Below are 57,451 nucleotides of genomic sequence, written 5' to 3' on the forward strand. Positions count from 1 at the left end.
GATTGCCAAGCGGGTTGTCGGGCATTTGCTGTTCGGCCACCCGGGCAATGGACCCCGTTGGCGAGGTGTGGGTGGTGCTGGTTTGTGAGGCAATTAACGATGCACCGCATGCGGTTGTCATGCCCTCAAAGGCCAGGGGCACGCCATTGAATGTGTGGGCCGGGTTGCCTTGCGCAATCAAGAACACACCCTTGCACAGCGGGCAAGCCACCTTGTGGCCCATGGCGGCCACTGCACGGCCTTCGACGGTGTAAAACGGAAAGCCTTCAAGCACGGTGCCACCATGGCTGGTGGTGTCGCCCTGGCGAATCATCAATGGCATGGTTTAACTCTTGTTCAGTCAATAACCAAGCAAACTAACATGCCGTGTTTTGGATTGAAAAAGGTGTCACCACAAGTGCTGGAAGTGGGTTGGTTCTGGGTTAACTCACCCAATCCTTGTCCACCAAAAAATCGGTGTACAACCTTGCCTCGGCGCTGCCCGCTTCAGGTTGCCAGTCGTAACGCCATTTCACCTGCGGGGGCATGCTCATCAAAATGGATTCAGTGCGCCCGCCGCTTTGCAGGCCAAACAGGGTGCCCCGGTCAAATACCAGATTAAATTCCACGTAGCGGCCACGGCGATAGGCCTGGAAGTCGCGTTCGCGTTCGCCATAGGCCATGTTCATTCGGCGCTCAACGATGGGCAGGTAGGCTTTCAGGAATGAATCACCCACGCTGCGGGTCATCGCAAAGCTTTGTTCAAAGCCTAGTTCAGAGAAGTCATCAAAAAACACGCCGCCCACGCCACGGGGTTCTTTGCGGTGCTTCAGGTAAAAATATTCGTCGCACCATTTTTTGAATGTGGCGTGGTATTGCGCCCCAAAGGGGTCGAGCGCGTTTTTACAGCTTTGGTGAAAGTGTTTTGAATCTTCTTCAAAGCCGTAGTAAGGGGTTAAATCCATGCCGCCGCCAAACCACCACACCGATTCGCCTTCCAGGGTGGTGGCGGCAAACAGGCGCACATTCATGTGCACTGTGGGCACGTAGGGGTTGCGGGGGTGAAACACCAGCGAAACTCCCATGGCTTCGAAGCTGGCACCGGCCAGGCCTTGGCGGCTGGCCGTGGCCGAACCGGGTAATTTGTCGCCCATCACATGGCTGAAGTTCACGCCACCGCGTTCAAGCAAACTACCTTCTTCCAGCACGCGGCTGCAACCGCCACCACCTTCAGCACGTTCCCATGAGTCGTTCAAAAACGCTTTGCTTTCGAACTGGCCAATGCCTTCCACAATGCTGGCTTGCAGCCCTTGAAGGTATTGCTTCACCTGATTCAGCTCGGAAGGTGTCATGGTTCGATGGATCCCTGTTTATTTTCGATTCATTTTCTGTTGATGGCGCGGTAGCCAATGTCACTGCGAAACTGCATACCATCAAAACTGATGGTGTCGACCAGTTCATAGGCTTTGGCCTGGGCTTGGCGCACGGTGTCTCCCAAGGCGGTTGCGCACAACACGCGGCCGCCTGCGGTAAGCGCCTTTCCATTGTTTTCAACGGTTCCGGCATGGAATACAACGGCTTCGTCGCTTGCTTCGGCACGCAAAGTAATTTCGTCGCCAGTGCGCGGGGTTTGTGGGTAGTTGTGCGCGGCAATCACCACGCCCAATGCGGTACGGCGGTCCCATTCGGCTTCCACTTTGTCCAGCGTGCCATCAATGGCATGGTCCAGCAAATTCACGAAGTCGCTTTTCAAACGCATCATGATGGGTTGCGTTTCAGGGTCGCCCATGCGGCAGTTGAATTCCAGTACCTTGATGTCGCCTTTGTCGTCAACCATCAAGCCGGCGTACAAAAAGCCCGTATACACAAGGCCGTCTTTTTTCATGCCGGCAATGGTGGGGTAAATCACTTCGCGCATCACGCGCGCGTGCATTGTGGGTGTAACCACGGGGGCAGGGCTGTAGGCACCCATGCCGCCTGTGTTGGGGCCTTGGTCGCCGTCCAGCAGGCGCTTGTGGTCTTGGCTGCTGGCCATGGCTAGCGCGTTCACGCCATCGACCATCACGATGAAGCTGGCCTCTTCGCCGTCCAGAAATTCTTCAACCACCACACGTGAACCGGCGCTGCCCATGCTGTTGCCCAGCAGCATGTCGTCAATGGCCTGGTGTGCTTCTTCAAGGCTCATGGCGACAACAACACCTTTGCCTGCAGCCAAACCATCGGCTTTGATTACGATGGGTGCGCCTTTGGCGTTCACGTAATCGTGGGCTTTGGCGGCATCGGTGAAGGTTTCATATTCAGCGGTTGGAATTTTGTGGCGCTTCATGAAGGCCTTGGCGTAGTCCTTCGAGCTTTCCAGTTGGGCAGCCAGCTTGGCTGGGCCAAAAATGCGCAAACCGCGCTGGCGGAACAAGTCAACCACACCGGCGGCCAATGGTGCTTCCGGACCAACCACGGTCAGGTGCACCTGTTCTGTCTCGGCAAAATCCGCAAGCGCATTCAAGTCGCTGATGGGTACATTTTCCATTTTGGTTTCAAGGGCTGTGCCGCCATTTCCGGGGGCGACGAACACTTTCGTTACGCCCGGGGTTTGGCCAATGCGCCACGCCATGGCGTGTTCGCGGCCGCCTGATCCAATCACCAGAATTTTCATGTTTGCGGTACTCCGTACTTTTTATTCGTTGATGATCACGTTGGTGTAAACCTGTTGCACATCGTCCAGGTCTTCCAGCATGTCAATAATTTTCTGCATGCGAATGGCGTCGTCGCCTTCCAGTTCTGTTTCGCTGGCTGGCTTCATGGTCAGCTCAGCGTTTTCGAATTTCATGCCCGCCGCTTCAAATGCGGTTTTCAGGGTGTGAAATTCCGGCACGGGGCAGGTTACCTCGATTACGCCGTCTTCCGAGGCAAGCACATCATCACCACCATTTTCCAGTGCCACTTCCATGATCGCGTCTTCGCTGTTGCCGGGGGCAAAAATAAATTGGCCACAGTGTTTGAACATGAAGGAAACCGAGCCGTCGGTGCCCAAATTGCCGCCATGCTTGGTCAGCGCATGGCGAACTTCAGCCACGGTGCGTACTTTGTTGTCGGTCATGCAGTCAATAATCACCGCTGCGCCACCCACACCATAGCCTTCGTAGCGAATTTCTTCGTAATTCACGCCCTCGGCTTCGCCCGTAGCCTTGGCAATGGCGCGTTGCACATTGTCTTTGGGCATGTTGGCATCGGCTGCCTTTTCCATGGCCAGGCGCAGGCGCGGGTTGGTTGCTACATCGCCGCCGCCCACGCGGGCCGCCACTGTGACCTCACGAATGATCTTGGTCCACACCTTGCCGCGTTTTTCATCTTGCCGGTTTTTGCGGTGCTGGATGTTGGCCCATTTACTGTGTCCTGCCATGGCTCACTTTCTGTAGTTGAATCAAAGAGGTGCGATTTTATCACCACCGCGCACCCGCCGTATTGCCCTGAAAGGAATCCACAGCGATAATCTGCGCGGGTACTGGCGATTCTTACGATTTAACAATTCAGGAGGCAACGTGGGTTTGCTCAACGATTTCAAAGCTTTCGCTGTAAAAGGCAATGTGGTTGATTTGGCTGTGGCCGTGATTATCGGTGGCGCATTCAGCGGCATTGTGAAAAGTCTGGTGGACGACGTGATCATGCCGATCGTGGGGCGTATTTTCGGCAAACTGGATTTTTCCAATCTGTATTTGCCGCTGGCAGAAATTCCCGCAAACGTAGAGCCTACGCTGACCGCTGTTAAGGCAGCCGGAGTACCTGTACTTGCTTATGGCAGCTTTATTTCCGTGCTGATCAATTTCATTATTTTGGCTTTCATTATTTTCATGATGGTGCGCCAGGTCAGTAAATTGACCCAAGCCCTTGTGAAGAAAGAAGAAGAGGCACCCGCAGCCCCCGCCCCCACACCCGAAGACGTGCTGTTGTTGCGTGAAATTCGGGATTCATTAAAGAAATGAGTGAAAAACAAGTCCTGATTTAGACTGGATTCTCCAGATTCGCAGTAGTACAATTGAAAGTTGAATCTGGAGAGTAACTGGCGCGTACCTGTGCCGGTTCGCCGAAGGCGCAATCCCCATGAACGCTCAGGCTTCAGTACAGGTTCAGGAATTCAAATCTGGAGAGCGCTGTGCGCGGCCAATCGCCGCGTAAGTACAGCCGCCGAAGAGGCAAGCAACGCAACCCGTTGTGAATCTTTCAGGCAAATGGACAGAGAGGGGCTACAAGGCAAATAGTTTGCCGAAAGCCCTTTTTACTGTTTGTGGAGCCTATTCTCATGAAAGCGATTGTTCTCGGTGCTGGTGTTACCGGAATTACTTCTGCCTGGTTTTTGAAAAAAGAAGGTTTTGATGTCACCGTGGTGGACCGTCAACCTGCTGCAGGCATGGAAACTTCCTTTGCCAACGGTGGCCAAATTTCTGTTTCCCACGCCGAACCCTGGGCCAACCCAGGTGCCCCGAAAAAGGTGTTGAAGTGGCTGATGAAAGAAGATGCCCCCCTGTTGTTCCGCCTGCGTGCCGATGCGCGCCAGTGGCGCTGGGGCATGCAGTTTCTGCGTGAATGCACCCCTGAGAAAACGCGCCACAACATAATTCAAATGGTGAACTTGGGCACTTTCAGCCGCAGCACCCTGCAAGAACTGCGCGCTGAAACAGGCATTGAATACAACTGCCTGACCAAGGGCATTTTGCACTTCTACACCAACCAGCAAGAATTTGATGACGCACTGGAACCCGCTGAAATCATGCGCGAATTCGGTTGTGACCGCAAAGTGATCAGCTCCGATGAGGCAGTTCGCCTTGAACCCGCCTTGGCCACCGTGAAAGAAAAAATTGCGGGTGCAACGTTTACGGATGCCGATGAAAGTGGTGATGCACACCTGTTTACCCAAAACCTGGCCAAACTGTGCGCGGAAAAAGGCGTTGAATTCAAGTACGACACGGCCATTCTGGGCCTTGATACTGAAGGTGGCCAAATCAGCGGTGTGCGCGTGCGCGGCGCCGATGGACAAGTGCAGGTACTTAAAGCCGACAAATACCTGCTGTGCATGGGCAGCTACAGCCCCATGTTGGTGAAGGAACTGGGCGTAGACCTGTTGATTTACCCGGCCAAGGGTTATTCGGCCACGTTGCAAATTGACGATGCCAGCAAAGCCCCGCAGGTCAGCCTGACCGATGACGAATACAAGCTGGTGTTCAGCCGCCTGGGCGACAAGCTGCGTATTGCAGGCACTGCCGAGCTGAATGGCTACAGCACAGAACTGAATGATGTGCGTTGCAAAGCCATTACCCGCCGTGTAATGGAGTTGTTCCCCGGCATGGCCGACCCTGAAAAGGCTGTGTACTGGACAGGTCTGCGCCCGGCCACCCCTTCGAACGTGCCTTACATCGGCTTGTCGAAAATCCCGAATCTGTACTTGAACACAGGTCACGGAACACTGGGCTGGACTCACTCTTGTGGTTCAGGCCGTTCAATCGCTTCCATCATGAATGGCAAGCAGCCCGAGCTTGATTTCGCATTTACTGGAATTTCTTCCAAGAAGGGCGAGGCTTTGGCCGCTGTCTGAGGCTTGTTTTTGCTAACATCAGCGCATTCGCCAACAGGATGTGCTGATGTCTGATTCCGCAAACAAAAACACCGCCGCTGGGGCCGACAATGCCCCAGCCTCCAACTTTCTTCGCAACATCATTGATGCGGACTTGAAAAAGCCCGAGTACCAGTCGCGCCCATGGGCCGGAAAACCTGGTGGGGCCGATGTGCACGAAGGGGCACCCGCCGACCCCGCAGCCGTTCGCTTGCGCTTTCCGCCCGAACCGAATGGCTACCTGCATGTGGGCCACGCCAAGGCCATTTGTGTGAACTTTGGTCTGGCCAATGAATATGGCGGCGCTTGCCACATGCGCTTTGACGACACCAACCCCGAGAAGGAAAGCGAAGAATTCGCAGACTCCATTCTGGACGCCGTGCACTGGCTTGGGTTCAAGTGGGAGAGCTTTGGCGACGACAACCTGTACTACGCCAGCGATTATTTTGGCTTCATGTATCAGGCCGCTGAATTTCTGATCCAGGCCGGTTTGGCCTACGTGGACGAACAGAATGCTGACGACATGCGTGCAAGCCGTGGCACGCTGACACAGGCAGGTGTTAATTCGCCGTTCCGCAACCGCCCGGCCGCTGAAAGCCTGGCCCGGTTCCGCGCCATGCGCGCGGGCGAACTGCCTGATGGTGCCGCTGTCTTGCGCGCGAAAATCGACATGGCCAGCCCGAACATGAACATGCGCGACCCGGCCATTTACCGCATTCGCCGCGCCTTTCACCACCGCACTGGCGACGATTGGTGCATTTACCCCATGTACACCTTTGCACACCCCATTGAGGATGCGCTGGAACGCATTACCCATTCATTTTGCACACTGGAATTTGAAGACCAGCGCCCGTTTTACGACTGGTTGCTGGCCAATTTGGCGCGTGAACACACCGCAGCCGATGGCACGGTGCTCAAGCCCTTGCTTGCTCATCCGCTACCCAAGCAGATTGAGTTTGCCCGCTTGAACTTAAGTTACGTAGTAACCAGCAAGCGCAAATTGCAGCAACTGGTGACCGAGAACAAGCTGAACGGTTGGGACGACCCCCGCATGCCCACCATTGCGGGTTTGCGCCGCCGCGGTTATACACCCGCTGCCATTCAGTTGTTCTGCGCCCGCATCGGTGTATCAAAATCCGATTCCTGGATTGACTATTCCGTGCTGGAAGGCGCCTTGCGCGACACGCTCGACCCCGTGGCCCGCCGCGCCGTGGCGGTGCTCGATCCCATTGCCCTGATTCTGGACAATGTGGACGACGATTGGGCCGACATGTGCACAGCACCTGTTCACCCGCACCACCCCGAGTGGGGTGTTCGCCAGTTCACCATTGGCAAGCGCTTGTGGATTGAGGCCGAAGATTTTCAGGAAAATCCCGAGAAGAAGTTTTTCCGCCTGTTCCCCGGCAACAAGGTGCGCTTGCGTTACGGCTATGTGATTGAATGCACTGGCTGTGACAAAGACGAAAACGGCAAAGTAATTGCAGTACACGCCCAGGTGTTTCTTGACAGCAAGTCGGGCACACCCGGCGCCGACACCTACAAAGTGAAGGGCAATATTCACTGGGTCGATGCCGACGATGCGTTGCCCGCTACCGTGCGCCTTTACGACCGGTTGTTCACTGAAGAACATCCCGATTCCGGCGGCAAGAATTTCATGGACAGCCTGAACCCGGATTCGTTGAAAGAAGTGACTGCTTACCTAGAGGCAGGATTGAAGGATGCATGGTCTGGCACGGTGTACCAGTTCGAGCGGCATGGATATTTTGTGCCTGATTTGAAAGACAACACCCTGGAAAACCCGGTGTTCAATCGCGCCACAACGCTGAAGGACAGTTGGAGTAAATAGCCGATTCATCGGGTACACTAGCCCTCGGACTAGGTATTCAGAACATGGCAACGAACCCAAACTACAACATTCGAGGCGCGCTGTTGACCATCCTGAACGGGATGGGGCCAGACACCGAGCACGAGGCGGACATTGCCCACCTGTGCCACCTCATGGAATGGTTTCGAGAAGGAGCTCCCGGCTCCGATTTCGAAATTGAGCGGCGATTTTCCATGCTGGTGGAAGCGCTTGAGCAGTCCAACGACCTGCGCGTGCAGGTCAAGGGCTATCTTGAGCAATTCCTGAAGGAATCGCGCTACCGCTATACCTTTGCTGAATTGGGTATTCTGGGTAATGAAACCTTTGGTCAGGCCATAAAAAACCGTATTTTTCAACGTCTGTTGCCTGCTACGGTGGAAGACAAAACGGTGCGTGAATCGCTCAGCCTGATGTTCACCAAATCCATTGACCATGAATGGCTGGAATCCATCAGCGTGGCCAGTTGGACCCGCTTGTTTCATGTGCTTGAGTGGCTCAACCCCGCCATGCCCCTGTGGAAGCGCATTCAGCACGAAATGCTGGAAGCCATGGAAATGCTGGCTGTTCGAACCGCTGCTTTGGGGATTGATTCCGAAGTGGTGCGTTGTCTGGGTATTGCCGAGCGGCACACTTCCCCATTCGTAGAACAGCACCTGGAGTTGCGCAACATGATTGCGCAGGCGCATCAGAAACTGAGCAATATGGAGCCCCTGCATGATTTGGGCGACCACTTGGATGTGTTATTGGATCAATGCCAGGTGCAAATCAAAAAGGCCCATGCGCAGGCCCGTGTGCAGGGCATTTCTGTCACCTTGAGCATGCAGTTGATTCGGCTGGAACAGTCGATCAACCGCATGCGCCGCCTGTTGCAATTGCTGGGCGCACTGCCCACCGAAAACCGCGTGGGCACCTGTGTGCAGTTTTTTTGTACCCTGACCAAGGAAGAAAACCGCAAGCATTCCATCAGTGATTTGTGGCGTGGCTTGACCGACAAACTGGCCTTGCGCATTACTGAGCACGCCAGCCAGTCGGGCGAAAAATACGCCACGGAAAGCCGTCCCGAGTACTGGAAAATGGCCCGTGCGGCCATGGGCGCCGGCGTCATTATCGCCATGCTTTCTCTTTTCAAGGCGTACATATCGGGTTGGCATTTGCCGCCGTTTTGGGAGGCGGTGTTTTTCAGCCTGAACTACGGCATCGGTTTTGTGATCATTCATTTGCTGGGCTTCACGATTGCCACCAAGCAGCCAGCCATGACCGCAGCCAGAATCGCCGCGGCCGTGGATGCGGCCAATGGCAGGTTGAGTTCTGCAGACCGGGTGGTGGAGTTGATTACACAGGTGGCCCGAACCCAGTTCATTTCGATTTGGGGCAATGTGTTGCCCGCTTTTGCCACAGCCACGGTGGTGGCAGTGGGGCTAACCTTCCTGTTTGGCGAACCGCCTGTGGGCGCGGAGAAGGGCGACAAAATGTTGCTGGAATTGAATCCGTTGCTGTCTGCGGCCCTGCCGCATGCGGCAATTGCCGGTGTTTTCCTGTTTCTGGCGGGTGTTATTGCGGGTTACTACGACAATTTGTCGATTTACCACCGCATTCCCGACCGAATCCGCAAAGTGCTTTGGTTGCGCAGGCGTCTTGGTGTGGTGCGCCTTAACAGGCTGGCTGACTATCTGAGCAAGCACACCGGTGCGCTGGCGGGCAATTTCTTTTTCGGTTGCATGTTGGGTTCGGCCGGGTTTGTGGGCTTGATTCTGGGGTTGCCCATCGATATTCGTCACATTACTTTTGCCGCGGCCAACATGGCCTATGGCATTCAGGCCCATGAGTTCGTCATCGGTGGTCTGGAAGTGGCTGTGGCTGCGGCTGGTGTGTTTTTGATCGGCATGGTGAATCTGGGCGTCAGTTTCAGTTTGGCTTTTTTCACAGCTTTGCGCGCGCGGGGTGTTCGCAGGCTGGAAAGCCTGTCCTTGGCGGGGCGCGTCGCGAAAAGGTTCTGGGCAACACCCAGCGAGTTTTTCTACCCGCCCAAAGAATCTGTCCAGCAGGTGCGCCCGGAAGCCGCTACACCACCCAAAACCGAGTTAAGGCAATGATCCCCTGCCTTATTCCTGCGGGCGGTTGAATCCTTTTTTCCATTGCACATCGCGCACACCTTTTTTGTGGTGAATCCAGCGCGAGGACACGAACAGAAAGTCCGACAACCGGTTCAAATACAGCAACAGGTCTTTGGGCAGTTCAACCTTTTGATTCAGGTCGACCAGCACCCGTTCAGCCCTGCGACACACCGTGCGTGCAATGTGGGTGTAGGCTGAAGCCTTGCTGCCACCGGGCAGAATGAATTCTTCAAGGCGGGGCAGGGGGTCGTTGAATTCCTTGATCAAGTCGTCAAGCCGGGCCACGGCTTTCTGCGGGAATACATCGAAGCCAGGCATGCACAAAGCCGCGCCCAAATCGAACAGGTCGTGCTGAATGCGTGTCAGTTCCGTGGCCAGCCTTTCGGGCAGGGGTTCTGTCAGTATCAAACCCAAGTACGAATTCAGTTCATCCACATCGCCCATGGCGTGTACGCGCAGGTCGTTTTTGGCCAGACGGCTGCCATCGGCAAGGCCTGTTGTACCGTCGTCGCCTGTGCGGGTGGTGATTGAACTGAGTCTGTTGCCCATGAGATTGCGTGATCCGAAAAAGTTGAACAAAAAGAGCCGCTTGTGCAAGCCGCGTATTGAGGTGTGGCTGGCACGGGCCTATACTTTGAGCTTATTCGATTTTAACGCAGGGGTCCTGGCATATTGTTGCCGGGTGAGAAAAACCCTCACACCTGTGCAGATAATGCTGTTTGCAGGAAGCGTTTCACTGGCCTTGAGTCCCAAGTTGGCTGGGTGGAATGTTTTTGCATGCAGCATGAACAGATCGACACCCGAATTCACGCAAGAATTTACGCCCAACAGGAGTATTCATGAGCGCCAATCCCGACTTCCTAGCCGCAACCGCCAAGGTTGATGAAGCTGCGGTCAAACCACTTCCCAATTCCCGCAAAGTGTATGTGCAAGGTTCGCGCCCCGACATTCAAGTGCCCATGCGGGAAATCTCGCAGGACGACACGTCCACTTCCTTTGGGGGCGAGAAAAATCCACCAATTTATGTATACGACTGCTCGGGCATTTACACCGACCCTGACGCAAAAATCGACATTCGTTCCGGCTTGCCGGCCATTCGCAGTGCCTGGATTGAAGAGCGCAATGACACGGATTTGCTGGATGGTCCAAGTTCCGAATACGGCATTGAGCGTTTGAATGACCCCAAGCTGACCGAGCTGCGCTTCAACCTGCAGCGCAAGCCCCGCAAGGCCAAGGCGGGCAAGAACGTGTCGCAAATGCATTACGCGCGCCAGGGCATTATTACGCCTGAAATGGAATACGTGGCCATTCGTGAAAACCTGCGCCGCCAGGAATACATTGAAAGCCTGAGGCACGCGGGCGGCAAAATTGGCGCAAAAATGGTCGACCTGCTGACCCGCCAACACCCCGGCGAATCATTTGGTGCGTCGATTCCTGAGCAAATCACGCCAGAATTCGTGCGCGATGAAATTGCCCGTGGCCGCGCCATTATTCCAGCCAACATCAACCACCCTGAAATTGAGCCGATGATCATTGGTCGAAATTTCCTGGTGAAAATCAACGCCAACATTGGCAACTCGGCCGTGTCTTCGTCGATCGGCGAAGAAGTTGAAAAAATGACCTGGTCCATCCGTTGGGGTGGAGACACCGTGATGGATTTGTCCACCGGCAAGCACATTCACGAAACCCGTGAATGGATTTTGCGCAATAGCCCTGTGCCCATTGGTACGGTGCCAATTTATCAGGCACTTGAAAAGGTCAACGGCAAGGCCGAAGACCTGACCTGGGAAATTTTCCGCGACACGCTGATTGAGCAAGCTGAGCAGGGTGTGGATTATTTTACCATTCACGCTGGCGTGCGCCTGGCCTATGTGCCCATGACCGCCAGCCGCATGACGGGTATTGTTTCCCGTGGCGGCTCGATCATGGCGAAATGGTGCTTGGCCCACCACAAGGAAAGCTTCCTGTACGAGCATTTTGAAGACATTTGCGACATCATGAAGGCCTACGATGTCAGCTTCTCGCTTGGCGATGGCTTGCGCCCCGGTTCAGTGTGGGACGCCAATGATGAAGCCCAGTTGAGCGAACTGCGCACCTTGGGCGAGTTGACCCAGGTTGCCTGGAAGCACGATGTGCAGGTGATGATTGAAGGCCCGGGCCACGTGCCCATGCAGTTGATCAAGGAAAACATGGACATTCAGTTGAAAGAATGTCATGAAGCGCCTTTCTACACCCTCGGTCCATTGACCACTGACATTGCTCCCGGCTATGACCACATTACAAGTGGTATTGGTGCCGCGCAAATTGGTTGGTATGGTTGCGCCATGCTGTGTTACGTCACCCCCAAAGAACACCTGGGTTTGCCGAACAAAAAAGACGTGAAAGACGGCATCATTACCTACAAAATTGCAGCGCATGCCGCCGACCTGGCCAAAGGCCATCCTGGTGCGCAAATTCGCGACAACGCGCTGTCCAAAGCCCGTTTCGAGTTCCGTTGGGACGACCAGTTCAATTTGGGCCTTGATCCGGACACGGCGCGTGAGTTTCACGACGAAACCCTGCCCAAGCAGAGCATGAAAGTGGCGCATTTTTGCTCCATGTGTGGCCCGCACTTCTGTTCCATGAAAATTACTCAGGATGTGCGCGAATACGCTGAGAAGCTGGGCGTTTCCGAGAAAGACGCCTTGAGCAAGGGAATGGAAGAAAAATCCATTGAGTTCATCAAGAAAGGGTCTGAGATTTACCACAAGACCTGATTTTTAAAAGATAAATTGACACCGCCCCGTCCTCTTTGTACGATTAGGCGGTGTTTTTTTATTACAGGAGTGCTCGGGCCTTTCCCGACCGTTTATGGATAGTTCCAGTTGTCGAAGTTGCTCAAACTTCACCACGCCGTCATTGGCAACCCCCTTCAAAGCGCTCGTTGCGCGTCATCTTTCAAAGTCCTTTCAGCCTGACAATGCTCAAACAAGCCTTGTGCTTACCGCCTTGGTGTTGCCCTTTACGCAAGGAGAGCTCACATGGAAGTGCTGATCCTGATTGGTCTGATCGTGACCAACGGCCTGTTTGCCATGTCCGAAATTGCACTGGTTACTGCCCGAAAGGCCCGTTTGGTGAAGTTGGCTGCAGAAGGCGATAAATCTGCCGAAGTTGCGGTCAAATTGTCTGAAGATCCCACCAAGTTCTTGTCTACCGTTCAAATTGGTATTACGTCAATCGGCGTGCTCAGCGGTATTGTTGGTGAGGCTGTGCTGGCAAAGCCCTTGGCGATTTGGCTTCAAACCTTTGGGCTTGATGTCGACACCACCGATGTGGTCTCGACCGCCATCGTTGTGGTGGGTGTCACTTATGTGGCCATCGTGATTGGTGAACTGGTGCCCAAGCGTTTGGGGCAGCTTAACCCCGAGGCAATTGCCCGTTTGGTGGCAAGGCCCATGCACTTTCTGGCAATTGCCACTCGCCCATTTGTGATGTTTTTGTCTTTCTCCACGCGCGGTTTGCTGCGCATCATGGGTGTGAAAGAAAACATGGACAACGGCGTGACCGAGGAAGAAATTCACGCCATGCTGGATGAGGGTTCTGTTTCCGGTGTGATTGAAAGCAGCGAACACACCATGCTGCGCAATGTGTTTCGCCTGGACGATCGCCAGTTGGGTTCATTGATGATTCCCCGCTCGGATGTGTTGTATCTGGACATTCGCCTGCCACAGGAAGAAAACCTGAAGCGCGTCATTGAATCAGAGTATTCGCGCTTTCCGGTGGTGGATGGCAACCTGGACAACCTGATTGGTGTAATTCATGCCAAACAGGCCTTGGCTTACGCCGCGCAAGGAAAAATACCGGATTTTTCATCGGACTTGCAACAATGTGTGTTTGTTCCTGAAACCCTGACGGGCATGGAACTGCTGACCCAGTTCCGAAGCAACAACATGGACATCGCTTTTGTGATTGACGAGTACGGCGAGCTTGAGGGCATTGTGACCCTGCATGACTTGATGGAAGCCTTGACGGGCGAGTTCACGCCCCACAACAAGGAAGATTCTTGGGCTGTGCAGCGGGAAGACGGCTCCTGGTTGCTCGACGGCGCCATTGCAATCCTGGAATTGAAAGACACCCTGAATATCAAGACCGTGCCTGAGGAAGAGAAAGGGCGTTACCACACCCTGAGTGGCATGGTGATGTTGCTGACCGGGCGATTGCCCGCGACGGGCGATACTGTGGACTGGGATGGCTGGAAGTTTGAGGTGGTGGACATGGACCAGAAGCGAATTGACAAAATTCTGGCTTCACCGATCAAAGAAAATCAGGGTCAGGTCGAAGAATCGTAGGAATAGTTTGTGTGGTAAAAAAAGCCTCAAGAACGAACATCTTGAGGCTTTTTTGTTTTCATCGCAGTGAATGTCAGCGAATTTGTGGGCGGCTGCCCCACAGCAACTTTTCCTGCATTTCGCGCGTGGTGTTGCTCGGTGCCTGTTGTTCAGGTGCGGCCGCGTTGGTGCCAAACAAACCTTTTAGTTCTGTTACTTCGCTTTGGGATTGAGTGGTGTTGCTGGCAGAGGCTTCGTTCGCGTTGTTTTGTTTAATGATCTCTCCTGTGTAAGGGTCGATCAACACGCTGTCATTGTTTTGCTGCGTTTCGCTCAGCGAGGGGGGTGGTGTCAGTTCAATGGCCTTGTTTGTCGACCTGACCTTCGTGGGGGCAGCGGCAGCGGTTTGTTGCTGTTTTTCTGGATTGTTGCTGACCAATAAAGCACAGTTCTGGGAAGGTAGATTGTTCATTTCAGTCAGCATATTGAACACAGCCTGCTCAATGACCATGCGCACCCCTTTTTGAATCGGCTCTTGTGTGCGCTCGGCGGCGTTTACGTCAACAAGGCCGTCGGAGAACAGGCGGAAGTAACCACCATTCAATTCAGTGCCAATAATTTGTTTCTGCAGGCTTTGGGTATTTACAACTTCCAGGGTTTTTGTGTTCACCACGCGCAGGTCGATGGCAACGTTCATGACAAAGTAGCGTGCGGCTGCTCCAATGAAGCGAATGGACGATTCCAGGCTGCCGCTTTTGATGTTGTAGTTCACTTCGGTAATGCCGCCGACGATGTGGTAATCAGAACCGGGTAAGGAACCGGAAAAAATTTGTCGATGCGCCTTGTTTTCGGGGCTGTCTGTGATCAGTTTGTTGTCTGAATACTTCAATTCCATGTCGGCGATCGATGTGTCAAAACGCTCGACGATGGGCACGCCGGTTTTCGCCAAGGCTGAAATAACCATCAGGGCTGCACCTTGCGTGATCCGTTTGCCGTTGACCAGATCTTCTTTGCCTGTGAAGTCGCTGACACGACCCACTGCGAACCGCTTGGCTGCAGGGCCATTGCCCCCCACCATGGGCTTGAGGCATTCAAGCGCCCGGCTGTACCGGGTTTTGTTTTCCACCACGCTCGCGCCATCAAAGGCGCTGACATACTCTGCTTCATTGAAAGAAGGCAAAGTGGTGCATGCGCTGGCTGTGGCAGCCACGCCGGCAATGAAGGCAAGTTTGAACATTGAATTGCGAGACATAGTGGACCTTTGTGTATTCAAAATCTGTGTTGCGATGCGGCTTAGAAGCCACCGTCAATCGCGGCATTTTGCGCGCCGTTGTTGATCTGTGTTGCATTGATCACCACGGTGTTGTTGCTTCCTTCGGTTTGCACATTGATCAAGTTGCCGATGGCGGTGGCGGTAAAGCCCCAGCCTGGTGAATCGATTTGAGTGCGGTTGAAGTTTTCGTCGCGGCGTGTGCCTGCTGGCGAATCAATGTCGGTAACGCTGCGCATGCCGAAGGGTGTTTCGAATGAACTGACGTTGCCTTCAAACGTTTGTGCAAATGCACTACATGCCGGAAAGGCGAGGATCGCGATGAACAACGAAAATTTCTTCATTCTGTTGTGTCCTTGGTTTGGTGTGCCGGGTTTTGGGAAATTGCCCTGAAGGATGTGGCCCACAGACCTGTTGGCAGTGGGTGTCGTTCAGGGCAATAAAGTTCAATTAGGGACGAACGCCGCCAATTGAAAGGTTGTTGCCTACCGCAGTGGCAGAGGCTGTCAGCTTGGTGGGGTCCCAACGGTATTCGGCAACAGCGATGTTGTCGCTGACGTTGCACTGTGCAACAGACAGTTCGGCCAGGCTGGTGTTGTCCAGTGTCAGGCTGAAGTTGTTGCCGATCGAGATGGCCTCGATTGTGACTTCACCAGTTTTCGATGTGCTACGTTGTGACACGTTGACCACGGCCAGCTGGTCGCCGTAATTGCTTTGTGACACATGGCGCACGGGCACTGTGGAACCGGAGCTGAGAGACACGCCAATGTTGTTGCCGATGGCGGTGGCTGCGCCGGCGATGTCGCCGTTTTCACGCATGACCACATTCTTCAGGTCCACGATTGCTGCATTCTTGCCAGTATTGCTTTGAATGTAAATGCCGTTGTGGTCTGGGTCGAGGTTGTAGTTGCCGGCAAAATCGATGTTCGCTTCAACTTCGACCTGGCAATCGGTGCCAACACAGGTTGCAGAGGCCATTGAGTGCACGGACAACAGCGCCGCCACAATGGAAAGGGTTTGAACGGATTGCTTCAACATGAGGATTTCTCCAAGAGGGATTAAGGAAACACAAACACAGCGACCTTTTTGGCGCAGAGGCATTGAGTGCTGTTGCATTGCGGAATGCTTCGATTGAGTGGCGCAGAGCGCACGAAAGTTCATTGCTGACCTTCGTTCTGGAATGGCGGGATTTTCTGGATTCAGGAGAGTAAAATACTCGCTTGATTGTTATTGACTGAGTTTTCTGTGAATCAAGTAGATATTAAGCCCGTGGAGTTTGATCTTCCCTCGCATGCAAATCCTGCGGCCAGTTGCAAGCCTTCGCAAGCGTGGGCGCGGGTGCCGCAGCAACCCGGCACCAGTGAACGAATTGCCCTGAAAGCGGAAATCAAGGATTTGCTCAAGGCACGCAACGCCGTGTTGGTGGCGCATTATTACGTCGATTCGGAATTGCAGGATTTGGCCGAAGAAACCGGGGGTTGTGTATCCGATTCGCTGGAGATGGCGCGTTTTGGTCGTGAAAGCAAGCAGCAAAACCTGGTGGTGGCTGGTGTGCGTTTCATGGGCGAGACCAGCAAGATTTTGAATCCGGAAAAGCGTGTATTCATGCCGGATCTGGATGCCACTTGTTCACTCGATCTGGGGTGCCCCTCGGAAGAGTTCGCTGCTTTTTGTGATCAGCACCCCGATCGCACTGTGGTGGTGTATGCCAACACCAGTGCCGCCGTGAAAGCGCGAGCCGACTGGATGGTCACCTCCAGCATTGCATTGGACATTGTTGCCCATTTGCATGCGAAGGGGGAGAAGCTGATTTGGGCGCCAGACCGGCATTTGGGCCAGTACATTCAAAAGCAGACCGGTGCCGACATGCTGTTGTGGCAGGGCTCGTGCCTGGTGCACGATGAGTTCAAGGCCGAAGAGCTGAAAATGCTGAAAGCCCAACATCCCGAAGCAATGGTGCTGGTGCACCCGGAATCACCGGCTGATGTGGTGGCTTTGGCTGATGTGGTGGGTTCTACCACCCAGTTGATCAAGGCCACGCAAACACCTGGTGTGAACACCTATATTGTTGCCACTGACAACGGCATTTTGCACAAAATGCGTCAGTTTGCACCGGGCAAAACGTTGATCGAGGCCCCCACGGCTGGTAATTCTGCTACTTGTAAAAGCTGTGCACATTGCCCCTGGATGGCCATGAATGGTTTGAAAAACCTGCGTGATGTGTTAAAAAACGGCTTTGACACCGGCTTGGGCGAAGTGCATGTGGATTCTGCACTGGCCAAGCAGGCATACCGTTGCATGGACCGCATGCTGGATTTCGCAAAAACACATGGCATTTCAGGGCCACGTGGTCAGGGTCGCCTTGAACAGGCACACAAGGGAGTGGGGCCAGCATGAGTCGTTCTGAACTGTTTCAGTCTTTCGGGCCAGCGCTGGAACTGGCCTTGTTAAAAAATGTGCACGATGCCATTGCCGAGGACATGGGCAATACCGACTGGACGGGCCTTTTGGTGCCTGAGGGCAGGCGCTGCAAGGCGCAGTTGCTGTGCCGCGACAAAGCGGTGGTGTGCGGGCAAGACTGGTTCAATGGTGTGTTCAGCGCCCTGTGCCCGGATGCGCTGGTGCGCTGGCAGGTGGCGGAGGGCCAGGAAGTGCAGGCAGGCACGGTGGTATGTGAAATTGAAGCATTTGCCAGGCCCTTGCTGACTGCAGAACGATCGGCCATGAACTATTTGCAGCTACTCTCGGCTGTGGCTACACGTACCCGCCATTTTGTAAACTTGATTGATGGCACCAAGTCATCGATTCTGGACACCCGGAAAACACTACCCGGCATGCGCTTGGCACAAAAGTACGCAGTGCGTGTGGGCGGTGGTTTGAACCAGCGCCTGGCCTTGTACGACGGAATTTTGATCAAGGAAAACCACATTGCGGCGGCGGGTGGCATTGCGCAGGTGCTGGCCAATGCAGATGCCTTGGGTGCGGCACACGTGCCTGTTCAAATTGAGGTGGAAAACCTGGTGCAGCTGGAGGAGGCTTTGCTGGCGGGTGCCAAGTCGGTGCTGTTGGACAATTTTGGTCTTGAGGCCATGCGCGTGGCGGTGGAATTAAACAAGGGCCGGACCATTCTGGAGGCTTCTGGTGGGGTGAGCGAAGAAACGGTGCGTGCAATTGCTGAAACCGGCGTTGACCGTATTTCGATTGGTTCGTTGACCAAAGACATCACGGCGGTGGATTATTCGCTGCGGGTGTTGGATTGAGGGCGAGTTGGCCTAAACGCGCACTCACTTCTTCTTGGCTCGCTGCAGCACCGTAGGAAATGCCTTGGGCAATGTGCCAGGGTAGTCGGTGCTGTAGTGCAGGCCACGGCTTTCCTTGCGGCTTAGTGCGCTGGTTACGATCAAGTCGGCAACATCCACCAGGTTGCGCAATTCCAGCAAATCACGGCTTACGCGGAAGTTGCTGTAAAACTCCAGAATTTCTTCGCGAAGCAATTGAATGCGGTGCTGCGCGCGTTCCAGGCGTTTGTCGGTGCGCACAATGCCCACGTAGTTCCACATGGTTTGGCGCAGTTCTGCCCAGTTGTGGGAAATGACCACTTCTTCATCGGGATCGGTCACGCGGCTTTCATCCCAGTCGGGCAGGCCCATGGTTTCGCGGTGGGGTTTGGTCAGAATGTGGTTGGCTGCAGCTTGCCCCAACACCACACATTCCAGCAGGCTGTTGCTGGCCAGGCGGTTGGCGCCATGCAGGCCGGTGTAGGCTGTTTCGCCCACGGCGTACAAGCCGGGGATGTCGGTGCGGGCATTGTGATCGGTTACCACGCCGCCGCAGGTGTAGTGCGCCGCAGGCACCACGGGAATGCCTTGCTTGGTGATATCAATGCCCAATTCCAGGCAGCGCTTGTAAATGGTCGGGAAGTGCTTTTTCAGTTTTTCGGCTGGTTCGTGGCTGATGTCCAGGTACACGCAATCCAGGCCGCGTTTTTTCATTTCAAAGTCAATGGCACGGGCCACTACATCACGCGGTGCCAATTCCGCACGTTCATCGTGTTCGGGCATGAAGCGGGTGCCGTCGGGCAATTTCAGCAAGCCACCTTCACCACGCACTGCTTCGGTGATCAAAAAGCTTTTGGCGTAGGGGTGGTACAGGCAGGTGGGGTGGAACTGGATGAACTCCATGTTGGAAATCCGGCAGCCCGCGCGCCAGGCCATGGCAATGCCGTCGCCAGTTGCGGTGTCCGGGTTGGTGGTGTAGTTGTACACTTTGCCAGCGCCACCGCAGGCCAGCACGATGTAGGGGCAGGTCAGGGTGAGCACGCGTTGCGATTGTTCGTCCAGAACGTACGCGCCCAAAATACCGGCTTTTTTTTCGCTGAGCCTGTCGCCGGTGATCAGGTCGATCACCATGTGGTGTTCAAACAATTGAATGTTGGGGTGGTTGCGTGCCTTGGCTTCCAGCGTGGTTTGTACAGCATCGCCCGTGGCGTCTGCCACGTGCAGGATTCGCCTGCGGCTGTGGCCGCCTTCACGGGTCAGGTGAAAACCATTGGGTTCGGTGTTGCTGGGGCCTTCTTCGTCTTCACGAGAAAAGGGCACGCCCTGTTCTACCAACCAGTCGATTGATTTGGATGCGTTTTCCAGAATGAACTGCACTGCATCCCGTTCACACAGGCCGCCACCTGCCACCAGGGTGTCTTGCACGTGTTCCTCCACGCTGTCGGCTGGGTCCCGAACCGCTGCAATGCCACCTTGTGCCCACCGGCTGGCGGAATCGGACACCGATCGTTTGCAGATGATGGCCACTTTGAGTTTGTCTGCCAACTGCAGGGCGGTGGTCAGCCCTGCCAAACCACTGCCGATGATGGCGACGTCAAATTGTTTCATTTTCACTGTGAGGCGTGCGTTGTGTGAATTGTCATCACAACATCATAGCGAAGCAGGACCTGCTCGGGTAAAACTTCAATGAAATTGATGTGCTATTTGCGTCGTTTACAGGTGTTGAACAAGTTGGTCGTGGTTGCCCACAAGGTGTTTCAACTTGAATTCTTCAAAAGGCATGGGTTTGGACAGCCAGAAGCCCTGAACATAGTCGGCCCCGAGCTTTTTAACCAGTTCAAATTCGGCCTGTGTTTCCACGCCTTCGGTGGTCACAAGCAGGCCCATGATGTGGCCCATTTCGATGGTTGATTCAAGGATGATTTGCCCATCGGTGTCGAAGTCTGCGCCCTGTACCAATGACCGGTCAATTTTAAGCTCGGTCACCGGGAAACGTTTCAGGTAGGCCAGCGAGGAATAGCCCGTGCCAAAATCGTCCACAGCAATTTGAAAGTTGATGGCGGCCAACTGGTTCAATACGTCCAGCGCTTGTTCGGGGTCGCGCATTGCCGCGCTTTCGGTAATTTCAAGCACAATGTGCCGGGAGGCATCAGGTTGTTCCTGGTGTAAATGCCCCACAAAATCAATCAGGCTGTTGTCTTCAAGGTCCATGGCTGACAGGTTCACGGACAGGCGAATGTTCTGGTGGGCACACAGACCGATGATGGCGTAGGTTTGTTTCAACACCAGCCGTGTAATTTCCCGGATCATGCCGGTTTGTTCAGCCAGTTCAATAAAAGCCCCGGGTGCGATCAGCCCGTGTGTAGGGTGGTTCCAGCGAAGTAGAACCTCTGCCTGGTTGATGCTGTTGGTTCGAAGGTTTAGTTTGGGCTGAAAGTACAGGCAGAATTCTTCGTTGGCAATGGCCTTGCGCAGTTGCGCGATCAATTCAAGACGGTGTGCAGACCGCTGTTCCAGTCGGGGTTCGAACACGATGCTGGTTTGTCGTGTTTTCTTCGCCAGTTGACGGGCAATTTCTGCGCGACGCATCAAGGTTTCCGGGCATTGTCCATGCTCGGGATAATGGGCCAAGCCCGCGTGGCTTTGGATGTCGAGTTGATAGTTGTGCACCCGCAGCGAGCCCTGAAGCAGACGCTTGATGGTGTGCTTTTTTAAGGCGTTGTCGAGCAGGGCGCGTGGCAGCAGTATGCAAAATACATTGCCTTCCAGGCGGGCGATCACCAGGTTTTCCTTGCAGATGCGAGTGGCTTTTTGTGCCATTTTCACCAGCACTTTGTCGGCCACTTCGTGGCCCAGTACTTCATTGATGTTGTCCAGGTTGTCGATGCCCCAAACCACGATGGACAAGGCTTCACGCGCACTTTGGGTGCGCTCGCGCAGCGCAAGGCTGAGAAAGGCGCGGTTGTCCAGTCCCGTCAGCTGGTCTTTGTAGGCTGTGCGGCGAATGACCTTGTCCCGTTCTTCCAGGCTTTTGGCCATGTGGTTGAATGTCAGTGCGAGTTGGTTGATTTCCCGAATCGGGCTGGGAGGAAGGCGCCATTCATAGTTGCCCGCAGACATGTGTTCTGCACTGGTGGTTATTTCAGCCAGGGGCCGGGTAATTGAACTGCTGATCCATCTGCTGCAGACTGCGCTGATGACCAACACCAGCAATGTCAGGCCCAGCGCGTCTTCTGTCGTCATGCTTCTCACGGACAAGCTGGTGCTGTCGATGGCCCACAATGTCATTGGCGCACTTGGTGTAGCCCCCGGTGTAACGCTGGTTTGAAGGGCATGCAGGTGAACGCCGCCATCGCACCGGAAACGCTGGATTCCCGAGTCTTCAGGGCTGGAGATTGCCTGGCATGCTTTGGGCCAATGCTCGGTGGTTTGTGCGCCTTGCAGGTTTCCTTGGTGAAAGTACACGGGTGTGGACTGCGAGTTGGCGTCGTCAGGTTTGTTTGCGTCAGCCTGCTGAATGGCTTGCGTTTTGGTGTGCAGCAATTGGTCGATCTGAAGTGTCCGCTGGCTGGCGAACTGATTGTTCAAAATGGCATAAATGCAAAGTGACAACGCGAACAGCGCAACAATGCACACCATCAGTGTGCGCGTGTTCAGCGAAATCAGTGCTCTGCTTGTGAACAACACACGCAGTAGTCCATTTTTATGCGATGAATGCATGCAGTCACAAAATTACCGGGATCAAGCTTGATTAAAGCAAATTCAGTAATTTTGAGACATACCGCAAGAGGGGAGGTCTGTTTGTATTGTGTTGTTTAGCGTACCTGGTACAACAAGTCCCAAACACCATGGCCCAGTTTCAGGCCTCGGTTCTCAAATTTGGTTTGTGGGCGGTCTTCGGGGCGCGCTGCAAAAGGTGTTGTAGCCATGTTTTGCCAGTCGGGGGCCACGCTCAGTACGTCGTGCATGTGGTGGGCGTAGTTTTCCCAATCGGTTGCGCAGTGCAGCACACCGCCCGGTTTCATTTTTCTGGCCAGCTTGGCCACAAACTCGGGCTGAATCAACCTGCGCTTGTGGTGGCGGGCCTTGCGCCAGGGGTCGGGGAAGTACAGCAGTACTTTGTCCAGGCTGGCATCGGGGATCATGTCGCGTAGTACATCGACCACATCGTGGGAAATGATGCGAATGTTCTGAATGCCTTCTTCCTCGACTTTCTTGATCAGCGAACCCACGCCCGCGGTGTAAATTTCCACGCCGAGGTAATTGACCTGGGGGTGTGCCTTGGCAATTTTGGCTGTGGTTTCACCCATGCCAAAACCAATTTCCAGCCAGTTGGGTCGGCCTGTGGTACCCCACTGCTGGTCGAAATCAATTTGCGTTTGTGCATTGTAGGCAATGCCCCACTTGGGCATGCCTTCTTGCACGGCGCGTTCCTGGGCACGTGAAATATGACCCCGACGCTTCACAAAACTTTTGATGTGCTGGTCGCGAAACGGATTGTCGAGGGTTTGGTCTGTCATTTTGATCTGGAGGAAATGATGCCTTCCACAGGGGAAGAAGGGCTGGCCGTGTAAAACTTTTTTGGCATTCTACCTGCAAGAAAGGCATCCCGACCGGCTTGCGTGGCCAAACGCATGGCACGTGCCATTTGCACAGGGTTTTGCGCCTTTGCAATGGCTGTGTTCATCAATACGCCTGCGCAACCCAGTTCCATGGCAATGGCTGCGTCGGAAGCTGTGCCAACGCCTGCATCTACAATCACCGGTACTTGCGCTTTTTCCAGAATCAAATTGATGTTCCAGGGGTTTAAAATGCCCATGCCAGAGCCTATGAGCGAAGCCAGCGGCATGATGGCCAGGCAGCCCACGTCTTCGAGTTTGCGGGCGTAAATGGGGTCGTCGGAACAATACACCATCACGTCGAAGCCATCGGCCACCAGTTCTTTGGCGGCAATCAGGGTTTCTTCCATGTCGGGATACAGGTTGGTGGGGTCGCCCAGCACTTCGAGTTTGCACAGGTTGTGGCCGTCCAGCAGCTCACGGCCCAGGCGCAAGGTGCGCACAGCGTCTTTGGCCGTGTAGCAGCCCGCCGAGTTGGGCAGATAGGTGAATTGGCTGGGGGGAATGTAATCGAGCAGGCTGGCTTCGCCGGTGTTTTGGCCAATGTTGGTGCGGCGAATGGCCACGGTCACAATTTCGGCGCCGCTTTCGGTGATGGCTTCGCGGGTTTCCTCCAGGCTGGCGTACTTGCCGGTACCCACCAACAGGCGGCTGGTGAATTCTCGGCTGCCCACTTTCCAGGTGTCGTTGGGCTTTTCGATAGACGTGTTCATGAGGGAACTGCTCCTGATTGTTTAACCGCCCCCCACAGCGACCACGATTTCCAGGTTGGCCCCTGCGGGAAGTTGGGTGGTGGCGTGCTGGCTTTTGGGCACAATTTCACCGTTTAATTCCACGGCGATGCGTTTGCCGGTCAGTTCAAGGCTTTCCACAAGGTGGGCCACAGTGCTGTTCTTGGGCAATTCACGATTTTCACCGTTGACTGTAACTTGAATCATGGCTTGAGCGAATGAGGTTCTGTAAGTTTGCTACTATCGATTAACGCGATAAACAAACCGCACCAGTTTTGATTGAGAACTTTGATTCTCTCATTATCTGAAAACGAAATAACCGCGCGGCGCACAGAAACCGGAGCCTACATGCACTCAGTCGTTCATTTGTTGAAAAGTACCACCTTCCCCAGCGTGAAGCGCTTGAGCCTGGAAACCATTCAGGTGAACCTGGGTTACCTGTGCAACCAAAGTTGTACACATTGCCACGTGAATGCAGGCCCGAACCGAACTGAGCTGATGCAGGATGAGCAGATCGACCAGCTGATTGCCTTGATGAATCAGGGTTGGGTGAAAAAGCTGGACCTGACCGGCGGTGCGCCCGAGATGAACCCGCGCTTCAAACGCCTTGTGGTGGCTGCGCGAAAGGCTGGTGTGCATGTGATTGATCGCTGTAACCTGACCATTCTCAGTGAACCGGGCTATGAAGATTTGGCGCAATTTCTGGCCGACAATGAAGTTGAAATTTTTGCGTCACTGCCTTGTTACCTTGAAGACAATGTGGACAAGCAACGCGGCAAAGGTGTGTTCGATGCCAGCATTACAGGCTTGCAAAAACTCAATGCCCTGGGCTACGGCGACCAATTGCGCTTGACCTTGGTGTTCAACCCCCAAGGCCCGGCATTGCCGCCCCCGCAAGAAGCGCTGGAAGCGGATTACAAGGCAGTTTTGTTCGAGAAGTTTGGTATCCGCTTCACAGGTTTGGTGACGATTACCAACATGCCGATTGCACGTTTTGGCAGTACCTTGATCAGCAAGGGCACGTTCGAGACGTACATGAACACGCTGAAAAGCGCCTATCGCGAGAGCAATTTGGCTGCAGTGATGTGCCGCAGCCTGGTGTCCATCGATTACGAAGGCAAATTGTACGATTGCGACTTCAACCAGCAACTGGGTTGGCCTGTGCGCGATTCACAGGGCCGTGCTTTAACTTTGGCGGATTTAACACACGCTGCGCTTGATTCAATCGATGTGGTGGTGGGCGACCATTGCTATGGTTGCACGGCGGGTCAGGGCAGCAGTTGCGGCGGTGCTTTGGCCGCCTGAATGTGTCTCTGTTGGCTTTTGTTCATCAGGCGCTTGGCCAGGCGAAGGGCGCTTTCTGATTCTTGCGAGGCAGATTCTGCCACCTGCTCAACCTGGCTCAACAGGTTTGACCAGGCGGTTTGATTCACTGCCATGTACTCGGCCAACTTGTTCGATTCGTGCTGGCCCATGTTGATCTTCTGGCTGGCCAGCACCAAACCCTCAATAGATTCTTTCAGGGCCTGCTGGCTTTGCTCTACCAGTTGCTGAAGCTGGCGGCTGTTTTCCGGCTCCGTCAGCGTTAATTCCATTTGCGATGCATCCAGTCGGCCCAACAACTGGCGGCTTACCTCGCCTGCTTTGCGCAAACCCTGTGCTGCGCTTCGAATGTCAGATCGCAAGCCCTCAAGCTGAGCCTGCATAATGCCCATGTGGTTTTCCGCTTTGGCGTTGCGATGTTCGCTGTTCAAGGTCGATTTAACCACCTGCGTGCCCTGGTTGGACAACTGGTGAAATGATTTGGCAAATTGCAGTACTGCTTGACCACTTTGGTTTAATTCTTCAAGTTGCTGGCCAATTTGCATCAGCGTTCCCCGGTGTTCAAGCTGCTGGTTGCTGTTCAGTGCTTTCAACACGCCTTCCAGTGCGGCATGGGCGCCTTCGCGTTTCTGGTCATTTTCCTGCTGGCTGTGCAGGGCGCGGCTTAGCATGTGAATGCGGCGGTTCAAGGCCAGTGTTTTGCGGTGGGTGAACCAGTGAAATCCCAGTGACAGGCCGATGACCCCAAGCAGCGTACCCAGCCCGAACAGCAGCACCAGATAACCATTGGTGGCTTGGGCAATGTGGTTTTTCAGTTGGGCCAGTTTGGGCAGTGTGTCCAGTCGCAACTGGGCTTCCAGTTGGCGTTGGGTTTCCTCGCTGGAATTGATGCCGGCCACCGGGCGCGACAGCGCTTCTATGGCTTGGGTCAGCAATACTTGAAGGGTCTGGTTGTGCAGGGAGCCGAACAATTGAAAGTGTTTGTTTTGTTGGCTGACCTGCTGACCCAGCGACAAAAGTGCTTTTAACCCTTGGGGTTGAATGGTTTCAGCGGAAGGGCCGTTCAACGCAATCAATTCCTGCTGAATGCGGCCTTCAACCAAAACGAGTTGGGTCAGCTGGGAATTGCGAATGTTGTCAGACTGGTTCTTTGCGAACAAGCCGCAAACGAACAACAACAAGGCCGCTACAAGCAAACCCGCCGCGAACTGGCCCAACTGCCGAACAAACTTTGGCCTGACCGGCGTTGGGGCGTGGTCTTCAAACGCTTGGCGTGGGTCAGGGTTTTGTTCGGTCATTGATCCATTGGCTTGGTTTTTAGATTTGAGTCATCTCAAAATCTTCTTTGCGGGCGCCACATTCGGGGCAAACCCAGTTCGGGGGAACGTCTTCCCATTTGGTGCCGGGGGCAATGCCTTCTTCAGGCAGACCAGCCGCTTCATCGTATACCCAACCGCAAATCAAACAAATCCAAGTATTCATTCTGAGCTACTTCCAGAAAAAAAATTGCAACGGGTGGATAATACTGAGTTTGGCAGCCGACTACAAAGGTTGTCGGTCTTTTTTGGGTTTTCAATGACACTGACCGTTCCCTTGGTACTGACCTTTTCAGCATCCGATCCCTCATCTGGCGCGGGTTTGCAGGCCGATGTATTAACAATTGCCGCATTGGGCGCACACCCCTTGACCGTGCTCACGGGCTTGACCGCGCAGAACACCGTGGGCGTGAAGCGCTTTGAGTCTTGCAAGCCTGACTGGATTGATGATCAGTTGCAAACCTTGCTTGATGACGGTATCAAACCCAGCGCCATTAAAACCGGGGTGCTGGGCAGTACAGCGGCGGTGGCTGCGGTGCTGAAAGCCAAAGCCTTGTGGCCCGGTGTTCCGCTGGTGGTTGACCCGGTGCGCGCTTCTGGCCGGGGCGATGCTTTTGGCGGGCAGGCCCTGTTTGACAGTGTTCGAAATGAACTTTTCCCGGTGGTCGACCTGTTGACCCCTAACTGGCCCGAGGCGCAGGCATTCACTGGGGCCTCTACGGTGGATGAGGCCGGTGCAAGGTTGTTGCAAATGGGCTGCAAAGCGGTGTTGCTGAAGGGCGAGCACCTTGATTCTGGCGAGGTGGTGAATCGCCTGTATGTGGCTGGGCAGAAAGTACTCGAAATTCCATGCGAACGCTTGCCCGGTCAATACCATGGTTCGGGTTGTACTTTGGCCAGCGCGTGTGCTGTGGGCTTGGGGCAAGGCTTGAATGTGCGGGAAGCCGTGGAGCTGGGGCTTGAATACACCTGGCAGGCCTTGAATTATGGCTTTGCTGTGGGCCAGGGCCAGCTGATTCCCGACCGCATGCACCTGATGCAGCATTTGGGCGAAGAGGATGACGCGTTTGATGAGGAATGAGCCGAGCAGTTTGATTCAGGGTGTGTACGCCATCACGCCCGAACGTTCTGATGTGTGGGCCCCCGATGCCATTGTGGATTGTGTGGCTGCTGCGCTGGAAGGCGGCGTGCGCCTGTTTCAGTGCAGGCAAAAAAATTGGGAGCAAGCCGGGTTGATCGAGTTTGTTGGGCAGCTTGATGCCCTGTGCGAGAAGTACGATGCTGCCCTGATTTTGAATGATGTGCCCTCCAGCGGGTTTTCAAAATTCGAAGGTGGCGCGGTGGTGGGTGTTCATTTGGGTAAAACCGACGAGGCCATCGCGCAGGCGCGGGGCACGCTGGGTGCAAAGTGGGTGGTGGGTGCTTCTTGCTACAATCGGCTTGATTTGGCCGAACAGGCGGTGCGCGATGGCGCAAGTTATGTGGCCTTTGGGGCCATGTACCCCAGTAGTACCAAGCCCAATGCGGTGCGTGCTGAACTGGATTTGTTTGCGAATGCGAGTGAATTGGGCGTGCCCACGGTGGCTATTGGCGGAATTACGCTTGCGCACGTGCCAGTGTTAATGAAAGCCGGCGCACATGCCGTGGCGGTGGTGAACGGTTTGTTTGGAATGGAACCCGATGCAGCGCAGGTTTGCCGTGTGGCGCAGCAGTGGGTGGATGCAGTTAATGAATGCAGTTAATTACTCGGAGTTTTGAGAATGAGTGGTAAAGCAGTGAGCCAGAACGAAGTGTTGTTTGAACGCGCACAAAGAACGATTCCCGGTGGTGTGAATTCGCCTGTACGCGCATTCCGTTCCGTGGGTGGTACACCGCGTTTTTTCAAGCGTGCCAATGGCCCGTATGTGTGGGACGCCGATGACAAGCGCTACATCGACTACATTGGATCGTGGGGGCCCGCTGTATTGGGCCATGCCCACCCAGAAGTGATCAAGGCTGTGCAGGAAGCCGCCGTGGGCGGCTTAAGCTTTGGTGCGCCCACCGAGGGCGAAATCGTGATGGCCGAAACATTGTGCGAGATGTTGCCATCCATGGAGCAAGTTCGCCTGGTGAGTTCCGGCACCGAGGCCACGATGAGCGCCATTCGCCTGGCCCGTGGTTTTACGGGCCGCGACACGATCGTGAAATTTGAAGGTTGCTACCATGGCCATGCCGACAGCCTGTTGGTGAAAGCCGGTTCAGGTTTGCTGACATTTGGCAACCCAACCTCGGCTGGTGTGCCTGAAGATTTTGCCAAGCACACCCGTGTGCTGGACTACAACAATGTTGAGCAACTGCATGAACTATTCAAAGCCAGTGGCAGCAGCATTGCCTGCGTGATCGTAGAGCCGGTTGCGGGCAATATGAATTTGATCAAACCCACGCGCGAGTTTTTGAATACACTGCGCGAGTTGTGCACCCTGCATGGTGCGGTGTTGATTTTTGATGAAGTGATGACAGGCTTCCGTGTGGGCCCGCAAGGTGTGCAGGGCGTGTATGGCATTACGCCCGACTTGACCACGCTGGGCAAAATTATTGGTGGTGGCATGCCCATGGGCGCTTTCGGTGGCCGCAAAGACATCATGGCGTGTATTGCGCCGCTTGGCCCCGTTTATCAGGCAGGCACCCTGAGTGGCAACCCGGTTGCAGTGGCGGCTGGTTTAACCACCCTGTGTTTGCTGAAGCAGGAAGGTTTTTACGAAAAGCTGGAAACCCAAACCCGCAAGCTGGTGGAAGCATTTAACCGGGTGGCATATGCCCATGGCGAAACTTTCTGTGCCGACAGCATTGGCGGCATGTTCGGTATTTACTTTAGCGAAAAAGTGCCCACCAGTTTTGCGGAAGTAAGTGCGTCGAACCGCGACCGTTTCAACAAGTTTTTCCACGCCATGCTGGATGCGGGGGTTTACCTTGCGCCTTCGGCTTACGAGGCAGGGTTTGTTTCCGTAACGCACGATGACGCCGTGATTGAAGCCACCAAAGTGGCGATTGACAAGGCGTTTGCGGCGATTAAATAAGGCTGTTGCGGATGAACGGGTACTGGTTGTAATCAGCCAGTACCGTTGGTTTGGGCTGATCTGTTTAAATCAGCTTAAAAACCTGCTTTGTAAGCCACGCCCAAACTTAAACCTTTTACACCCGATTGCCCCAGTGTGCTGGTCATGTGTATGTTCAACACACCGTGGCCAATTTCTTTGGCCACCCCCACGGACAACAGCTGAAAATCGCCGTCTGGCCGCGGTGCCAGTATGGTGGCCAGCGTATTTTGGTTGGGGCCCATGCGAATTTTCAAATCATCGTCGTTTTGATCTGATTCAATCGAATAGCGCAACAGGGGTCGCCACCCGCCGCGCACGCTGGGTGCTTTGCTGACCAAAAAGCCAAGGCTGATTCGTTCGGCTTTGTACTGTGTGTCACCGAAACTCAAACTGGCCGCACCGTTTGATTCGTCGTAACCCTGCAAGTCAATTTTTTCAACGGTGTAGGCTGCTTGCGGGTTCAGGGTCCAGCCCTGTGGCAAGCTGTGAATGCTGCCCAGGCCCACGCGTGCAGAAGAAAAATCACCCTCGGTGTGGGCGGTGTAGCGTTCAAGCGATGGGCCAAGCGTGAACTGGCGTGTGACGTCGTAATCAATTGTTCCCAGGGCCAGGGCAGCGTTCAAGTAAAGCGATTTTGACAAGGCAATTGTGCTGAATACTGTACCTAGAACAATGTCGTTGTTGAACCCGCCGCCGTTGCTGGCGATGTCGGTTTGCGCGTTGTCGATACTGATGCCAAAGCCAAGCAGGGCGTTGCGGGTGATCATGCGGTCACCGCCAAACTTCACGATTTGCGTGTCTGCTTCAAGCCCTGCCTGAACCTGTTGTGCATCCAACTCAAACTGGCCCACCTCAACGCCACCGTACCATTCCGTGTCGCCAACCGGGCGCAATGTGGCTTTGCCTGTGGCATCTTCACGCACCAAGGCCAGTGCAGTCAGCCTGTTTTCCAGGCCCAGCGCATGTTGGCGTATTGGGGTAAGCGGGGCAACGGCCAGCGCACCGTTCAGGCTGGCGGCTTGAAGGCCGGCAAAACCGGCTTCACCAAACAAGCGCTGGGCGGCGGCGGTTGGGTGCACGCCATCTGCAAAAATGCGTTGTTCGCTGTCTGTTGCGGCATTCACACCTTGAATGCATGTAAGGCTTGAATTGAAAAAAGTGTTGGGGTCGTTTCCGCCGTTGTTGCCGCATGCGGGTTGCAAGGGTGTGGCCGAGGTAAAGCCATAACGTACCGGGTTGGCGATCACGGCACTCAGCAATTTGTTGGAATCGACAATCACCGCGCCTTTGCTGGCTGCTGCCGAGGCAAGCGTGTTGTTGAAGCTGGCAGAAAGCGCATTCAACAGCGCAATTGAACCCGGTGCTGGCGTGCCACTGACCGAACCATCTTCAATAATTTGTGCTTGTGGTGTGGCGCCCAGGTTCGGAACGGTGACCACTACAATGTTCTGGGCGCCTGCAGCTTTCAAACGGTCAATTTGTGTCAGCAGTTGTGTTGCTGCAATCGACATTTCAGCCAAGGCGGTCGATGGGGTAATTGCGCCTGCGGCCACTGTGGCAAACTGAATGAAGCCGTCATTTGACCCAGCCCAAAGGGCCACCAAATCGTTGCGCGTAAATGTGGGGGTGTCTGCCAGCAAGCGGTCAACCTGCTGGGTAACCGGAATGGTGGTAATGCCAATGGCCGGGTTGTTGGCCACGCCAATGGGGTTGCTTACCCGCGAACCGCCTTGCGCATAGTTGCCACCGTTGATTGTGGTGCTTACACCGTTGATTACATCTACATCCAGGGGGATGCCCAGCTTGCCAGCCACGATGTTTGCCCACACTTGCGCCGTGGGTGAATTGGTGGTGAATTTCAGCCGGTCGGGAATTGCGCCTGCCGGGACGCCCGCGCCAAGCAAACCTTGTGTTGCGGTGCCGGTGTAGGTGCCGCCATCGCTTAAGCTGTCGCCCAGCACGAACAACCTGTCAATGCGGAATTCTTCAGCCTGTGAATGGGCACTGCACAGCGCCAGCGATACGGCCAAAGCCAGTTTGATTGTGTTCATGTTGCCCCTTGGTAATTGCCGTTGTTTTAAACAGCCTGTTACTTTGGGTGGCAGGTATGTTGGAAATGTTCAAAAGTAGGTCGGTTGTGGTGGTGCTGAAATAGAAAAAGCCACCGGGGTTGTGTGCACCCTCAGCGGCTCTCTTCAAATCAATTTTTATTGTTTAGCAGACCAGCAAATACACCATGTAAAGCATCAGGCCCACTTGCGCCAGAAAAAAGTTGGCACGCAGAAACACCTGAATAAAGGATGTGCCCGTGATGTGGACAACGCTTTGCGCAATACGGGCGTACAGCACAAACGCGGCAATGCCGTTGATGGCTTCGATTTGGCCCATCAGCCCGGCAATCGCCACAATTGCGGCAAATACCGGGAAATTTTCCAGGCAGTTCAGGTGTGCGGACTTTGCACGCTGCAACATCATGGGGTCGATGGGTTCCTTGCCGCGCTCCCAGCTGTCTATCCGCTTCTGGCCCAGCAGTGCTTGTGGCACACGGGGCAGGGCGTATAGCAGGGCCAGAATCAAAATCCATCCGGCATAAAGCAATACGGTGGTGTAGGCGTTCATTGTTTTGTCTCCTTGTTGTTTTTGGTAGGTGAACGAAAATTCAGCGCCGATTATGGGTGAACCCGTATGCTCTGACCAGCATAAGTTCGGACAAAATCGGCTTCCTGCAAATTACTCCTTCACCTTCTTCACCACCGCATACCTTTCCAGTGTTTTCTTCCTGGCCACATCGTGTTCAACCACCGGCCTTGGGTAGGTTTCGCCCAGCACTACACCTGCCATTTGCAATTCGAACGGTGGGCATTCCGCGGGGTTGTGAATGTGTTTGTTGGAAAGTTTGGCCAATTCCGGGCAGTACTTGCGTATGAACTTGCCCTCGGCATCAAATTTTTCCGACTGGCTGTAGGGGTTGAAAATACGGAAGTAGGGCTGTGCATCGCAGCCGGTGGAGGCTGCCCATTGCCAGCCACCGTTGTTGGCGGACAGGTCAAAGTCGTTCAGCTGTTCAGCAAAATATTTCTCACCCCAGCGCCAGTCAATACCCAGGTCTTTTGTTAAAAAGCTGGCGGTCACCATGCGAAGGCGATTGTGCTGAAAGCCGGTTTGGTTCAGTTGCCGCTGTGCTGCATCCACCAGCGGGTAGCCGGTTTTACCTTCACACCAGGCTTTGAAAAGCTTTTTCGCTTTTTCATCGTGGTCCCATTGAATTTGGTCGTACTCGGGTTTGAAGGCTTTTTCGGCCGCATCGGGGCGGTGGTAAATGATCTGGAAATAAAAGTCGCGCCAAATCAGCTCACTCAACCAACTCATGGCTCCTTCGCTGCCGTCGAATTTAAACCGGTCATATGCTGCTTTGGCCAGCCTGCGAATGGATATGGTGCCGAAGCGGTTGTGTACGCTTAAATAGCTGACGCCTCTCTGGCCCGGAAAATCGCGTTTGTCTTTGTACTTGTCGATTCGGCTCAGGAAGTCTTCGAAAGCATCGAGTGCGCCTTCTTCGCCAGGCTTGATCATGTCCAGCAAATTGGTGCGTTCGAACCCCATGTTTTCAAGTGACGGAGCTGGCAAGGCAGAATCTTTCGCCAAGGCGGAAACTTGTGCTTCGCTGGGGTAGGGCGTCAGGTGAAATTCATCCAGCTTTTTCATGCACGCGTTTTTGAAAGGCGTGAACACGCTGAAAAATTTGCCCGCCTGGGTCAGCACCTCGTCTTCTTCGAAAATGGCTTGGTCTTTGAAGCGAAACAGCGCAACACCTTTGCCTTGAAGTGTTTTGCCCACGGTAATGTCGCGGCTGATTGCTGCGGGTTCGTAGTCTTTGTTGGTAAAAACTGCTTGTACACCCAGTTTGCTTGCCAGTGCGGGAATTGTTTGCTCAGCATGGTCATACACCAGGTGCAAGTCGCCACCAAAATCCTGAAGTTTTTTCTTCAGGGCCATGCAGCTTTCCGAAATGAATTCCACCCGGCGGTCGGCTTTGTTGGCCAGCTCATCCAGAATGGTTTTGTCAAACACAAATACGCAGTGCACCTGTTGGCAGTGTTTCAGGGCATAAAACAGGGCTGCGTTGTCGTGGGTGCGCAGGTCGCGCCGAAACCACATCAAGCCTTTGGCGTAATCGCCAGGCTTGGGTTGGGTGGACAGGGGATGGTTTTCCAGAAGTGATGCGGGCATGGGAACAACTTAAATTGGGTTGGTCTGTGCGCTTAAAGGCGGGTAGAGGAACGCCCACCCGCTTTTGCACAGTTAAAAGGCATTACAATTTTGGCATGAGCGAGACCGAAATTTCCACACACGATGAATTTAGCCTGTCCGGTCAGTTGTTGATCGCCATGCCGAACATGCTCGACCCCGGTTTTGCAGGGGCGGTGGTGTATTTGTGCGAACATTCCGGCAAGGGTGCCATGGGCCTGGTCATTAACCGACCCACCGATTTGGCCATCGAAGGCCTGCTTGAGAAAATCAATGTGGATGTGGCGGGTTATCTACCTGCCCACTTCCCGGTCATGATGGGGGGGCCGGTCGCCTCCGAACGCGGCTTCGTGCTGCACACCGAGCCCCTGGACTGGAATTCGTCGCTCAAGGTGAACGACCAGATTTCCCTGACCACCTCTCGCGACATTCTGGAAGCCGTTGCCCGAGGTGAAGCGCCGGGCAAATGGCTGATCACCCTGGGCTATGCTGGCTGGAGCGAAGGGCAGCTTGAAGAAGAGCTGGTCCAGAACGCCTGGTTGACCGTACCTGCCAACCACGAAATTCTGTTCGACACCCCCCCGGAGGAGCGCTTTACCAGCGCATACGCCATGTTGGGCATCGACCCCGCCTTGATGAGCGGCGCAGCGGGGCACGCCTGACCCATGCACAAGCCCATGCAATCTCCCAAGCCGACCCAGTACCTGGCATTTGATTTTGGTTTGAAGCGAATTGGTGTGGCGTTTGGGAATTCCCTGACCAAAACCGCCAGCGGCGTGGCCGTGGTCGAGGCCCAGAACGACGAGCAGCGTTTCAGCAAAATTGATGGCCTGATCAAGGAATGGCAGCCCGAAGGCCTTGTGGTGGGGGTGCCCCGTCAGCCCGATGGGGTCGACAATGATCTGACAGCACGCTGTGAACGTTTTGCCCGCCAACTGGAGGGGCGCTTTGCCTTGCCGTGTGCCATGGTCGATGAACGTTACACCAGCGCAATTATGGAAAGCTGCATGGGTGGCAAGGCCGCCCGCGAGAACAAAGGCCGTGTCGACATGGGCAGTGCCTGTCTGATTCTGGAACAATTTTTTCTGGAGGGGCGATGAGCCTGCCTAACCCTGAAGCCCTGTATGCCCGCCTGCGTGAACAAATCGAGAAAGCCTTTCCTGACCGCAGTGAACTTGGCCTGATCGGTGTGCACAGCGGTGGCGCCTGGATTGCGCAGCGCTTGCACGAAGACCTTGGTTTCACCTTGCCTTGTGGTTTTCTGGACAGTGCCTTTTACCGCGACGATTTTTCCGAACGGGGCTTGAAAGAATCCCCCAAGCCCGCCGAGATGCCATTTGATGTGCAAGGCCGCACCATTTTGCTGGTGGACGATGTGCTGTACACAGGCCGCACCACACGCGCCATTGTGAATCATCTTTTTGATTTCGGCCGCCCGGCAAAAATTGAGCTGGCCGTGTTGCTGGACCGTGGTGGGCGTGAGTTGCCAATTGACGCGCAGTACGTGGGCAAGCACCTGCCTTTAAAACCCAATGAAGCGTTTGTATTGACCCAAGATGAGCAAGGTGCTTTCCGCCTGGAGCTGGAGGTAAAACCAAATTGAATAACCCTCAACTTAACGCCGCAGGTGAACTGATCCACCTGTTGAGCATTGAAGGGCTGCCCAAGGCGATGATTCACCGCATTCTGGACACGGCAGAATCGTTTCTGTCCGTCACCGATCGCGATGTAAAACAAGTGCCTTTGTTGCGCGGCAAGTCGGTGTTCAACGTGTTTTTTGAGAACTCCACCCGCACCCGCACCACCTTTGAAATTGCGGCCAAACGTTTGTCGGCCGATGTGGTGAATTTGAATATCGGGTCTTCGTCGACCAGCAAGGGTGAATCGCTGATCGACACCATCGACAACCTGGCCGCCATGTCCGCGGACATGTTCGTGATGCGCCATTCCGAAAGCGGTGCGCCCACGTTCATGGCCCAGCACCTGAACCGCACCAGTGGCGGCACCATTCATGTGATCAACGCAGGCGATGGGCGGCACGCCCACCCCACGCAGGCGCTGCTCGACATGTACACCATTCGCCACTACAAGCAGGATTTCACCAAGCTGCGCGTGGCCATTGTGGGCGACATTCTGCACAGCCGCGTGGCACGTTCTGATATCCATGCCTTAACCACATTGGGTTGCCCGGAAGTGCGCGCAGTGGGCCCCAACACCTTGCTGCCCAGCCACCTCGACAACATGGGTGTGCGCGTGTACCACGACTTGGTGGAAGGCATCCGGGATTGCGATGTCATCATCATGCTGCGCCTGCAGAAAGAACGCATGACAGGCGCGCTGATTCCTTCAGCCCAAGAGTATTTCAAGCATTTTGGGCTTACTGAAGAAAAGCTGCGCCATGCCAAGCCCGATGCCATTGTGATGCACCCCGGCCCCATGAACCGTGGCGTTGAAATTGATTCGGCTGTGGCCGACGGCCCGCAAAGCGTGATTTTGAATCAGGTTACTTTTGGCATTGCCGTGCGCATGGCGGTGATGAGCATTCTGGCATCGTCGAGCAAAGGCGCTTAAATTGAACAACGAGGGAAAACAATGCGAGTGTTGATTTCTGGCGGACATGTAATAGACCCCAGCATTGGTGCCGATGCGGTGATGGACGTTGCCGTGGCCGCTGGCCGGGTGGTGGCGGTGGCCCCCAGGGGCGAAATGCCCGCCGACTTTGCGCCCAGCAAAACGATCGACGCCACTGGCTTGTGGGTGTTGCCTGGCCTGGTGGATTTGTCTGCACGCCTGCGCGAACCCGGCTATGAATACCGCGCCACGCTGGAAAGCGAAATTGAAGCGGCCATGGCGGGCGGTGTTACCTCGCTGGTGTGCCCGCCCGACACCGACCCCGTGCTGGATGAACCCGGCCTGATTGAAATGTTGAAATTCAAGGCGCGGCAGCTGAATTTGGCCAAGGTGTACCCATTGGGCGCATTAACCACTGGTTTGACGGGCGAAACCCTGACCGAAATGGCCGAGTTGACCGAGGCCGGTTGTGTGGGTTTTGGGCAGGCCGAGTCGCCTGTTCGCGATTTGCGCGTGTTGTTGCAAGCCATGAAATACGCCCGCAATTTTGGTTTCACCGTATTTTTACGTCCAACCGAACCGAATTTCAGCCGTGGTGGCGTGGCCCACGCCGGGGCCTATGCTTCCCGCATGGGCTTAAGTGGCATTCCCGTGATGGCAGAAACCATTGCGCTGCAAGCTTATTTTGAACTGGTGCGGGCCACGGGCACGCGCATGCACATTTGCCGCGTCAGTTCTGCCAAGGGTGTTGAGCTGGTTCGTCAGGCAAAAACTGAAGGCTTGCCGATTACCTGCGATGTAGCCATTCACCACGTGCACTTGACTGACATGGACATCGGTTTCTTCGACCCCAATGCGCACCTGATCCCGCCGCTGCGCGAGCAGCGCGACCGCGACGCCATTCGCGCCGGTTTGCTCGATGGCTCCATTGATGCCATTTGTTCCGACCACACCCCCGTGGACGACGATGCCAAGCTGCTGCCCTTTGCGGAAAGTGAAGCCGGTGCAACCGGGCTTGAGCTGTTGTTGACACTGGCGGTGAAGTGGATGCGTGAACAGAATATTCCCCCGGCACGCATTGTGGAATTGTTGTGCAGTGGACCGGCCGACATTATCAAGGTGCAGGCGGGCAGCTTGCGCACCGGCATGCCTGCGGACTTGTGCCTGTTTAACCCGGAAGTGGATTGGGTGGTGGGCGAAGCCAGCCTGATCAGCCAGGGCAAACACACGCCTTTCAATGGTTTTCCCATGCAGGGCAAAGTGCAGTTGACCATGGTCAACGGCAATGTGGGCTACAGCACCCTTGAGAAAAGCAGAATGAAAGTGCTGGCTGCATAAGGGTTGCTCACGATGCGCAAAGCCTGGATGATTTTTCGTATGGTGTGCCACCTGCTGTACGGTTTTGTTGTGGCACTTTTGCTGTGGCCTGTGCTTGGGCAAACATTTCGCGAGAGAATCGAAAAGCGCTGGGCCAGGCAATTGCTGGGTATTTTGAATGTGCGGGTGAGGGTGGTGCATGAAACACCGGAATCAAACTATGCAAGCCACAAGCCCTGTTTGCTCTACAGCACGCATGTGTCCTGGCTGGATATTTTTGCATTCAACAGCATTCATCCTGTAACTTTCATTGCCAAGTCTGAAATTTCCAAATGGCCAATTGGCGGTTTGCTGGCCAAGCGCAGTGGCACCCTGTTTATTGAACGGGGAAAACGCCATGCGGTGCGCGATGTCATTCACGCTGCAGTGAAAGTATTGAGTACAGGGCGTTGTGTGGCAGTGTTTCCCGAAGGCACCACCGGCGCGGGCAACACGCCCTTGCACTTTCACAGCAACTTTGTACAGCCCGCCATTCAGGCCAATGTGCCGCTGCTCCCGGTTAGTTTGCAATACTTCACACCAAATGGGCAATTCAGTTCAGCCCCTGCTTTTATTGGCGATCAAACCTTGCTGGAAAACATTCAGGTGTTGTTGAACAGCGAAACCGGGTTTGTGGTGCAGCTGTATATTCACGCACCCATACAAACAGATGGGCGAACGCGGCACGAATTAAGTGACGAAGCACACGCGCGCATTCGCGCCCTGTGTTATCAAACTGCAACTCAGCCAATGCTGGACAATGGTGGTTCTACCGCTTCCACCTGAATAATTGCTTCATCCTCAAGGCGCAGCGCGGTAAGCTGCCCACCCCACACACAACCGGTGTCCAGGCAGTAACCTGCCTTGTTTCTAATTTGCTGCAGTGTGGACCAGTGCCCAAAAATGATCGGGCCTTCTCCCGGGAACTCACGTGGTATGTCAAACCAGGGCTGTAAATCGGGCGGTGCATCCTCAGGTTCAAGCTTGTATTTGAAGTCGATTTTTCCATCGTCGCGCACCATGCGCATGCGGGTGAACACGTTCACAATAAAACGCAGGCGGTCAAACCCGCTGAGTTCAGGTTCCCAACGGTTGGGTTTGTTGCCATACAGTTCAGCCATGAAGGCTTGCCAGTCAGGGCCAGAAAGGGCGTGCTGTACTTCCGCAGAAAGGCTTTGGGCTTGTTCGAAGCTCCATTGAGGCAATATGCCGGCGTGTGTCAACAGGGCGTTCTGTGGCCCGGGAAGGGCCAGGGCCAGTGGCTGGCTTCGCAGCCAGTCCACCAATTCCCCGCCATCGGGTGCGTTCACCACCTCGGCAATGGTGTCTGATTCATGACTGCGCCCGCTGTTGCACCACAAGGCCAGTAAATGCAGGTCGTGGTTGCCCAGCACGGTGTGGGCACGCGCGCCAAGGTTTTTAACAAACCGCAAGGTGTCCAAAGAACGGGGGCCCCGGTTCACCAGGTCGCCAGCAAACCAAAGCACATCAGCTTGGGGGGTGAACTGCGCTTTCTCAAGCAACTTCAACAGAGAGTCCAGACAACCCTGTACGTCGCCAATCACATAGTTGGCCATATTGAAAACTAACTTAAACACCGAAAGTAGTATTATGCCCTGTGTAAACGGCATGGGTGCGGCAGCGTTATTGAGCTAACCCATTCCCATTTTGACTATTTCAGGTACCCATCCATGACGATTTCCCCCTCCATTTTCAAGGCTTACGACATTCGCGGTGTTGTGGATGAAACCTTGACCGAAGACGCAGCCTATTGTGTGGGCCGTGCCTTGGGGCAATTGGCCTTGAGCCGCGGCAAAACCGAAGCGGTGGTGGGGCGCGATGGGCGGCTCAGCGGCCCCCGATTGTGCTGGGCATTGGCCGAAGGCTTTCGCGATGCAGGCGTCAATGTGGTTGACGTGGGCATGGTGGCCACTCCTTTGGTGTACTTCGCCACATTTTTGCTGGACAGTGGCACAGGCGTACAAGTAACCGGCAGCCACAACCCGCCCCAATACAATGGTTTGAAAATGATGGTGGCTGGTGAAACGCTTTACGGCGACACCATTCAAGGCTTGCTGGCATGGATTCAGGCCGAGAAGCCCGAGCGTGGCGTGGTGCCCGGTGTAGAGCGTGGCAGTTACCGTGAACTGGACGTGTGGCCTGATTATCTGGCCAACATTCTGGGGCACGTGAAGTTGGCACGCCCCATGAAAATTGCCGTGGATTGCGGCAATGGTGTGGCGGGTGCTTTCGCCAAAATCCTGTATGAATCTTTGGGTTGTGATGTCACAGAGCTGTTCTGCGAGGTGGATGGCAACTTCCCCAACCACCACCCCGACCCAGCCCACCCCGAGAATCTGCAAGACCTGATTGCCTGCGTGAAGAACGGCGATGCTGAAATTGGTTTGGCTTTTGATGGCGATGGTGACCGCTTGGGCGTGGTGACCAAAGACGGTGAAATTATTTACCCTGACCGCCAACTGATTTTGTTTGCACGCGACGTGATTGCCCGCAACCCAGGTGCCACGGTGATTTACGACGTCAAGTGCACCCGCCATGTGGCCAAAGCCGTGAAGGCTGCCGGTGGTGAACCGCTGATGTGGAAAACAGGTCATTCCCTGATCAAAGCCAAACTGAAAGAAACAGGCGCTCCACTGGCCGGTGAAATGAGCGGCCATGTGTTTTTCAAAGAGCGCTGGTTCGGTTTTGACGATGGTTTGTACGCGGGCGTGCGCCTGCTGGAAATTTTGTCGCGCGGCAGCGACCCCAGCGCAGAATTGAACGCCCTGCCCAATTCATCCAGCACGCCGGAACTTCAATTGCAAACTGCCGAAGGCGTGAACTTTGAAATCGTGAAGCGTTTGCAAGCCGAAGGCAAATTTCCCAGCTCTGAATCAGTCAACACCATTGACGGCGTGCGTGCTGAATACGCCGATGGCTTTGGCTTGGCCCGCCCGTCGAACACCACGCCTGTTGTTGTCATGCGGTTTGAGGCTGACACCGATGCTGCACTGGCCCGTATTCAGGGCGAGTTCAAGGCAGCCATTCTGGCGGTGGCACCTGAAGTGGCATTGCCGTTTTAAGCGACAGCAGCATGAGTAGTTCAAGTGATCAAAACATCATCGACGCCACCCGCCGCTGGGTGGAACAGGTGGTGGTGGCCTTCAACCTGTGCCCGTTTGCCAAGCGCGAACTGGTGAAAGAACGCGTGCGCTTTGTGGTGAGCCAAGCGGTTGATGAAGCCACTTTGCTCGACGAGTTGGCGCATGAACTGGCCTTGTTGAATGTGAATGAATCGATCGAGACCAGCTTGCTGATTCACCCGCAGGTTCTGCAGGATTTTTACCAGTACAACGACTTTCTGGAGGCCGTTGACGAACTGCTGGTGGACATGGATCTGGAAGGTGTGTACCAGGTGGCCAGCTTTCACCCGGATTACCAGTTCGGTGGCACAGAACCAGACGACGCCGAAAACTACACCAACCGCTCGCCTTACCCCATGCTCCACCTGCTGCGCGAAGACAGCCTGAGCGACGCCATCGACAATTATCCCGAGGTGGATTTGATTCCCGAGCGGAACATCGAATGCATGAACGGACAGGGGGTAGAGAAGTTGCGTGCACTGCTTCAAGCCTGTTTGAAGCCAGGCGGCGGAAAATAACAACAGCAATGGAAATTGGGTGTTTTATTCTAATTGCTGTTACCGCCAACCGCAGCAAACCTGAAAGCAAAGCGGGCGTTATATTTCGAGATGTAACTCTGGAGTTTCGAGGAAAGCCTCGAAAAATATAGTTGAAAGGAAAAGCGATGGCTTGCAAACTACGGTTTCACATCCCTCCTCTTTTGCTTCTGAGGTTTGCCCGATTAACCATATCGGGCATTTTTTTGCCCTTTTTCTGGGCACCGTTTCCCAATTCAAGTAGCATTGCGCCTGTAACAAACAAGCGATTCAAACGTGGCCACCTACACCGTCAAAGAAATGTTTTACACCCTGCAGGGCGAAGGTGCCCAGGCGGGCAGGGCGGCTGTGTTTTGCCGGTTTGCCGGGTGCAATTTGTGGACTGGGCGTGAAGAAGACCGTGCCACGGCGGTGTGCAAATTCTGTGACACGGATTTTGTGGGTACAGATGGCGTAGGGGGTGGAAAGTTCAAGGAAGCAGCCGTGTTGGCCCAAGCCATTGCAGACACTTTCAAGGGCGACCCCAGCCAGGGCCTGCCCTATGTGGTGTTCACCGGTGGCGAACCCACACTTCAGCTGGATTCTGCGCTGGTTGACGCCGTGCACGCGCAAGGCTTCGAGATTGCCATTGAAACCAACGGCACCTTGCCCGTGCCTGCGGGTGTTGACTGGATTTGCGTCAGCCCCAAGTTTGGCAGTGAACTGGTGCAAACCACTGGCCACGAATTGAAAGTGGTGGTGCCGCAAGTGGGGCAAAACCTGGATGCCTTGGGCCAATTGGCTTTTGATCACTATTTTGTGCAGGCCATGGACGATGCAGACCCAGTAAGAAAAGCACAGAATATGCAGGTGGCCATTCAAACCTGCCTGAACAAACCCCAGTGGCGTTTGAGTGTACAAACCCACAAAGTAATTGGAATGCCATGAAAGTTTTTAAACAATTCACCTTCGACGTTGCCCACCAGTTGCCTGACTGGCCTGGTTTGCACGGCCACAGCTACACTGCCGAGGTGTGGTTTGAAGGCCCGGCCACCGATGGTTATGTGGTGCCTGAAAGCCTGTTGAGTGAACAGGTTGGCGCGGTGCACAAACGCTTGGATCATTCGTATCTGAATGAGTTTATTGAGTTGCCCACTTCCGAGAACATCGCGCGTTGGATCTGGGACCAGCTTCGCCCGGTTGGGCCCTTGATCAAGGTGAAGGTGTTTCGCGGGTCGATCGGGTTTGGGGTTGAGTTCGATCTAGAGGATGCGAAGGCGGAAGGACGGGCGTGAGGTTATAGGCCAACTCACGCCAGAATTTTCCTGGCCGAGTCGCTCGTAATCTGCTGTGCCCATACAAACTGCCGTGAATCATCGGCTGTCATCGGGCGCGCCAAACCGAAGCCTTGCAGTTCCATCACGCCAGATTCAATCAGGAAATCTCGTTGCTCGGCGGTTTCAACGCCTTCTGCCACCACACTCAGGCCCAATGCCTGTGCCATGGCCAAAACGGTGCGCGACAAGATCACGCTGTCCGTTTTGCCGGGCAGGTCACTGACAAACGACCGATCCAGCTTGATGGATTGAACTGGCATTTTGTGCAGCGTGGCCAATGATGAATAGCCGGTCCCAAAATCGTCGATTGACAAGATCACGCCCACTTCATGAAGGCGGTTCAGGTCATGCAGCACGCTTTCCTGATTTTGCATCAGCACGGTTTCAGTCAGTTCAAGTTCAAGCAGCTTCGGTGGCAGGCCCGTTAGCTTCAGAATTTTTTCAACCGTGCCGCACAGCTTGCCATCCAGCAGTTGAATACCCGACACATTGACAGACACGCTGATTGGCACTTTCAGTTTTTTGTTGGTGTCCTTGAGCCAACGGCATGCCTTGCGCATGACCTGTTCGCCCATGGGAATGATCAGCCCGGTTTCTTCTGCGATGGGAATGAACTGGGCTGGTGGTATCAACTCGCCAGTGCGCGAGCGCATTCTGGCCAGCGCTTCAACTGCACAAATGGTGCCGTTGGTGTTGAATCGTGGCTGGTAATGCAGTTCAATGCGGTCGTGCAAAATTGCATCATGCAAATCGTTTTCAAGATCAACCTTGGTTTGAAGGGTGGCGCTCATGTTGGCATGGAAAACGCGTACGGTGTTCTTGCCTGCTTGTTTGGCTTGGTACATCGCAATGTCTGCGTGTTTCAGCAAGCCTTCCACGTCGGTGGCGTCAGTCGGAAACAGTGCAACCCCCACCGAGGCACCCACATAAATTTTCTTGTCGCCCAGCTCGAATGGTTTTTTGCTGACGGCATCCACCACTTTGCGGCCCACGTTGAATGCCGTGTCTTGGTCTGCGATGTAAGGCAGGGTGATCACGAACTCATCCCCCGACAGCCTGGCCACAATGTCTGAATTGCGCACCACGCTGCGAAGGCGTTTCGAGACTGCGATCAGCAGGTCGTCGCCCCGGTCATGTCCCAGTGTGTCATTCACCGCTTTGAATCCGTCAAGGTCGATGAACAACAAACCCAGTTTGAAGTCTTGCACCTGGTCATTGCCCAGCAGTTCCTGCAAGGTTTGCGACAGGGCAAGGCGGTTGGGCAAGCCCGTCAATGAATCGTGTGTGGCCTGGTGCCGCATTTTGCTTTCATTGCGCTTGATTGAACTGATGTCGGTGAAGAAAATTGAAATCAATTCTTCGCTTGGAAATGCCTTGACCTGGTACCACAGTTCATTGGCAGGGTCTTGCCATTGAAATGTTTCTGGTTGCATGCTGCCTTTGGCCTGGTTTACAAACTTGAACAGCGGTGTTTTCTTCAAGTGCGGCGCACGCTCCCACACCATTCTGCCCAGCAGCAATGGTGCGCTTTTGCCCAGCAGCTCCGCACCTTTTTCATTGAGGTAATTCACGTAACCATTCATGTCGATGGCGAAAAAAGCATCGTCCATCGATTCCAGAATGTTGTTGATTCGCCCCTCGCTTTTCAGCAAGGCTTCTTCAAGGTGAATGTTGCTTGATCGACCAATCAACAGTACATCTGCGCCGCTGCAGGCTGCGGTCCAGTCGAAGTACACCACGTGGTTGTCGGTGTTGCGCAGGCGAAAAGATCCATCAGCAGTGCCGGTCTGGTATTTGACCTGATCCAGAAGTCGTTTGAATTGCCCCACGTCGGTTCGGAACACCAGGTTCGCTGCATCCAGATTTTCCAGTTGCTGGCCGCTTTGTCCCAGAAACTCTTCAAGTGAAGGGCTGATTTTCTTGATTCGCCCTTTGTCATCCACATTCAACAATACACTGGCGGGAATTTTTCTTTCCGCAGTGTCTGGCGCGTCGCTGGCCCGTTCAATACCATCTGAACCAGATGTAGCGTGCACATTTGCCGCGCTTGAAACATCCTGTTCATGCAGCACACCAAATTCGCCGTGGGCGCTTATTTGCAAGCGGATCCATCGCGCATTGACCTTGACATGGCCAGTCCAGCCTTGGTTTTTCAGCAGTGAATTGAACAAGGCCCGGTAAACCGACATGCCGTAGCGCGCAACAATCAGTTCGCTGCCAGATTTAAAACCGATGTGTTGACGAAAGAATTTGCTTGCCGCAATCAGTCCCAGTTCATCGCCCACGTGGCCCAACAGTGCGTGGCTTTCTGTGTTGCTTTCAAGCAATTCATTGATCAGCGGATCATCCAGCATGGTGCTCAGGTTCATACATCAAACCTTGCGAGGCGTCTCTCCATTTCGCGCATCAGCTCGTCAGCCCTTAGAATGGTTTGAACGGTGCTGCCCAGTGTTCGGAAGGCATTTTCGCTGCGTGACTGCATGCCTTCCATGGCCCCCAGTACTTCCCAACCTTGCCGTTGGTTGCCGTGGCCATTCTCTACCCATTGATGGGTCGCCCTGTCGATTGACACTGCCTGGTTTTCAATGGCGCTCAAACCACTTTTCAAGACATCCATTTTTGCCATGAATGCGTTGGTGCGTTCATTCAGGTTGTCCAGCGTGCCCAGTGTCGTATTCAATTGCTGGTTCACGGCTTGATTTGCCTGGCTTTGAATTTCTTTCTGCAACAATTGAAGTTGCTGATTGCTGTCAAAGGCCTGTTTGCTGATTTTTTGCAGGTGTTCAAGCGATTGGTTCAATTCATTGAGCAGGTCAAAGCAATCCTCGGTGGTTTTCTTGGAAAGTTCAGCGGTGCTTTGGCCCATGCGCGTCTGGTTGCCCAGGCTTTGCACGAAGTCGCGCAGCTTTTTCGAGGCCTGGGTGCTGTCCTCCATCTGTTGATGGTTGTCAGCGCCAAGTTCTTTCGCAATCTGCGACAGTTCCCGAATGTCGGTGCGCAACATTTTGAACGCGGCAACCACGAAAGCCATGTTGTCGGCGTAGTCGTTGAACACCTGTCCCATCGGGGACATTCGGCCTTGTTCATTGGTTTGTGCACGCACGCGCAAGTTAATGCCTTTTTCCTTGTCAAGGTAACCCAGCAATCTGGCACCTTCTTCGGCGGCAATTGCATGCTGTCGCAGTGTTTGCGCAATCACGGACAACAGCACCACTTCCACCACAACATAAAAGCTTTGAAGCGCCACGGCAGGCAACCCCGTGTGCTGAAGCATGCCGATCACAAGGTGATGAATCACGATAAAAAGCCCCATGCTGAGCAAGGGGTGAATGTCGCGATAAGCCAGCATCACAGGCAGCAGCATGAAAAAGCTGAAATGGTATTCAAGCAAGCCGCCTGCAAGGTAAACCTGCAGCGCGCCCATGCCGACCAGCACGGCCGCATTCACGTGCATGCTCATGGTGTGGCTGGTGGCGCGCAGCCTGCTTGCCAACACACTGGTTGCAAACAGCGGGATCCCCCAGGCCATGGCCTCGAGAGCGTTGTTGTATATCAAGCCCGCAATGATTGCAAATACCAGGCAGGTGAGATTGACCAACACGCACAAGTGATCAGCATGGCGGCGTATGGATGGATAATCGGTGCTTGCGGGGTGTGTGTCGAAAGGCCAGCGCTGCACTGTGGCGCGAGTGGCTGCATTGTTCAGGGCCGAGTGCTGGGCTTGCATGGTTGATTCTCGAAGTAACTTTGGTCATGAGTCACATTCGAGAATAACCGAGGGCATTTGAAATCAATCACCTGAATAGAGTGGATTTTTTTACCTTTTAGAACCGTTCCTCCGGGGTCAATAAACGCCATTGCCCAACCGGCAGGTCACCCAGCATTACGCGACCAATCCGAACACGCTTCAGGCCAATCACTTTCAGCCCCACGATTTCGCACATGCGGCGAATTTGGCGTTTTTTGCCTTCATTCAAGATAAAGCGAAGCTGGTCCTCGTTTTGCCAGCTAACGCGGGCAGGTTTCAGGGCCTCACCATCCAGGCTCAAACCATGGCGCAGCATTTCAAGCCCACGATCGGTCAGTTCACCTTCAACGCGCACCAGGTATTCCTTGTCCACGGTGGAATTTGCGTCGATCAGTTGCTTGGCAATGCGACCATCCTGGGTTAACACCAGCAAGCCTGTTGAATCAATGTCCAGCCGCCCGGCAGGGGCCAGGCCTTTCAGCATGGCGGGCTGGAATGGGGTAGCCGTTTTGCGGTCGGCCTGGTTTTCAAGCCCCAGGCATTCCATGGCAGCCTTGTACCGGCCCTCGGGCTGGCCGGAAACCACGCCGATTGGCTTGTGATAAAGAATGGTGACCTGCTTGCCCAGCACATTCTTTGCGCGCGCATCCAGGTCAATGGTTACCGTGGGCAACACCTTGGCACCCAACTCGTCCATCACTTTGCCGTTTACACGCACCCAGCCGTTCTCGATCAGGTAATCCGCTTCGCGGCGCGAACACAGGCCTTTTGCGGCCATGATCTTGCTCAAACGCTGTGGCTCAAAGGGGTCGAGCATGTCCATGGTGTTGGTGCCTGTGACCTTGCTGCGGCGCGGGCGCACCGAGCCAGCCGGTGGCGCTACGGGCGCGCTGCGCATGGCGGCACGGTTGCGGTTCGGTGTCGCTGGCTTGGCAGGTGCTGCTTTACTGCCCGTGCTGGGGCGTCCCCGGCCTGTTGCCGCCGGTTTGGCTGCTTCGGGTTGACTCCGGGTGCTGGGTCGTTTGGGTGGGCCTGTGCGGCCCGAATCGCCACTGCGGCCTGCGCTGCCGTTGCGGCCTGCGGGTTTTTTCATGATTTCAGAATGTCCTCTTGCGTTGAGGCCGTATTGTAGGTGAAATCAATGGCTTAGGCTATGTTCTTTGCAAGTCGGGCGGCAACAGTTTGTACAGCACGGGCGTTACCAAGCGTCCAATGAAGGTGGACGAAATCAGGCCACCGATAATGACCCACGCCATGGGCGAGTACAAACCACCACCTTGCAGCGCCAGCGGCAGCAAGCCGCCCACTGCTGTGGCGCTGGTCAGCAGAATTGGCAAAAAGCGGATTCGTCCTGCTTCTTCGATGGACTCATCCAGCCCCTTGCCTTCCTCACGCAACTGGTTTGTGAAGTCGACCAGCAAAATCGAGTTTTTAATCTCGATGCCGATCAAGGCAATAAAGCCGATCATCGCCGTGAAGCTCAGTGAATTACCGGTCAGAAACAGCATGACCATGCCGCCTGTAACCCCCAGCGGGATGACGAACAACACAATCAGCGTGCTTTTGAAGCTGCCGAATTCCAGCACCAGAATGGCGAGAATGCCAAACACGGTGATCAGGATGGCGGTGCCGAAACCAGCGAAGCTTTCCTGACGGCTTTTCACTTCCCCGGCCATTTTGTAGCGGTAGCCTGTGGGCAAGCCCATTTCGTCAATTTTGCTGGCAATGTCGCCCGCCACTTTCTCGGTGTTGTAGCCGGTGCGTGTGTAGGCAGTCAGCAGCACAGCACGTTCGCGGTTGAAGCGATAAATGCTGTTCAGGTTGTCGTCCAGTTCCAGTGTGGTGAGCTGGGTAAGCGGCACGGCCTGCCCTGTGCGGGATATCACATGAAAATCGTCCAGTGCGTTCAGGCTGCTGCGTGCCCCGGCAGGGCCGCGCACGCTGATTGTGTAGGCATCGCCATCACTCTGGCGAATTTCGCCAGCAGGTGCACCTGCAATGGCCAGGCGCACAGCCTGATCCAGTTCGGCAGAATTCACGCCCAGCAAACCGGCTTTCTCGAAATTCACTTTCAAGCGCAGGTCGCTGCGCCCGGTGCGTTGCGGGTTGTCCACGTTCTGTGTGCCGGGGTGCTGGGTCATGATGCGTTCAACCTGGGCCGACACTTCCCGCAAAGTTTCAATTTCAGGCCCCACCAAGCGAATGCCGATGGGCGCGTCCACAGGTGGACCATTTTCAAATTCGCGAACAATCAGGTTGGCCCCGGCAATGGTTTTCAATTCATTGCGAATGTTGTCGAGCAGTTTCGGCGTGTCGTCGGTGTATTTGTTCAATTGAACAAACAGTTCACCCACATTCGATTGCTTGTCTTGTTGAAACACGTTGTAGTAAATCTGCGGGTTGCCTTCACCGACTGTGGCCATCACGGCTTTCACTTCATCGATCTGTTTCAGTTTCTCTTCGACCTGTTTCACCACGGCATCTGTGGCGGCAAGGCTTGAGCCCGCTGGCAGACTGACCTCCACGATGAACTGGGGTGTGTTGGCCTTGGGAAACAGTGACATGCCCATCAGCGGCGCCAGGCCCAGGCTGGCCACGAACAACACCAGCGACGCAGCCACCACGGTTTTTGGGGTTTGCAAGGCGCGGTGCAACAGGGGCGTGTAAATTTTGTCGATCAAGCCCATCAGTTTTTGCAACACAATATTGCCGTGTTCGTTCTCGTCTTTTTTCAGCACGCGGCTGGCCAGAAACGGAATGATGGTCAGCGCAACAAACAGCGATGCAATCACGGTGAAGACTACCGCAACGGGCAGGGACCGAATGAACTTGCCCGCGTTGTCGGGCAGCATCAGCAGTGGCAAAAAGGCAAACAACAGGGTGGCCGTACAGCCCAGCACCGCCAGCGAAATTTGCCGGGTGGCAAGTTTTGCGGCTTCAACACGGTTGTATCCCATGCGCAGGTAACGGGAGATGTTTTCGATTACCACAATGGAATCGTCGACCAGCAAGCCCAGCGCAACCACCAGGCCGGCAATTGAAAGCTGGTTCAGGGAAAAGCCCGCATAGTACAAACAGGCAAGGCCTGTGAGCAACGACAAAGGCAAGCTCACCATTACAATGCCCGCCGCGCGCAAACCCAGCGGTAGCAAGGTTATCAGCACCAGTGTAACGGCCAGCCCAAAGTCGAAGGTCAAGCGGTCAATTCTTTTCTCGACGTTTTTGTACTGCTCAAAACCCCGTTCCAGCGTGATGTTGGGCGGCAGGGTTTTTTCGAACTCGTCTGCTGTTTCCTGCAGTGCCTGCTGGGTCACGAAAATATTGCGCTCGTCTTTTTGGTTGGCGGTTACAAACACTGCGCGCTGGCCGTTGAAGCGGGCCATCACTTCCTGGTTTTCGTAGTCCCATCGCACGTCGGCCACATCGCTCACGCGGATCAGGCGACCACCCAAATCTCCACCAGTGCCTGTGCCAGCAATCACGGTGTTGCGTATTTCATCCACACTGCGGTACTGGCCAGAGGTTTGTACATTCAGGCGGCGTGCACCTTGTTCCACAGGGCCACCCGGAATGTTCAGGGATTCGCCTTGAATAACACGCGCCACATCGGCGGCCTGAATACCCAGTTCGGCCAGCTTCTTGAAGTTCAAACTAACGCGCACTTGTTGTTCCGGGTACGCCCAGCTTTCGCTTTCCCGTACCGATGCAATCCGCTCGAAGGCTTCTGACAAATCTTCTGCGTAGTCGGCCAGATCGGCATAGCTGGCTGTTTCAGACACCAGCGAGTATTGAATGATGTTGGTGAAGCCGGGGTTGATCCGCTCAATCTCCAGCTTTTGAATGCCTGCCGGCAACTTGTCGCGAATGCTGTTTAATTCGCGGTTCACTTCATCGAATTTTTTGTCCACATCCACTTCGGCATTGAAGCGGACAAACACCACACCGCCGCTGTTGCGCGATGTGGACAGCATTTCCTTTAAATCGTCGAGGCTGCGCAGTGCATCCTCAATCGGCTTGGCCACCTGCTGTTCCATTTCGCGTGGATCGGCACCAGGATAAATCACATTGATGCGAAATGCGCTGATGTCGAAGTAGGGGTCTTCTGTTCGTGGAATGTTTTGGTAGGCGCTAATTCCAATGGCGGTTAGCAGGAAAAAAATGACCAGCGTGAACTGGTAATTCTTGATCGAAAAATCAGAGAGTTTCATGTGAATTACTCCTGAACTTTCACGGTTTCACCGTCTTGAAGATAGGCCGCACCTGTGCTGACCACGCGTGTGCCCTCGGGCAGTGCGTCTGAAAGCGCCAGCTGATTTCCCGCAATGAATGCAATTTGCACGTTCTGTCTGTTCACGGTGTTGTTGGCCTGGACGGTGTAAATCCACGCTGCCTTGTTGTCTCCTTCCACCACCGCTTCAATGGGCAGGTAACTGCGGGTGCCGCTGAAATTAACGGGTTCAATTCGGGCACGGCCCTGCATGCCGGAAAGCAGGTTCAGGCCTTCATGTGCGTTGGCATCAATGGCCACCAACACGCCATAGGTACCCGTTGCAGGGTCGGCGGCCTGACTCAGTTCGATCACTTTGCCCGGCCACTTCACGCCGGGAAGGGCGTCGAATTGCACTTCGGCTTTGTTGCCCAGTTGAACATGCACGGCCTGTTTGTCGGCAAGGCTGGCTTTCATCACAAAACCGCTGGCTTTGCTGCCCAGCAGCAAAATGGGTTGACCTGGCGACACCACTTCACCCGCCTGGGAAAAGCGTTTCAACACCACACCTTTGCTTTGCGCTTTGATCTCGGCGGTCTGGCTGGAGAACTGCGCCTGGCTAAGCTGGGCACGCGCAGCCTGAGCGGCGGTTTCAAGGTTGTCCAGTTGCACTTTGGAAATCACTTCCTGTTCACGCAGTGCCCGTCCGCGGCTCAGGTCGCGCTGGGCTTTGTCAAAGCCTGCGCTGGCCAGGCTGACCGCGGCATTCACATCCTGTTTGTTCAACCAGGCAAGGCGTTGCCCTTTGTCCACGGTTTCACCTTCACGCACCGTGATGGTTTCTACCACTCCGCCAACCTTGAAGCTTAAGCGTGTTTCGTCGCGAAACGCGCCAATGCCCGGTACCTCGATCAAGCCTGCAGCCGGGCCTGTTTGAACGGTTTCAATTTTCACCAGACGGTATTCGGTGGCAGGGGCTTCTTCCGGTGTGGCTGGGCCACATGCGGCCAATGTCAACATGGAAAGTGTGCTGAGCAATGTGAGGTATTTCATGGTTGAGCTCCTTCCTGTGGGCCTGGCTCTGGAATGTTTCGGTTGTTGTATTGCCAAACGGCGTGGTCAATTCGTGCCTGGTAAACGGCGGTGGCCAAACCAAGGCGGGCACGTGTTGCGCTTTGTTCCGCGCTCAGGAATTCCACTTGCGTGGTTTCCCCTGCGTTGCGTTTGCGTTCATTGATTCGCAGGCTTTCTTCGGCTGCGGCACGTTGTGAAATGCGAGCCTGAATGTTGTCCAACGACACCAGCAAATTTTCGCGGGCTTGAAGCTTGGCCAGTTGCAACTGCCGGTTCACGTGCCGCGTTCGGGCTTCAAGTGCTTGCACTTGTGCCTGGCTACGGGCCACTTCGCTGCTGCGAATACCGGCATCGGCCAGCGTCCAGTTCAACACCACGGATGCACTGGCAAAGCCGGTGTTGGGGCCGGTGCTGTAGTCACGGCCCTGGTAGCCGCCTTCAATGGAATAACCCAGGGTGGGTTTGTAAGCGGCGCGGCTCGCATCCAGCTGGGCGCGCTGCGCGGCCAGGCTGCGTTCAAGCCGTGTCAAGGCCGGGGCTGGTGTGCTGCCTTGGGTGTTGGGTTTCAATTCGTCCAGCAGCGTGCGGATTTCCGGTGGTGTCAGTTCTTCATCAGGCAAAGCCACATTGCTGTAGTTGGGCGCATGGCGCAACAGGTTGAAATATTCCTGGGCCAGCAGCGCCTGGGTGCTGGCTTCCCGCAGTGCAACCTGGATTTCCAGTGTTTCTGCCTCGGCGCGCCTGGGGGCGTCCAGTGTGGTTTCGCCTGCCTTGTACAACACAGCATTCACGCGTTCATTTTCCTGAAGTGTGCGCACACTGACCTGCAGAATGTTTTCGCGTGCCTTGGCCTGCGCAAACTGCCAGTACGCAGTTTTCAAATCGCGCACCAGTTCTTCTTTCACTTGCTGGCGTGCCGCTTCTTGTGCATTCATGGCTTGTGTTTGAGCCAACACTTGCCGGTCAAGTACGGGCTCGTAAATCGGGCCGCGCACAATCAGCCGCGTGTCTTGCTCTGTGGGGCGAAGCAGGGGAATGGACTGGTTCTGCACAGTTGGAAATTGTGCAGGTTGCCCGTTGGCCATCGCTTGTGCATTCAAGGCGGAATACACTGGATTCAGCAAATCGCCCGCCGGGAAATCAATGGTTCTTCCCCCTTCTGCCACGCTGGCGCGCGCCTGCAAGGCAAGGCTGGGATAGAAGCGCGCACGCAGGTTTTCCAGCCGCTGGCGTTCTGCCTCGACTTCGAAACTGGCCTGGGCCAGTGTCGGGTTGTTGGCGATCGCATCGTTCAGGTAGGCGTCGAGCGGCGTTGTTGCCAATGCAACGCTTTCAATCTGTGCTGCCATAAACAACAATGCAGCAACTAGACGCCTGTCAAACAAAGTCCAAAAAAAAGTACCACGAAATGGGGTGCTTGCAAACTTGGCCAGGTTCATTTTTTTCCTCCGCCAGTGCGGTTGATCAATGATTGCATGACCAGTTCTACAGCCTGGTTCATGAATGATTCTTTGGTGATTCCCAAGGTGGCCATGAAGTTGGATTTTGTTTGTGCCAACTGGATGGTGCCGTGCGTGAAGCCCCACAGGGTGATTGAAATTTGCATCAGGTTGCCAAGGTCGTTGCGCAGGGTTTTGTCGGCCATGCCCTTGGCCAAAGCCAACACCATTTCCTCGTGAACCTTCTGGCCAGCGTGGATCATTTCCATGGCGGCGCAGCACGGGTCATCCTGCACAACTTCATGGGCAGCCGCTTCAAAACGTGACATGGCGGCAAAGTGCGTGGGGTAGTCCTCCGCAAACTGCATGTAGGCCTGACCAATTGCACGAATTTGCTCCCGGCCTGTCAGGTGCGTTTCCCGGGCGTTTTGAAACTGTTCGCGCAGAATTTTCAAACCTCGCAGGCAAATTGCCAGATGCAATGCAGTTTTGTCTTTGAAGTACACATAAACCAGGGCGCGTGATACCCGTGCCTTGCGCGCAACTTGGTCCATGGTGGCTGCGTCAAAGCCTTTTTCTGAAAAAACCAGTTCAGCCGCATCAAGAATTTCTTCCCGGCGGCGTTCCTTCTCTTCTTCGCGACGTTCAGTAACATAGTTCATGATTTGGATCATAGTTTAGTCATTGACATAATGTCAATAGAGATTGTTCTCCATTGGGTGAAAGCCTTGAGTTGGCTTAGTTTCACCGCGTTGTTCGTGGCAATGTTTTTGCCTGCGCTGAATTAAAGTTTGATCATGGTGAATTGTTTCTGTGAGACGCATGGTGGTGAACAAACGCGATGGCCTTGAGCGACAGGTGGTGTTCGTGATCGACGATCACCCCATCGTCAGCTTTGGTCTTGTTGAATTGGTAAAAGATGCGGCACCCCACGCCCGCATTCGGCAGTTTTCAACCTTGAAAGAGGCGGCGCGGCATGCCTTGCGCGAATTTCCAGCCTTGATTATTTCCGATTTCTATTTGCGAGATGTTCAGCCAGAGACTTTCATCGGGCTGTTTGAAACCTTGTTTCCCGGCATCCCCGTGTTGATCACTTCAAACGACGACAAAGTGATGGTCCAGTTAAAGCGCCATCAACTGGAACGGTTTATTGCATTTTCCAAGTTCACGCCTTTTCTGAAATTGATTGACCTTATCAGGATGGGGCTGGCTCTGGCCAATATTGATTTGCTGGAAATACCCAAACAGTCAAGGGGTTTGACCCACAAACAGGTCGAGGTGCTTGAGCTGATCGGGGCGGGGCACAGCAACAAGGAAATAGCGGCCTTGTTGTGCATCAGTATTGAAACGGTGAAAGGCCATGTGAAAGACATTCTGGAACGCTTGAGTGCCAAGAACCGCATGGAGGCTTCCTTCATTTACCGTCACACGCAGATGCAGCAAAGCAGGAAAGCAGAACCGAGCCTGCACAATATTTAGTCACACCATCTAATTCCTCATGTTTTGAATGGCTTGGGCTACTTGTCCACATGCTATCCCCTAGGTTGTGCCCATTTTTTGGGGATATCCCAAGCGATCAACAGTGCTCATTTTTCCGCGTTTAGGTAAACTGCCTACACGCAGTTCCACGTGGTCCTTACAAGGAGAACAAGAGATGAGCACCTCAGCACAACTTGAAGAGTTCATGAATGGCCTGATTCGCCGCAATCCGGGCGAACCAGAGTTTCACCAGGCTGTTCACGAAGTCGCGCAACACATTATTCCCTATGTTGAAAAAAATCCGAAGTACGAGGTTGCACAAATTCTTCAACGCCTGACCGAACCGGATCGCATCATCAGTTTCCGGGTGTGCTGGGAAGACGACCACGGCAATGTGCGCACGCAGCGTGGTTATCGTGTGCAGCACAACAATGCGATTGGCCCTTACAAAGGGGGCATCCGTTTTCATGACAATGTGACCCAAAGCATTTTGAAGTTTCTGGCCTTTGAACAAACTTTCAAGAACAGTTTGACTGGGTTGCCCATGGGTGGCGGCAAAGGCGGTTCCGATTTCAATCCAAAGGGCAAAAGCGATCGCGAGATCATGCGTTTTTGCCAGGCGTTCATGACAGAGCTTTCCCGTCACATTGGGCCTTTTACCGATGTGCCGGCAGGGGATATTGGTGTGGGCGGCCGCGAAATTTCTTATATGTTTGGCCAATACAAACGCATTCGCAATGAATTCACCGGGGTGTTGACCGGCAAGGGCCTGGCGTTCGGTGGTAGTGAAATTCGTGTCGAGGCGACGGGTTACGGCGTGGTGTATTTCATGGAGGACATGCTTGCGCACAAGGGCTTGAAGCTTGAGGGGCGGGTTTGCTCGGTCAGTGGTTCAGGCAACGTTGCGCAGTACGCTGTCGAGAAGATTATCGCTTTGGGTGGCAAGGTCATCACCATGTCCGACTCCTCGGGGACCATTCACGACAAGGATGGCATCACCATGGAAAAACTTGCACATGTCAAAGAGCTGAAAGAAGTTAAAAGGGCAAGGATCAGCGAGTACGTCAACACGTACCCGCAAGCTGAGTTCATCGAAGACAAGCGCCCCTGGCACATTCCGTGTGAACTGGCATTTCCCTGCGCGACCCAGAATGAGATCAATGCAGAAGAAGCAACGTTGCTGGTGAAGAATGGATGCATCGGCGTGTCGGAAGGCGCGAACATGCCGTCAGAAAAAGGGGCGATCGATGTGTTTCAGAACGCGCGTATTTTGTTTGCCCCGTCGAAGGCTGCCAATGCAGGTGGTGTTGCCGTATCCGGGCTTGAAATGACGCAGAACAGCATGCGCCTTTCCTGGTCGCGTGAGGAACTGAACCAGCGTTTGCGCGCAATCATGGCAGATATCCATGCCCGTTGTGTGAAGTATGGTGCCGAGGAAGATGGTCACATCGATTATTTGAAGGGCGCCAACGTCGGCGGCTTTGTCAAAGTGGCCGATGCCATGCTGGCATATGGTGTGATCTAAACGTATTTACTTTCGATCACAAAGGGGCTGCCTGCACATGGGTGGCCCCTTTTCTTTTGGTAGCATGGCTCATCCTGATTTCATAAAGTGATTGCCATGAATGTTCTGATTGTTCACGCCCACCCGGAACCACAATCCTTTTGCACAGCAATGATGCAACGGATGCGCGATCGGTTCGAGTCGCAGGGACACGTTGTCTCGGTGTCGGATCTCTACGCAAAGCAGTTCAACCCCGTGGCAAGTGCAGCTGATTTTTCACAGCGCAACAACCCCGACTACCTGGTGTACGCGCTTGAGCAACGCCATGCACAGAAAACGGGTTCGCTGCCCACAGATATTGCTGAAGAACTCGCCTTGCTTGAACAGTGTGATTTGTTGATTCTGAATTTCCCGCTCTACTGGTTTTCTTTGCCTGCAATCCTGAAAGGCTGGATAGACCGGGTGTTTTTGTCAGGTGTGGTTTACGGCGGGCGCAATTTTTATGACCGTGGTTTGATGAAAGGAAAGCGCGCCTTGCTTGCATTCACATTGGGTGGCCGGGAACATATGTTTGGCGGGAACGCAATTCATGGTGAACTGGAAACCATGTTGCGCCCCGTGTTGCGGGGCAGTCTGGGCTATGCCGGTTTCGACGTGTTAAAGCCATTCGCCGCTTACCACGTGCCTTATATCACCCAAGAGGCAAGGGTGACCATGCTGGAACAACTCGATGCGGCAGTGGATGCCCTTGCCACACGTCCTTTGATTGACTATCCAAGTCTGGATGATTTTGATCCACAGATGAATCCGCTGAAGTAAACGGGCAATAAAAAACCCGTGATGCTTTCGCACAACGGGTTTTAATGAAGTCTACAGAAGACCCTTCATACGAAGGGTCGTGTAGCGGTTTTGTTGTTTTTGCTATTTCTGGATTACTTCATGCCCAGTTGCTTTTTGATCTTGGCGATCACGTCAGTTTGAACTGACTTGACCATGCCCTTGACCTGTTTTTCCAAGTCCTTGATCTGCTTCTGAACATCGCTCAACAACTTCTTGCGATCTGTTGCGCTGAATACTGATTTAGCGGCTGCGGCTTTCGCCTTGGCTGCTGGTTTGGCTTTGGCAACAGTTTTCTTCGCCTTGGCTGCAGCGTTCGCTACGCTGGCAGTGGCTGCCTTGGCGCGTGAAGTAGCTGGTTTCTTGGCGACTGGTTTTTTGGCTGCGGGTTTTTTCGCAGCAACAGGCTTTTTGGCAGCCGGCTTTTTAGCTGCAGCTGGTTTGGCAGCGGCGGGCTTTTTGGCAACAGGCTTTTTGGCAGCAGCAGGTTTTGCAGCGGCTGGTTTTTTA

The 57,451-nt window shown here is 54.5% G+C and carries 52 protein-coding genes and 1 riboswitch (1 of these 53 cut by a window edge); of the genes, 25 read left to right on the top strand and 27 right to left on the bottom strand.

Features of this window, described 5'->3' with window-relative positions; translation table 11 throughout:
- From V7028_RS10130 to V7028_RS10145, 4 genes are all read right to left on the bottom strand, one after another.
- A partial coding sequence (locus V7028_RS10130) for a PAAR domain-containing protein (RefSeq protein ID WP_334119961.1) occupies positions 1-322 on the bottom strand: 322 nt, incomplete at its 3' end.
- A 100-nt stretch (positions 323-422) separates the two neighbouring features.
- Positions 423-1,331, bottom strand: coding sequence for an oxygen-dependent coproporphyrinogen oxidase (gene hemF / locus V7028_RS10135; RefSeq protein ID WP_334119962.1), 909 nt, complete (start codon positions 1,329-1,331; stop codon positions 423-425).
- Positions 1,332-1,360: 29 nt separating this feature from the next.
- Complete coding sequence (gene purD, locus V7028_RS10140; protein ID WP_334119963.1) at positions 1,361-2,632, bottom strand: phosphoribosylamine--glycine ligase; 1,272 nt, start codon at positions 2,630-2,632, stop codon at positions 1,361-1,363.
- 21 nt (positions 2,633-2,653) lie between these two features.
- Positions 2,654-3,379, bottom strand: coding sequence for a YebC/PmpR family DNA-binding transcriptional regulator (locus V7028_RS10145; RefSeq protein WP_334119964.1), 726 nt, complete (start codon positions 3,377-3,379; stop codon positions 2,654-2,656).
- A 139-nt stretch (positions 3,380-3,518) separates the two neighbouring features.
- Here V7028_RS10145 and mscL point away from each other — a divergent pair, with 139 nt between their 5' ends.
- The 4 genes from mscL (at position 3,519) to V7028_RS10165 (ending at position 9,541) form a co-directional block, all read left to right on the top strand.
- Positions 3,519-3,959, top strand: a complete 441-nt coding sequence (mscL, locus tag V7028_RS10150; RefSeq protein ID WP_334119965.1) for a large conductance mechanosensitive channel protein MscL — start codon at positions 3,519-3,521, stop codon at positions 3,957-3,959.
- A gap of 148 nt (positions 3,960-4,107) precedes the next feature.
- A riboswitch (glycine riboswitch) is annotated at positions 4,108-4,223 on the top strand.
- Positions 4,224-4,276: 53 nt separating this feature from the next.
- Complete coding sequence (locus tag V7028_RS10155) at positions 4,277-5,566, top strand: D-amino acid dehydrogenase (protein WP_334119966.1); 1,290 nt, start codon at positions 4,277-4,279, stop codon at positions 5,564-5,566.
- Between the two features lie 46 nt (positions 5,567-5,612).
- Complete coding sequence (locus tag V7028_RS10160) at positions 5,613-7,430, top strand: glutamine--tRNA ligase/YqeY domain fusion protein (protein ID WP_334119967.1); 1,818 nt, start codon at positions 5,613-5,615, stop codon at positions 7,428-7,430.
- Positions 7,431-7,474: 44 nt separating this feature from the next.
- Complete coding sequence (locus V7028_RS10165) at positions 7,475-9,541, top strand: site-specific recombinase (RefSeq protein WP_334119968.1); 2,067 nt, start codon at positions 7,475-7,477, stop codon at positions 9,539-9,541.
- A gap of 9 nt (positions 9,542-9,550) precedes the next feature.
- Here V7028_RS10165 and V7028_RS10170 read toward each other — a convergent pair whose 3' ends face one another.
- The gene (locus V7028_RS10170; protein ID WP_334119969.1) at positions 9,551-10,111 is read right to left on the bottom strand and encodes a cob(I)yrinic acid a,c-diamide adenosyltransferase; all 561 of its coding nucleotides are present in this window, start codon (positions 10,109-10,111) and stop codon (positions 9,551-9,553) included.
- Positions 10,112-10,401: 290 nt separating this feature from the next.
- On the opposite strand from V7028_RS10170, the gene thiC reads away from it, so the two are divergent.
- Both thiC and V7028_RS10180 read left to right on the top strand, forming a co-directional pair.
- Complete coding sequence (thiC, locus tag V7028_RS10175) at positions 10,402-12,318, top strand: phosphomethylpyrimidine synthase ThiC (RefSeq protein ID WP_334119970.1); 1,917 nt, start codon at positions 10,402-10,404, stop codon at positions 12,316-12,318.
- Positions 12,319-12,582: 264 nt separating this feature from the next.
- Entirely contained in the window at positions 12,583-13,890 is a 1,308-nt protein-coding gene (locus V7028_RS10180) for a hemolysin family protein (protein ID WP_334119971.1), read from the top strand.
- A gap of 73 nt (positions 13,891-13,963) precedes the next feature.
- Here the strand turns inward: V7028_RS10180 and V7028_RS10185 are convergent, their stop codons facing one another.
- The 3 genes from V7028_RS10185 to V7028_RS10195 all read right to left on the bottom strand — a co-directional run bounded on the left by V7028_RS10185 (position 13,964) and on the right by V7028_RS10195 (position 16,177).
- Positions 13,964-15,121: a CsgG/HfaB family protein gene (locus V7028_RS10185; RefSeq protein WP_334119972.1), complete on the bottom strand. Its 1,158-nt coding sequence runs from the start codon at positions 15,119-15,121 to the stop codon at positions 13,964-13,966.
- 41 nt (positions 15,122-15,162) lie between these two features.
- On the bottom strand, positions 15,163-15,483 hold the full coding sequence (locus V7028_RS10190) for a hypothetical protein (protein ID WP_334119973.1): 321 nt from the start codon (positions 15,481-15,483) through the stop codon (positions 15,163-15,165).
- A 106-nt stretch (positions 15,484-15,589) separates the two neighbouring features.
- Complete coding sequence (locus V7028_RS10195; protein ID WP_334119974.1) at positions 15,590-16,177, bottom strand: hypothetical protein; 588 nt, start codon at positions 16,175-16,177, stop codon at positions 15,590-15,592.
- A gap of 207 nt (positions 16,178-16,384) precedes the next feature.
- Here V7028_RS10195 and nadA point away from each other — a divergent pair, with 207 nt between their 5' ends.
- Both nadA and nadC read left to right on the top strand, forming a co-directional pair.
- On the top strand, positions 16,385-17,536 hold the full coding sequence (gene nadA / locus V7028_RS10200; RefSeq protein ID WP_442918729.1) for a quinolinate synthase NadA: 1,152 nt from the start codon (positions 16,385-16,387) through the stop codon (positions 17,534-17,536).
- A complete protein-coding gene (gene nadC, locus V7028_RS10205; protein ID WP_334119975.1) occupies positions 17,533-18,399 on the top strand; it encodes a carboxylating nicotinate-nucleotide diphosphorylase in 867 nt (288 codons plus the stop codon). Before nadA ends, nadC begins: the two co-directional genes overlap by 4 nt.
- A 24-nt stretch (positions 18,400-18,423) precedes the next feature.
- Here the strand turns inward: nadC and nadB are convergent, their stop codons facing one another.
- From nadB to thiS, 5 genes are all read right to left on the bottom strand, one after another.
- The gene (gene nadB, locus V7028_RS10210; RefSeq protein ID WP_334119976.1) at positions 18,424-20,025 is read right to left on the bottom strand and encodes an L-aspartate oxidase; all 1,602 of its coding nucleotides are present in this window, start codon (positions 20,023-20,025) and stop codon (positions 18,424-18,426) included.
- Between the two features lie 105 nt (positions 20,026-20,130).
- Complete coding sequence (locus V7028_RS10215) at positions 20,131-22,101, bottom strand: bifunctional diguanylate cyclase/phosphodiesterase (protein ID WP_334119977.1); 1,971 nt, start codon at positions 22,099-22,101, stop codon at positions 20,131-20,133.
- Positions 22,102-22,232: 131 nt separating this feature from the next.
- Positions 22,233-22,937 (bottom strand): tRNA (guanosine(46)-N7)-methyltransferase TrmB, encoded by a 705-nt coding sequence (gene trmB, locus V7028_RS10220; RefSeq protein ID WP_334119978.1) that lies wholly within the window; start codon positions 22,935-22,937, stop codon positions 22,233-22,235.
- The gene (locus tag V7028_RS10225; protein WP_334119979.1) at positions 22,934-23,749 is read right to left on the bottom strand and encodes a thiazole synthase; all 816 of its coding nucleotides are present in this window, start codon (positions 23,747-23,749) and stop codon (positions 22,934-22,936) included. Before V7028_RS10225 ends, trmB begins: the two co-directional genes overlap by 4 nt.
- A 21-nt stretch (positions 23,750-23,770) precedes the next feature.
- Complete coding sequence (gene thiS, locus V7028_RS10230) at positions 23,771-23,971, bottom strand: sulfur carrier protein ThiS (RefSeq protein WP_334120012.1); 201 nt, start codon at positions 23,969-23,971, stop codon at positions 23,771-23,773.
- A 144-nt stretch (positions 23,972-24,115) separates the two neighbouring features.
- Between thiS and arsS the strand changes: the two genes are divergently transcribed.
- On the top strand, positions 24,116-25,072 hold the full coding sequence (arsS, locus tag V7028_RS10235; protein ID WP_334119980.1) for an arsenosugar biosynthesis radical SAM (seleno)protein ArsS: 957 nt from the start codon (positions 24,116-24,118) through the stop codon (positions 25,070-25,072).
- Here arsS and V7028_RS10240 read toward each other — a convergent pair.
- Positions 25,036-26,388 carry a hypothetical protein gene (locus V7028_RS10240; protein WP_334119981.1) on the bottom strand — a complete coding sequence of 451 codons (1,353 nt, stop codon included), beginning with the start codon at positions 26,386-26,388 and terminating at the stop codon, positions 25,036-25,038. The two genes, arsS and V7028_RS10240, sit on opposite strands and share 37 nt — an antisense overlap.
- A gap of 19 nt (positions 26,389-26,407) precedes the next feature.
- On the bottom strand, positions 26,408-26,572 hold the full coding sequence (locus V7028_RS10245; RefSeq protein ID WP_305561755.1) for a rubredoxin: 165 nt from the start codon (positions 26,570-26,572) through the stop codon (positions 26,408-26,410).
- Positions 26,573-26,665: 93 nt separating this feature from the next.
- Here V7028_RS10245 and thiD point away from each other — a divergent pair, with 93 nt between their 5' ends.
- Genes thiD through hemL form a run of 3 tightly spaced genes read left to right on the top strand, consistent with a single transcriptional unit; the run spans position 26,666 to position 29,462 of the window.
- Positions 26,666-27,487 (top strand): bifunctional hydroxymethylpyrimidine kinase/phosphomethylpyrimidine kinase, encoded by an 822-nt coding sequence (thiD, locus tag V7028_RS10250; protein ID WP_334119982.1) that lies wholly within the window; start codon positions 26,666-26,668, stop codon positions 27,485-27,487.
- The gene (locus tag V7028_RS10255; RefSeq protein WP_334119983.1) at positions 27,477-28,148 is read left to right on the top strand and encodes a thiamine phosphate synthase; all 672 of its coding nucleotides are present in this window, start codon (positions 27,477-27,479) and stop codon (positions 28,146-28,148) included. The genes thiD and V7028_RS10255 overlap by 11 nt, the downstream gene beginning before the upstream one ends.
- An 18-nt stretch (positions 28,149-28,166) precedes the next feature.
- Positions 28,167-29,462 carry a glutamate-1-semialdehyde 2,1-aminomutase gene (hemL, locus tag V7028_RS10260; RefSeq protein WP_334119984.1) on the top strand — a complete coding sequence of 432 codons (1,296 nt, stop codon included), beginning with the start codon at positions 28,167-28,169 and terminating at the stop codon, positions 29,460-29,462.
- 74 nt (positions 29,463-29,536) lie between these two features.
- On the opposite strand, the gene V7028_RS10265 is transcribed toward hemL, so the two are convergent.
- The 3 genes from V7028_RS10265 to V7028_RS10275 form a co-directional block, all read right to left on the bottom strand.
- Positions 29,537-31,534, bottom strand: a complete 1,998-nt coding sequence (locus V7028_RS10265) for an autotransporter domain-containing protein (protein ID WP_334119985.1) — start codon at positions 31,532-31,534, stop codon at positions 29,537-29,539.
- 163 nt (positions 31,535-31,697) lie between these two features.
- Positions 31,698-32,102: an MAPEG family protein gene (locus V7028_RS10270; protein ID WP_334119986.1), complete on the bottom strand. Its 405-nt coding sequence runs from the start codon at positions 32,100-32,102 to the stop codon at positions 31,698-31,700.
- Between the two features lie 111 nt (positions 32,103-32,213).
- Positions 32,214-33,713 (bottom strand): cryptochrome/photolyase family protein, encoded by a 1,500-nt coding sequence (locus tag V7028_RS10275; protein ID WP_334119987.1) that lies wholly within the window; start codon positions 33,711-33,713, stop codon positions 32,214-32,216.
- A 95-nt stretch (positions 33,714-33,808) separates the two neighbouring features.
- Here V7028_RS10275 and V7028_RS10280 point away from each other — a divergent pair, with 95 nt between their 5' ends.
- Genes V7028_RS10280 through V7028_RS10305 form a run of 6 tightly spaced genes read left to right on the top strand, consistent with a single transcriptional unit; the run spans position 33,809 to position 38,444 of the window.
- Positions 33,809-34,393: a YqgE/AlgH family protein gene (locus V7028_RS10280; RefSeq protein WP_334119988.1), complete on the top strand. Its 585-nt coding sequence runs from the start codon at positions 33,809-33,811 to the stop codon at positions 34,391-34,393.
- A 15-nt stretch (positions 34,394-34,408) separates the two neighbouring features.
- Positions 34,409-34,831 (top strand): Holliday junction resolvase RuvX, encoded by a 423-nt coding sequence (ruvX, locus tag V7028_RS10285; RefSeq protein ID WP_334119989.1) that lies wholly within the window; start codon positions 34,409-34,411, stop codon positions 34,829-34,831.
- Positions 34,828-35,334: a bifunctional pyr operon transcriptional regulator/uracil phosphoribosyltransferase PyrR gene (gene pyrR, locus V7028_RS10290; RefSeq protein WP_334119990.1), complete on the top strand. Its 507-nt coding sequence runs from the start codon at positions 34,828-34,830 to the stop codon at positions 35,332-35,334. Before ruvX ends, pyrR begins: the two co-directional genes overlap by 4 nt.
- Positions 35,331-36,302, top strand: a complete 972-nt coding sequence (locus V7028_RS10295; RefSeq protein WP_334119991.1) for an aspartate carbamoyltransferase catalytic subunit — start codon at positions 35,331-35,333, stop codon at positions 36,300-36,302. The genes pyrR and V7028_RS10295 overlap by 4 nt, the downstream gene beginning before the upstream one ends.
- A gap of 21 nt (positions 36,303-36,323) precedes the next feature.
- Complete coding sequence (locus tag V7028_RS10300; RefSeq protein ID WP_334119992.1) at positions 36,324-37,640, top strand: dihydroorotase; 1,317 nt, start codon at positions 36,324-36,326, stop codon at positions 37,638-37,640.
- Positions 37,641-37,652: 12 nt separating this feature from the next.
- Positions 37,653-38,444, top strand: coding sequence for a lysophospholipid acyltransferase family protein (locus V7028_RS10305; RefSeq protein WP_334119993.1), 792 nt, complete (start codon positions 37,653-37,655; stop codon positions 38,442-38,444).
- Here V7028_RS10305 and V7028_RS10310 read toward each other — a convergent pair.
- On the bottom strand, positions 38,402-39,235 hold the full coding sequence (locus V7028_RS10310; protein ID WP_334119994.1) for a symmetrical bis(5'-nucleosyl)-tetraphosphatase: 834 nt from the start codon (positions 39,233-39,235) through the stop codon (positions 38,402-38,404). The genes V7028_RS10305 and V7028_RS10310 overlap by 43 nt on opposite strands.
- Before the next feature lie 114 nt (positions 39,236-39,349).
- Here V7028_RS10310 and V7028_RS10315 point away from each other — a divergent pair, with 114 nt between their 5' ends.
- From V7028_RS10315 to V7028_RS10330, 4 genes are all read left to right on the top strand, one after another.
- Positions 39,350-40,741 carry a phosphomannomutase/phosphoglucomutase gene (locus V7028_RS10315; RefSeq protein ID WP_334119995.1) on the top strand — a complete coding sequence of 464 codons (1,392 nt, stop codon included), beginning with the start codon at positions 39,350-39,352 and terminating at the stop codon, positions 40,739-40,741.
- Positions 40,742-40,752: 11 nt separating this feature from the next.
- A complete protein-coding gene (locus V7028_RS10320) occupies positions 40,753-41,319 on the top strand; it encodes a DUF1415 domain-containing protein (protein ID WP_334119996.1) in 567 nt (188 codons plus the stop codon).
- A gap of 294 nt (positions 41,320-41,613) precedes the next feature.
- A complete protein-coding gene (queE, locus tag V7028_RS10325; protein ID WP_334119997.1) occupies positions 41,614-42,264 on the top strand; it encodes a 7-carboxy-7-deazaguanine synthase in 651 nt (216 codons plus the stop codon).
- Positions 42,261-42,611 carry a 6-pyruvoyl trahydropterin synthase family protein gene (locus V7028_RS10330; RefSeq protein WP_334119998.1) on the top strand — a complete coding sequence of 117 codons (351 nt, stop codon included), beginning with the start codon at positions 42,261-42,263 and terminating at the stop codon, positions 42,609-42,611. The genes queE and V7028_RS10330 overlap by 4 nt, the downstream gene beginning before the upstream one ends.
- Before the next feature lie 14 nt (positions 42,612-42,625).
- Here the strand turns inward: V7028_RS10330 and V7028_RS10335 are convergent, their stop codons facing one another.
- From V7028_RS10335 to V7028_RS10365, 7 genes are all read right to left on the bottom strand, one after another.
- Positions 42,626-45,022: an EAL domain-containing protein gene (locus V7028_RS10335; RefSeq protein ID WP_334119999.1), complete on the bottom strand. Its 2,397-nt coding sequence runs from the start codon at positions 45,020-45,022 to the stop codon at positions 42,626-42,628.
- Positions 45,019-46,380, bottom strand: coding sequence for a hypothetical protein (locus V7028_RS10340; protein WP_334120000.1), 1,362 nt, complete (start codon positions 46,378-46,380; stop codon positions 45,019-45,021). Before V7028_RS10340 ends, V7028_RS10335 begins: the two co-directional genes overlap by 4 nt.
- 97 nt (positions 46,381-46,477) lie before the next feature.
- Entirely contained in the window at positions 46,478-47,218 is a 741-nt protein-coding gene (locus V7028_RS10345; RefSeq protein ID WP_334120013.1) for a pseudouridine synthase, read from the bottom strand.
- A gap of 334 nt (positions 47,219-47,552) precedes the next feature.
- Positions 47,553-50,609 carry an efflux RND transporter permease subunit gene (locus V7028_RS10350; protein WP_334120001.1) on the bottom strand — a complete coding sequence of 1,019 codons (3,057 nt, stop codon included), beginning with the start codon at positions 50,607-50,609 and terminating at the stop codon, positions 47,553-47,555.
- A 5-nt stretch (positions 50,610-50,614) separates the two neighbouring features.
- The gene (locus tag V7028_RS10355) at positions 50,615-51,661 is read right to left on the bottom strand and encodes an efflux RND transporter periplasmic adaptor subunit (RefSeq protein WP_334120002.1); all 1,047 of its coding nucleotides are present in this window, start codon (positions 51,659-51,661) and stop codon (positions 50,615-50,617) included.
- Positions 51,658-53,031, bottom strand: a complete 1,374-nt coding sequence (locus V7028_RS10360; RefSeq protein ID WP_334120003.1) for a TolC family protein — start codon at positions 53,029-53,031, stop codon at positions 51,658-51,660. The genes V7028_RS10355 and V7028_RS10360 overlap by 4 nt, the downstream gene beginning before the upstream one ends.
- Before the next feature lie 86 nt (positions 53,032-53,117).
- The gene (locus V7028_RS10365) at positions 53,118-53,783 is read right to left on the bottom strand and encodes a TetR/AcrR family transcriptional regulator (RefSeq protein WP_334120004.1); all 666 of its coding nucleotides are present in this window, start codon (positions 53,781-53,783) and stop codon (positions 53,118-53,120) included.
- A gap of 160 nt (positions 53,784-53,943) precedes the next feature.
- Between V7028_RS10365 and V7028_RS10370 the strand changes: the two genes are divergently transcribed.
- The 3 genes from V7028_RS10370 to V7028_RS10380 all read left to right on the top strand — a co-directional run bounded on the left by V7028_RS10370 (position 53,944) and on the right by V7028_RS10380 (position 56,923).
- Complete coding sequence (locus tag V7028_RS10370) at positions 53,944-54,600, top strand: response regulator transcription factor (protein ID WP_334120014.1); 657 nt, start codon at positions 53,944-53,946, stop codon at positions 54,598-54,600.
- A gap of 175 nt (positions 54,601-54,775) precedes the next feature.
- Positions 54,776-56,125 carry an NADP-specific glutamate dehydrogenase gene (gene gdhA, locus V7028_RS10375; protein ID WP_334120005.1) on the top strand — a complete coding sequence of 450 codons (1,350 nt, stop codon included), beginning with the start codon at positions 54,776-54,778 and terminating at the stop codon, positions 56,123-56,125.
- A 96-nt stretch (positions 56,126-56,221) separates the two neighbouring features.
- Positions 56,222-56,923 carry an NAD(P)H-dependent oxidoreductase gene (locus V7028_RS10380; RefSeq protein WP_334120006.1) on the top strand — a complete coding sequence of 234 codons (702 nt, stop codon included), beginning with the start codon at positions 56,222-56,224 and terminating at the stop codon, positions 56,921-56,923.
- A 113-nt stretch (positions 56,924-57,036) separates the two neighbouring features.
- On the opposite strand, the gene V7028_RS10385 is transcribed toward V7028_RS10380, so the two are convergent.
- Positions 57,037-57,451, bottom strand: the 3' portion of a protein-coding gene (locus tag V7028_RS10385; RefSeq protein ID WP_334120007.1) for a hypothetical protein. The gene runs 152 nt beyond the window's last position; only the last 415 of its 567 coding nucleotides appear in the window; its start codon lies beyond the right edge, outside the window; its stop codon occupies positions 57,037-57,039.

It is taken from the genome of Limnobacter sp. (genome assembly GCF_036846585.1).
Classification (GTDB): domain Bacteria; phylum Pseudomonadota; class Gammaproteobacteria; order Burkholderiales; family Burkholderiaceae_B; genus Limnobacter.

Bases quoted from the DNA above. Each gene is read 5' to 3' on its own strand.
- hemF (WP_334119962.1), bottom strand. From the start codon at position 1,331: ATGACACCTTCCGAGCTGAATCAGGTGAAGCAATACCTTCAAGGGCTG.
- purD (WP_334119963.1), bottom strand. From the start codon at position 2,632: ATGAAAATTCTGGTGATTGGATCAGGCGGCCGCGAACACGCCATGGCG.
- V7028_RS10145 (WP_334119964.1), bottom strand. From the start codon at position 3,379: ATGGCAGGACACAGTAAATGGGCCAACATCCAGCACCGCAAAAACCGG.
- V7028_RS10155 (WP_334119966.1), top strand. From the start codon at position 4,277: ATGAAAGCGATTGTTCTCGGTGCTGGTGTTACCGGAATTACTTCTGCC.
- V7028_RS10160 (WP_334119967.1), top strand. From the start codon at position 5,613: ATGTCTGATTCCGCAAACAAAAACACCGCCGCTGGGGCCGACAATGCC.
- V7028_RS10165 (WP_334119968.1), top strand. From the start codon at position 7,475: ATGGCAACGAACCCAAACTACAACATTCGAGGCGCGCTGTTGACCATC.
- V7028_RS10170 (WP_334119969.1), bottom strand. From the start codon at position 10,111: ATGGGCAACAGACTCAGTTCAATCACCACCCGCACAGGCGACGACGGT.
- thiC (WP_334119970.1), top strand. From the start codon at position 10,402: ATGAGCGCCAATCCCGACTTCCTAGCCGCAACCGCCAAGGTTGATGAA.
- V7028_RS10180 (WP_334119971.1), top strand. From the start codon at position 12,583: ATGGAAGTGCTGATCCTGATTGGTCTGATCGTGACCAACGGCCTGTTT.
- V7028_RS10185 (WP_334119972.1), bottom strand. From the start codon at position 15,121: ATGTCTCGCAATTCAATGTTCAAACTTGCCTTCATTGCCGGCGTGGCT.
- V7028_RS10190 (WP_334119973.1), bottom strand. From the start codon at position 15,483: ATGAAGAAATTTTCGTTGTTCATCGCGATCCTCGCCTTTCCGGCATGT.
- V7028_RS10195 (WP_334119974.1), bottom strand. From the start codon at position 16,177: ATGTTGAAGCAATCCGTTCAAACCCTTTCCATTGTGGCGGCGCTGTTG.
- nadC (WP_334119975.1), top strand. From the start codon at position 17,533: ATGAGTCGTTCTGAACTGTTTCAGTCTTTCGGGCCAGCGCTGGAACTG.
- nadB (WP_334119976.1), bottom strand. From the start codon at position 20,025: ATGAAACAATTTGACGTCGCCATCATCGGCAGTGGTTTGGCAGGGCTG.
- trmB (WP_334119978.1), bottom strand. From the start codon at position 22,937: ATGACAGACCAAACCCTCGACAATCCGTTTCGCGACCAGCACATCAAA.
- V7028_RS10225 (WP_334119979.1), bottom strand. From the start codon at position 23,749: ATGAACACGTCTATCGAAAAGCCCAACGACACCTGGAAAGTGGGCAGC.
- arsS (WP_334119980.1), top strand. From the start codon at position 24,116: ATGCACTCAGTCGTTCATTTGTTGAAAAGTACCACCTTCCCCAGCGTG.
- V7028_RS10240 (WP_334119981.1), bottom strand. From the start codon at position 26,388: ATGACCGAACAAAACCCTGACCCACGCCAAGCGTTTGAAGACCACGCC.
- V7028_RS10245 (WP_305561755.1), bottom strand. From the start codon at position 26,572: ATGAATACTTGGATTTGTTTGATTTGCGGTTGGGTATACGATGAAGCG.
- thiD (WP_334119982.1), top strand. From the start codon at position 26,666: ATGACACTGACCGTTCCCTTGGTACTGACCTTTTCAGCATCCGATCCC.
- V7028_RS10255 (WP_334119983.1), top strand. From the start codon at position 27,477: ATGAGGAATGAGCCGAGCAGTTTGATTCAGGGTGTGTACGCCATCACG.
- hemL (WP_334119984.1), top strand. From the start codon at position 28,167: ATGAGTGGTAAAGCAGTGAGCCAGAACGAAGTGTTGTTTGAACGCGCA.
- V7028_RS10265 (WP_334119985.1), bottom strand. From the start codon at position 31,534: ATGAACACAATCAAACTGGCTTTGGCCGTATCGCTGGCGCTGTGCAGT.
- V7028_RS10270 (WP_334119986.1), bottom strand. From the start codon at position 32,102: ATGAACGCCTACACCACCGTATTGCTTTATGCCGGATGGATTTTGATT.
- V7028_RS10275 (WP_334119987.1), bottom strand. From the start codon at position 33,713: ATGCCCGCATCACTTCTGGAAAACCATCCCCTGTCCACCCAACCCAAG.
- V7028_RS10280 (WP_334119988.1), top strand. From the start codon at position 33,809: ATGAGCGAGACCGAAATTTCCACACACGATGAATTTAGCCTGTCCGGT.
- ruvX (WP_334119989.1), top strand. From the start codon at position 34,409: ATGCAATCTCCCAAGCCGACCCAGTACCTGGCATTTGATTTTGGTTTG.
- pyrR (WP_334119990.1), top strand. From the start codon at position 34,828: ATGAGCCTGCCTAACCCTGAAGCCCTGTATGCCCGCCTGCGTGAACAA.
- V7028_RS10300 (WP_334119992.1), top strand. From the start codon at position 36,324: ATGCGAGTGTTGATTTCTGGCGGACATGTAATAGACCCCAGCATTGGT.
- V7028_RS10305 (WP_334119993.1), top strand. From the start codon at position 37,653: ATGCGCAAAGCCTGGATGATTTTTCGTATGGTGTGCCACCTGCTGTAC.
- V7028_RS10310 (WP_334119994.1), bottom strand. From the start codon at position 39,235: ATGGCCAACTATGTGATTGGCGACGTACAGGGTTGTCTGGACTCTCTG.
- V7028_RS10315 (WP_334119995.1), top strand. From the start codon at position 39,350: ATGACGATTTCCCCCTCCATTTTCAAGGCTTACGACATTCGCGGTGTT.
- V7028_RS10320 (WP_334119996.1), top strand. From the start codon at position 40,753: ATGAGTAGTTCAAGTGATCAAAACATCATCGACGCCACCCGCCGCTGG.
- V7028_RS10330 (WP_334119998.1), top strand. From the start codon at position 42,261: ATGAAAGTTTTTAAACAATTCACCTTCGACGTTGCCCACCAGTTGCCT.
- V7028_RS10335 (WP_334119999.1), bottom strand. From the start codon at position 45,022: ATGAACCTGAGCACCATGCTGGATGATCCGCTGATCAATGAATTGCTT.
- V7028_RS10340 (WP_334120000.1), bottom strand. From the start codon at position 46,380: ATGCAAGCCCAGCACTCGGCCCTGAACAATGCAGCCACTCGCGCCACA.
- V7028_RS10345 (WP_334120013.1), bottom strand. From the start codon at position 47,218: ATGCTCGACCCCTTTGAGCCACAGCGTTTGAGCAAGATCATGGCCGCA.
- V7028_RS10350 (WP_334120001.1), bottom strand. From the start codon at position 50,609: ATGAAACTCTCTGATTTTTCGATCAAGAATTACCAGTTCACGCTGGTC.
- V7028_RS10355 (WP_334120002.1), bottom strand. From the start codon at position 51,661: ATGAAATACCTCACATTGCTCAGCACACTTTCCATGTTGACATTGGCC.
- V7028_RS10360 (WP_334120003.1), bottom strand. From the start codon at position 53,031: ATGGCAGCACAGATTGAAAGCGTTGCATTGGCAACAACGCCGCTCGAC.
- V7028_RS10365 (WP_334120004.1), bottom strand. From the start codon at position 53,783: ATGAACTATGTTACTGAACGTCGCGAAGAAGAGAAGGAACGCCGCCGG.
- V7028_RS10370 (WP_334120014.1), top strand. From the start codon at position 53,944: ATGGTGGTGAACAAACGCGATGGCCTTGAGCGACAGGTGGTGTTCGTG.
- gdhA (WP_334120005.1), top strand. From the start codon at position 54,776: ATGAGCACCTCAGCACAACTTGAAGAGTTCATGAATGGCCTGATTCGC.
- V7028_RS10380 (WP_334120006.1), top strand. From the start codon at position 56,222: ATGAATGTTCTGATTGTTCACGCCCACCCGGAACCACAATCCTTTTGC.